37 protein-coding genes (1 of these 37 cut by a window edge) are annotated in these 57,671 nt (G+C 73.6%); 23 read left to right on the top strand and 14 right to left on the bottom strand.

What is annotated here, in order from left to right; all coding sequences use genetic code 11:
• On the top strand, positions 1-4,045 hold the 3' portion of the coding sequence (locus ACLQ22_RS17300; RefSeq protein WP_425693196.1) for a S8 family serine peptidase. The gene continues 296 nt to the left of window position 1, outside the view; the window shows 4,045 of its 4,341 coding nt (coding positions 297-4,341); its start codon lies beyond the left edge, outside the window; the stop codon is at positions 4,043-4,045.
• Between the two features lie 87 nt (positions 4,046-4,132).
• On the opposite strand, the gene ACLQ22_RS17295 is transcribed toward ACLQ22_RS17300, so the two are convergent.
• The 3 genes from ACLQ22_RS17295 to ACLQ22_RS17285 form a co-directional block, all read right to left on the bottom strand.
• Complete coding sequence (locus ACLQ22_RS17295; protein ID WP_425693195.1) at positions 4,133-4,834, bottom strand: winged helix-turn-helix domain-containing protein; 702 nt, start codon at positions 4,832-4,834, stop codon at positions 4,133-4,135.
• Positions 4,835-5,164: 330 nt separating this feature from the next.
• Positions 5,165-6,973 (bottom strand): serine hydrolase, encoded by a 1,809-nt coding sequence (locus tag ACLQ22_RS17290; RefSeq protein WP_425693194.1) that lies wholly within the window; start codon positions 6,971-6,973, stop codon positions 5,165-5,167.
• A gap of 13 nt (positions 6,974-6,986) precedes the next feature.
• The gene (locus tag ACLQ22_RS17285; protein ID WP_425693193.1) at positions 6,987-8,807 is read right to left on the bottom strand and encodes a glycoside hydrolase family 3 protein; all 1,821 of its coding nucleotides are present in this window, start codon (positions 8,805-8,807) and stop codon (positions 6,987-6,989) included.
• Between the two features lie 161 nt (positions 8,808-8,968).
• On the opposite strand from ACLQ22_RS17285, the gene ACLQ22_RS17280 reads away from it, so the two are divergent.
• The 4 genes from ACLQ22_RS17280 (at position 8,969) to ACLQ22_RS17265 (ending at position 12,563) form a co-directional block, all read left to right on the top strand.
• Positions 8,969-9,550, top strand: a complete 582-nt coding sequence (locus tag ACLQ22_RS17280; protein ID WP_425693192.1) for an RNA polymerase sigma factor — start codon at positions 8,969-8,971, stop codon at positions 9,548-9,550.
• On the top strand, positions 9,543-10,262 hold the full coding sequence (locus ACLQ22_RS17275) for a hypothetical protein (protein WP_425693191.1): 720 nt from the start codon (positions 9,543-9,545) through the stop codon (positions 10,260-10,262). Before ACLQ22_RS17280 ends, ACLQ22_RS17275 begins: the two co-directional genes overlap by 8 nt.
• 234 nt (positions 10,263-10,496) lie before the next feature.
• Positions 10,497-10,928, top strand: coding sequence for a hypothetical protein (locus ACLQ22_RS17270; protein WP_425693190.1), 432 nt, complete (start codon positions 10,497-10,499; stop codon positions 10,926-10,928).
• Between the two features lie 129 nt (positions 10,929-11,057).
• Complete coding sequence (locus ACLQ22_RS17265; RefSeq protein WP_425693189.1) at positions 11,058-12,563, top strand: aminopeptidase P family protein; 1,506 nt, start codon at positions 11,058-11,060, stop codon at positions 12,561-12,563.
• Between the two features lie 78 nt (positions 12,564-12,641).
• Here ACLQ22_RS17265 and ACLQ22_RS17260 read toward each other — a convergent pair whose 3' ends face one another.
• Entirely contained in the window at positions 12,642-12,881 is a 240-nt protein-coding gene (locus ACLQ22_RS17260) for a DUF6112 family protein (RefSeq protein ID WP_425693314.1), read from the bottom strand.
• Positions 12,882-12,914: 33 nt separating this feature from the next.
• Between ACLQ22_RS17260 and ACLQ22_RS17255 the strand changes: the two genes are divergently transcribed.
• On the top strand, positions 12,915-13,352 hold the full coding sequence (locus ACLQ22_RS17255) for a hypothetical protein (RefSeq protein ID WP_425693319.1): 438 nt from the start codon (positions 12,915-12,917) through the stop codon (positions 13,350-13,352).
• A 231-nt stretch (positions 13,353-13,583) separates the two neighbouring features.
• Positions 13,584-14,024, top strand: a complete 441-nt coding sequence (locus tag ACLQ22_RS17250) for a hypothetical protein (protein ID WP_425693188.1) — start codon at positions 13,584-13,586, stop codon at positions 14,022-14,024.
• A gap of 10 nt (positions 14,025-14,034) precedes the next feature.
• On the opposite strand, the gene ACLQ22_RS17245 is transcribed toward ACLQ22_RS17250, so the two are convergent.
• Complete coding sequence (locus tag ACLQ22_RS17245; protein ID WP_425693187.1) at positions 14,035-14,169, bottom strand: hypothetical protein; 135 nt, start codon at positions 14,167-14,169, stop codon at positions 14,035-14,037.
• 84 nt (positions 14,170-14,253) lie between these two features.
• Positions 14,254-15,636, bottom strand: a complete 1,383-nt coding sequence (locus ACLQ22_RS17240) for a hypothetical protein (RefSeq protein ID WP_425693186.1) — start codon at positions 15,634-15,636, stop codon at positions 14,254-14,256.
• A gap of 850 nt (positions 15,637-16,486) precedes the next feature.
• Between ACLQ22_RS17240 and ACLQ22_RS17235 the strand changes: the two genes are divergently transcribed.
• The 6 genes from ACLQ22_RS17235 (at position 16,487) to ACLQ22_RS17210 (ending at position 22,406) form a co-directional block, all read left to right on the top strand.
• Positions 16,487-17,416, top strand: a complete 930-nt coding sequence (locus ACLQ22_RS17235; RefSeq protein ID WP_425693185.1) for an acetaldehyde dehydrogenase (acetylating) — start codon at positions 16,487-16,489, stop codon at positions 17,414-17,416.
• Complete coding sequence (gene dmpG / locus ACLQ22_RS17230) at positions 17,413-18,423, top strand: 4-hydroxy-2-oxovalerate aldolase (protein WP_425693184.1); 1,011 nt, start codon at positions 17,413-17,415, stop codon at positions 18,421-18,423. The genes ACLQ22_RS17235 and dmpG overlap by 4 nt, the downstream gene beginning before the upstream one ends.
• A gap of 101 nt (positions 18,424-18,524) precedes the next feature.
• The gene (locus tag ACLQ22_RS17225; protein WP_425693313.1) at positions 18,525-19,331 is read left to right on the top strand and encodes a cupin-like domain-containing protein; all 807 of its coding nucleotides are present in this window, start codon (positions 18,525-18,527) and stop codon (positions 19,329-19,331) included.
• Positions 19,331-20,581 (top strand): aminotransferase class I/II-fold pyridoxal phosphate-dependent enzyme, encoded by a 1,251-nt coding sequence (locus tag ACLQ22_RS17220; protein WP_425693183.1) that lies wholly within the window; start codon positions 19,331-19,333, stop codon positions 20,579-20,581. The genes ACLQ22_RS17225 and ACLQ22_RS17220 overlap by 1 nt, the downstream gene beginning before the upstream one ends.
• Positions 20,578-21,447, top strand: coding sequence for an HpcH/HpaI aldolase/citrate lyase family protein (locus tag ACLQ22_RS17215; RefSeq protein WP_425693182.1), 870 nt, complete (start codon positions 20,578-20,580; stop codon positions 21,445-21,447). Before ACLQ22_RS17220 ends, ACLQ22_RS17215 begins: the two co-directional genes overlap by 4 nt.
• Positions 21,444-22,406, top strand: a complete 963-nt coding sequence (locus ACLQ22_RS17210) for an ornithine cyclodeaminase family protein (protein ID WP_425693181.1) — start codon at positions 21,444-21,446, stop codon at positions 22,404-22,406. Before ACLQ22_RS17215 ends, ACLQ22_RS17210 begins: the two co-directional genes overlap by 4 nt.
• A 1-nt stretch (position 22,407) precedes the next feature.
• On the opposite strand, the gene ACLQ22_RS17205 is transcribed toward ACLQ22_RS17210, so the two are convergent.
• Positions 22,408-22,902 (bottom strand): MaoC family dehydratase, encoded by a 495-nt coding sequence (locus ACLQ22_RS17205; RefSeq protein WP_121398517.1) that lies wholly within the window; start codon positions 22,900-22,902, stop codon positions 22,408-22,410.
• 149 nt (positions 22,903-23,051) lie between these two features.
• Between ACLQ22_RS17205 and ACLQ22_RS17200 the strand changes: the two genes are divergently transcribed.
• Entirely contained in the window at positions 23,052-24,416 is a 1,365-nt protein-coding gene (locus ACLQ22_RS17200) for a hypothetical protein (protein WP_425693180.1), read from the top strand.
• A 179-nt stretch (positions 24,417-24,595) separates the two neighbouring features.
• Positions 24,596-26,179 carry an amino acid adenylation domain-containing protein gene (locus tag ACLQ22_RS17195; RefSeq protein WP_425693179.1) on the top strand — a complete coding sequence of 528 codons (1,584 nt, stop codon included), beginning with the start codon at positions 24,596-24,598 and terminating at the stop codon, positions 26,177-26,179.
• 76 nt (positions 26,180-26,255) lie between these two features.
• On the opposite strand, the gene ACLQ22_RS17190 is transcribed toward ACLQ22_RS17195, so the two are convergent.
• From ACLQ22_RS17190 to ACLQ22_RS17170, 5 genes are all read right to left on the bottom strand, one after another.
• Positions 26,256-27,497, bottom strand: coding sequence for an acyl-CoA dehydrogenase family protein (locus ACLQ22_RS17190; RefSeq protein WP_425693178.1), 1,242 nt, complete (start codon positions 27,495-27,497; stop codon positions 26,256-26,258).
• Entirely contained in the window at positions 27,498-28,400 is a 903-nt protein-coding gene (locus ACLQ22_RS17185) for a phytanoyl-CoA dioxygenase family protein (RefSeq protein ID WP_121398513.1), read from the bottom strand.
• Between the two features lie 14 nt (positions 28,401-28,414).
• Complete coding sequence (locus tag ACLQ22_RS17180; protein WP_425693177.1) at positions 28,415-29,938, bottom strand: aldehyde dehydrogenase family protein; 1,524 nt, start codon at positions 29,936-29,938, stop codon at positions 28,415-28,417.
• Positions 29,925-31,106: an aminotransferase class I/II-fold pyridoxal phosphate-dependent enzyme gene (locus ACLQ22_RS17175; RefSeq protein WP_425693176.1), complete on the bottom strand. Its 1,182-nt coding sequence runs from the start codon at positions 31,104-31,106 to the stop codon at positions 29,925-29,927. The genes ACLQ22_RS17180 and ACLQ22_RS17175 overlap by 14 nt, the downstream gene beginning before the upstream one ends.
• A 71-nt stretch (positions 31,107-31,177) precedes the next feature.
• On the bottom strand, positions 31,178-32,410 hold the full coding sequence (locus ACLQ22_RS17170) for an MFS transporter (RefSeq protein ID WP_366643956.1): 1,233 nt from the start codon (positions 32,408-32,410) through the stop codon (positions 31,178-31,180).
• Positions 32,411-32,694: 284 nt separating this feature from the next.
• Here ACLQ22_RS17170 and ACLQ22_RS17165 point away from each other — a divergent pair, with 284 nt between their 5' ends.
• From ACLQ22_RS17165 to ACLQ22_RS17130, 8 genes are read left to right on the top strand one after another with little or no spacing between them, the layout of a single operon-like run.
• Positions 32,695-35,985 (top strand): non-ribosomal peptide synthetase, encoded by a 3,291-nt coding sequence (locus ACLQ22_RS17165; protein ID WP_425693175.1) that lies wholly within the window; start codon positions 32,695-32,697, stop codon positions 35,983-35,985.
• Between the two features lie 38 nt (positions 35,986-36,023).
• Positions 36,024-42,563 (top strand): amino acid adenylation domain-containing protein, encoded by a 6,540-nt coding sequence (locus tag ACLQ22_RS17160; RefSeq protein WP_425693174.1) that lies wholly within the window; start codon positions 36,024-36,026, stop codon positions 42,561-42,563.
• Entirely contained in the window at positions 42,560-45,007 is a 2,448-nt protein-coding gene (locus ACLQ22_RS17155; protein ID WP_425693173.1) for a beta-ketoacyl synthase N-terminal-like domain-containing protein, read from the top strand. Before ACLQ22_RS17160 ends, ACLQ22_RS17155 begins: the two co-directional genes overlap by 4 nt.
• Before the next feature lie 4 nt (positions 45,008-45,011).
• Positions 45,012-46,031, top strand: a complete 1,020-nt coding sequence (locus ACLQ22_RS17150; RefSeq protein ID WP_425693172.1) for an LLM class flavin-dependent oxidoreductase — start codon at positions 45,012-45,014, stop codon at positions 46,029-46,031.
• A complete protein-coding gene (locus ACLQ22_RS17145) occupies positions 46,028-47,623 on the top strand; it encodes an MBL fold metallo-hydrolase (RefSeq protein WP_425693171.1) in 1,596 nt (531 codons plus the stop codon). Before ACLQ22_RS17150 ends, ACLQ22_RS17145 begins: the two co-directional genes overlap by 4 nt.
• A complete protein-coding gene (locus ACLQ22_RS17140; protein ID WP_425693170.1) occupies positions 47,620-51,204 on the top strand; it encodes a CocE/NonD family hydrolase in 3,585 nt (1,194 codons plus the stop codon). The genes ACLQ22_RS17145 and ACLQ22_RS17140 overlap by 4 nt, the downstream gene beginning before the upstream one ends.
• The gene (locus tag ACLQ22_RS17135; RefSeq protein WP_425693169.1) at positions 51,201-52,502 is read left to right on the top strand and encodes an aspartate aminotransferase family protein; all 1,302 of its coding nucleotides are present in this window, start codon (positions 51,201-51,203) and stop codon (positions 52,500-52,502) included. The genes ACLQ22_RS17140 and ACLQ22_RS17135 overlap by 4 nt, the downstream gene beginning before the upstream one ends.
• A gap of 16 nt (positions 52,503-52,518) precedes the next feature.
• Positions 52,519-52,731, top strand: a complete 213-nt coding sequence (locus ACLQ22_RS17130) for an MbtH family protein (protein ID WP_370040316.1) — start codon at positions 52,519-52,521, stop codon at positions 52,729-52,731.
• Between the two features lie 149 nt (positions 52,732-52,880).
• Here the strand turns inward: ACLQ22_RS17130 and ACLQ22_RS17125 are convergent, their stop codons facing one another.
• Both ACLQ22_RS17125 and ACLQ22_RS17120 read right to left on the bottom strand, forming a co-directional pair.
• Complete coding sequence (locus ACLQ22_RS17125; protein ID WP_425693168.1) at positions 52,881-55,169, bottom strand: condensation domain-containing protein; 2,289 nt, start codon at positions 55,167-55,169, stop codon at positions 52,881-52,883.
• A partial coding sequence (locus ACLQ22_RS17120; RefSeq protein WP_425693167.1) for a non-ribosomal peptide synthetase occupies positions 55,166-57,671 on the bottom strand: 2,506 nt, incomplete at its 5' end. The genes ACLQ22_RS17125 and ACLQ22_RS17120, both read right to left, overlap by 4 nt.

Here is a 57,671-nt window from a genome sequence, read left to right as displayed (position 1 = left end):
CTTCTGGGCGACCAACGCGATCAAGGTCAGCGGCGGCTCCCTGACGATGGCGCAAAGCTTCGCCGCGCACGCCGAGGTCGAGGGCCTGTACGCCCCGGTCGCCTACAAGGTTCCCGAGGTCACCGAGGGCACCGACGAGAAGACGGTCAACGCCCTCGAGTGGGGCATCGCGAACATCAACGCCGACGACGTCTGGTCCCAGTACGGCGCCAAGGGCGCCGGCATCACGGTGGCGAACATCGACACCGGGGTCCAGTTCGACCACCCCGCGCTGGTGAACTCCTACCGGGGCAACAACGGCGACGGCACGTTCGACCACAACTACAACTGGTACCGGGCCACCGGCTCCTGCGCCGCGCCCTGTGACACCAACGGCCACGGCACCCACACGATGGGCACGATGGCCGGCTCCGCCGGTGCGAACCAGATCGGCGTCGCACCCGACGTGAAGTGGATCGCGGCCAACGGCTGCTGCCCGAGCGACGCGGCGCTGGTCACCTCCGGCCAGTGGATGCTCGAGCCGACGGACCTCAACGGCCAGAACCCGGACGCCAGCAAGCGGCCGAACATCATCAACAACTCGTGGGGAACCACGCTGCCCTCCAACGACCCGTTCATGGAGGACGTGACGCTGGCCTGGACCGCGTCGGGCATCTTCGGCGTGTGGTCCAACGGCAACAGCGGATCGGCCTGCCAGACCAGCGGCTCACCGGGCAGCCTGGTCAGCAACTATTCCGCCGGCGCCTACGACGTCAACAACAACATCGCCAGCTTCTCCTCCCGCGGCGCCGGCCAGAACGGCGAGATCAAGCCCAACATCGCGGCACCCGGGGTGAACGTCCGGTCGAGCATTCCGGGCGGCGGCTACGCCAGCTACAACGGCACCTCGATGGCCGCCCCGCACCTCGCGGGCGCGATCGCGCTGCTGTGGTCGGCCGCGCCGGCGCTCGTCGGCGACGTCACCGCCACCCGTGCGCTGCTGGACAACTCGGCGGTCGACAAGGCCGACGCCCAGTGTGGCGGCACCGCCGACGACAACAACGTGTTCGGCGAGGGACGCCTGGACGCGCTCACGCTGCTCAACGCCGCCCCGATCGGCGACACCGGCACCCTGGCCGGCAAGGTCACGGACGCGGCCACCGGCGCCCCGATCGCGGGCGCCACGGTGACCCTGACCGGCGCGGCGGACCGCGAGCTGACCACCGGGTCCGACGGGACGTACTCGTCCCTGCTTCCGGTCGGCGACTACCAGGTCGCCGTGGCGGCGTTCGGCTACCAGGCGAAGACGACGCCGGCAGCGGTCGCCCGCAACGCGACCACGACCGTCGACGTGGCGCTGACTGCCGTGCCGAGCGTCACCGTCAGCGGAACCGTCACCGACGGCTCCGGGCACGGCTGGCCGCTCTACGCGAAGGTGACCGTGGAGGGTCAGTCGGGCGTGTCCGACTACACCACCCCCGTCAACGGCCGCTACAGCCTCAAGCTGCCGGCCGGCACCACCTACAACCTGAAGGTCGAGCCGCAGTACCCGGGCTACCAGACGGTGACCAAGCAGGTCGTGGTCGGCACGGGTAACGCCACGGCCAACGTGGCGGTGCCGGTGCGGACCAACGCCTGCACGACCGCGCCCGGCTACCGGTTCGGCTCCGACGGCGAGTACGAGACCTTCGACGGCAGCACCGTGCCGGCCGGCTGGTCCGTGGTGGACCACGCCGCCAGCGGCCAGGTCTGGAAGTTCACGGACGACGGCGCCCGCGGCAACCTGACCGGCGGCACCGGCAACTTCGCGATCGTGGACAGTGACGAGTACGGCTCCGGCGGCAAGCAGGACACCTCGCTCGTCAGCCCGGTCGTCGACCTGACCGGCGTCACGGCACCGGTGATCCGGTTCAACCAGGACTACAACTGGCTGGGCAGCGACCGCGCCGACGTCGACCTCAGCCTCGACGGCGGGACCACGTGGACCAACGTGCTCCGGCAGGCCGCCGACGTCCGCGGCCCCAAGGTGACCGAGGTCGCCATCCCGCAGGCCGCGGGCCAGGCCCAGGCGCGGGTCCGGTTCCGCTACTACGACGCCTCGTACGAGTGGTGGTGGGGGGTCGACAACGTCCTGATCGGCAGCCAGCTCACCTGCGAGCCGATCGACGGCGGCCTGGTGCTCGGCCACGTCCGCGACAAGAACGACAACGGCTACGTCAACGGCGCCACCGTCACCAGCGACGACCGGCCGACGGAGAAGGCCACCACCGTGGCGACCCCGGACGACCCGGGGCTGGCGGACGGCTTCTACTGGCTGTTCTCCTCGCTGACGGACACCCACCAGTTCACCGCCCGGGCCGGCAGCTACGTCAGCCAGAGCAAGCAGGTCGACGTCCAGGCAGACTGGGCGACCGCCGCGAACTTCCAGCTGGCGGCCGGCCGCCTGTCGGTCAAGCCGGCCCAGGTGGCCGGGACGGTCCGGATGCCCAGCGGCAAGGTCACCAAGGCGTTCACGGTGACCAACACCGGCGGGGCCCCCGTCGCGGTCGAGTTCAGTGAGCGCGACGGCGGGTTCGAGCTGCTCCGGGCCGACGGGTCCCGGATCAGCAAGCAGGAGGTGCTCGGCTCCCAGGGCGCGCCGGTGCAGCGGCTCGAGGTCCCGACCTCGTTCGCGGCGAAGACGTCCGGCAAGTCGACGGCGGCGGCGTCGCCCGAGGCGGGCCCGCAGGCCGCGCCCTGGACCGACATCGCCAACTACCCGGCCGTGGTGATGGACAACCGGGTGGTCAACCTCGGCGGCAAGGTGTACTCCATCGCCGGCGGCACCGGCTCGGCGTCCTCGGCGAAGAACTACGCCTACGACCCGGTCGCGCAGACCTGGACCGCGATCGCCGATCTGCCCGGTGCGCGTACCGCCATGACGGTGGGCGTCCTGGACGGCAAGATCGTCGCGACCGGCGGTTGGGCGGCGGCCGGTCCGGACGGCACCACCTGGTCGTACGACCCGGCGGCCAACACCTGGACGGAGAAGGCCGACAACCCCGCGCCGCGCTCGGCGGCGGGCCAGGCGGTCGCGGGCGGCAAGCTGTACGCCATCGGCGGCTGCACCACGGCGTCCTGCACGCCGATGTCCAACGACGTCGTGCGCTACGACCCGGCCAACGACAGCTGGGAGACCCTGGCCGACTACCCGAAGTCGGTGGCCTTCGTCTCCTGCGGCGGGATCGACGGCATCGTCTACTGCACCGGAGGCAACGACGGCTCCGCCGCGCAGAAGGCGAGCTACGCCTACGACCCGGGCGCCAACACCTGGACGGCCATCGCGGACGCGCCGGCCGACAACTGGGCCAGCTCGTTCGCCGTGGCCAACGGCAAGTTCCTGGTCGTCGGCGGCTCGCAGGGCGGCGCCATCACCAACGTGGGCTTCGCCTACGACCCGGCCACCTCCTCATGGTCGAGCCTGCCGAACGCCAACACGGCGCGGTACCGCGGCGGCGCGGCGTGCGGCTTCTACAAGGTCGGCGGTTCCTCCGGCGGCTTCACCGCGACGCGCGACAGCGAGGCGCTGCCGGGCTTCGAGGAGTGCGCCGCCAGCACCGCCGACGTCAGCTGGATGACGATCGACAAGAAGGCGGTCACCCTGGCGCCGGGTGAGGTCGTCACGGTCAACGTCGGCATGACGGCGAACGTGGACCAGCCCGGCACCTACACCGCCTCGGTCGCCATCAAGGAGAACACCCCGTACGCGGTCGAGCCGGTGGCGGTCACGATGAACGTGCTGCAGCCGACGACCTGGGGCAAGCTGATGGGCACGGTCACCGGGACGAGCTGCCAGGGTGCCGGCTCGCCGCTCTCCGGTGCCACCGTCCAGGTCGACTCGTGGGCGATGTCCTGGACGTTCGCCACGGACGCCGAGGGCAAGTACGCCTACTGGCTGGACCGTCGGAACAACCCGTTGACGATGATCGTCGCCAAGGACAACTGGAAGCCCCAGACCCGGCAGACGAGGATCAACACCGCCGCACCCACGGTGGAGGACTTCGCGTTGTCGCCCGTCCGCTGCTGACACCGACCGTCAGCTGACAGGTCCGGCCCGCCTGGTTTCCGACCAGGCGGGCCGGACCGCGTCGGGGCCCCGAAGAGGCCGGACGGGTCAGATCGACGCGAGGCGGAAGCCGACCCCGCGGACCGCGTGGATCGCCGCCGAGGCGTCCAGCCGGGCGAGCTTGCGCCGCACCCTGCGCACCACCGAGTGCATGTCGGAGCCCCGCCCGAGGTGCACGTTGCCCCAGACCTCGAGGTGCAGCCGCTCGTAGGTCCAGACCTGCCCGGGCGCGCCGACCAGGCATCGGAGGAAGTCGTGCTCCAGGCGGGTCAACTCGACCTCGCGGTCCAGCCAGCGCAGCATCCGTCGGTCGGAGTCGACGCTCAGGTCGGCCGGCGGCGGTGCCACGGCGCCCTGCACGGGCTCGGCCGCCACGAAGCGCTCGGTTGTCACGACGGGCTCGGCCGTCACGACGGGCTCGGCCACCACGAAGCGCTCGGCTGTCACGACGCGCTCGGCTGTCACGACGGGCTCGGCCATCACGACCGGCCTGGCCGTGACGACCGGCTCGGCCGTCACGACGGGCTCGGGCCGAGCCACCGGCGCACCGGGCACGCCGAGGAACGTGCGCGCCTGATCGACGCTCGAGACGATCAGAAACGCCTCGGTCCCGCCGAGCAGACGTGCGAGCTGCCTGCGTTCGGCCGGCGAGGAGGCAATGCCGATGACCAGCGGAGCCACCCTCCTCATTCCCACCCCTTCCGGTGCCCCACCCACTCCGGGGACATTTCTAACCACGACACCGATCAATTGGTTTCCTGACCCTAGTGGTGGCTCGTCTCGCTTCGGTTAAAAACGGTGATGCGTTGGCGTCGATAAATTGACTGCATTCGGCGTGCCGAGTCGGGTCGTGGCCCTTCATGGTGGCTTGACCCTTTTCGGCGTGATGTGTTCTCCGGGCGCGCGGTTTCGGCGGCCGACAATGGCCCGGCAGGTGCGATCGGGCCCGCGTCGGATGCGGCGAATCGTCACACCTCGGCAGCCGCCGGTGGCGGTGTGTAGATTCCTGTCGACGCTGCGCGCCCCTGCCCGACGGTGGCGGCACAGGCGACGCGGGCCGGGGCACGCGCCGTGGTTCGGTCAGGTGCGGGCAGGCGACCAGCCGACGGGGACGAGCCGGGCGGCGTCGCCGCCCTCGCCCTCGAAGAGGAGCCCGTCGCGGTCCGCCGCCACGATCCGGTCGACGTAGACGCCGCGACCCTGGCTGGAGGCGTCGGTGGTGCTGCTGAAGCGCAGGTGGGTCGCCCGGTCGGGCAACTCGACCGAGACCTGCCACCAGACCCGGCCGCCGTAGCCGGTGACCGTGCCGTCGCTGCTCCACCGCCGGTCGGCGTGCCGCAGCAGCAGCCGTCCCGGAGCCCACGTCGACCCGCCGTCGGTGGAGACCTCGAACCGGGCGCTGTCGTAGCGGGGCTCGGTGTCGTACCAGAGCAGGAAGCTCGCCGTGCCGCCGCCCCGCGCCGCCCGGCGCAGCGGGGCGGTGAGGGTGACCGTCGCGAGGTCGCGCGGGTCGGCCCGCCACGCCTCGCGGGACCGGGGTCGCACCGGCGTCGCCTCGGCGAGATCGCGCGCGACGGCGCGCCGGGCGACGTTGTTGCTGCCCCAGCCGCGATCGGGGTGCACCCGGTTGCTGAGCAGGATGACGAATGAATGGGAGAGCGGGTCGACGACGATCGACGTCCCGGTGAAGCCGGTGTGCCCGAACGCCACCGGGGAGGAGAGCCCCATCATGTACCAGTGCTTGTCGAGCTCGAAGCCCAGCCCGCGGTCGCTCTCGGGGTAGGCCTGCTCCAGCGGGGCGTTGTGGTTGACCAGCATCGCGCGCACCGTGTCCGCGCGCAGGATCCGTTGCCCCCGGTACTCGCCGCCGTTGAGCAGGGACTGGCAGAGCACGGCCAGGTCCGCCGCGGTGGAGAACATCCCCGCGTGCCCGGCGACGCCGCCGAGCGACCACGCGTTCTCGTCGTGCACCTCACCGTGGACCATGCCCCGTCCGGCGTACGGCTGGTACTCGGTCGCGGCGATCCGCGACCGCCGCTCCGGCCCCGGGTTGTAGCCGGTGTCGGTCATGCCCAGCGGCGTGGTGACGCCGTCGGCGACGAGCGCGGCCAGCGGCCGGCCGGTCACCCGTTCCACCAGCACGCCCAGCGCGATCAGCCCGAGATCGGAGTACACGTACCGGGTGCCGGGCTGCGCACCGGGCGCGAGCGGCGTGGCGAGCGCGGCGGCGAAGCGCTCCGCCGGCGTCGGGTACCTGCTCCACAGCGGCGCGAAGGCGGGCAGCCCCGAGGTGTGGGTGAGCAGCATCCGTACGGTGACCAACGCCTTGCCGCCGGCCGCGAACTCCGGGACGTACCGGGCGACCGGCGCGTCGAGGTCCACCCGTCCCCGCTCGACCTGCTGCATGGTCACGATGGCGGTGAACAGCTTCGACACCGACGCCAGGTCGAAGATGGTGTCGGGCCGCATCGGGATCTGCTCGTCGGCGGGGAGTTCCACCCCTTCCAGCCCGGGCGGCGGGCCGACGGCGGCGTACCGCACCGCGGAGCCCACCGCGGCGTGCTGCACGACCACGCCGTCCTTGGCCGCCAGGACCACGGCACCCGCGTACGCGGGATGGCCGGGGTGATCCGGCGTCGGCTCGAGGTACGCCGCCAGGTCGGCGGGCAGGCGATCCACGTGCTCGGGGAGCAGGCCGACCTCGCGGGCGTGGCCGGGCCGCAGCGTGTCGTGCCGGAACGTGATGTCGGCGGGCGTGACGACCGGCGGCGCCGATCCGGCCGGCGGCGGCGCGGCACCGGCCGCCGTGGCCGGAAGGGTCGCGCCCAGGACGGCGGCGGTCAGGCCGATCGCGAAGGGGCGGAGCGCGGGCAGGCGGAGCGACGACATGGTGGGTTGCCTCCTACCAGCTCATGCCGTGGCCGTAGGGATAGAGCACGGTGCCCGCACCCTCGGCCGTGGGGATCGTGACGGGAAGCCGTCCACGGGGGGACAACTCGCCGTGCAGCGCACGGACGAGGGCGTCCATCGCCGCCCGGGTGTACGAGTAGGTCGCCAGGTAGGTGGTCACGCCCGGCAGGTACGCGACGTCGTAGGGGTCCCGGACCGCTACCACCACCACGGGCCGGCCCGTGGCGAGCAGCGCGGCGACGAGCCGCCGCTGGGTGCCGCGTGGATCGGTGACGGTCGTGTCCCACGCCTTGTTGGTCAGCACGACGGTGAGGTCGTGCTCGGCGGCCGTCGCGGCCGTCGCGGCGATCGTCTGGTCCGACGGCAGGGTCGCGGGCCGGGCGGTGGCCCGGGCGCCGCGGGCGGTGAACCCGTCGGCGACGGTCTCGACCGGCGCGAAAGCGGCGCTGTTCCAGCCGGTGACCAGCACCGACCGCCGCCCGGGGGACAGCGGCAGCAGCCCCGTGTCGTTGCGGACCGCGGTGAGGGTCGGGTCGGTGACCCGTGCCACGGCGGCGAGGTGCGCGGGCGCCCCGACCGTGTGTACGGCCTGCTCGACGTCGACCAGCGGCGACCGGGCGAGGCCCTGCCGGTACTTCATGGCGAGGATGCGCCGGACGGACTCGTCGACGCGCCGCTCGGTCAGCTCGCCGGTGGCGACGGCCCGCAGCACCGCGTCCCGGGCCAGCCGCAGGTCCGGCGGCATCAGGAGCTGGTCGGCGCCGGCCTTGAGCGCCAGCACGGGCACCCGGTCGTCGCCGTACTTGCGGCGCACGCCGGCCATGTTCAGCGCGTCGGTGACGATGACTCCCCGGAAGCCGAGCTCGCCGCGCAGCACGCCGTTGAGGATCGTCGGCGACAGCGTCGCCGGGTCGCCGGAGGGGTCGAGCGCGGGTACCACGATGTGCGCCGTCATGATCGATTCGACGCCCGCGTCGATCGCCCGCCGGAACGGCGGCGCGTCGATCCGGTCCCACTCCTGTCGAGTGTGGTCGATGACCGGCAGGTCGGTGTGGCTGTCCGTGGCCGTGTCGCCGTGGCCGGGGAAGTGCTTCGCCACCGCCGTCGCGCCGGCTCCGTCCTGGAACCCGGCGACCTGTGCGGCGGTCATCTCGGCCACCAGGGTGGGGTCGGCGCCGAAGGACCGTACGCCGATCACCGGGTTGCCGGGGTCGACGTTGACGTCGGCGATCGGCGCGTACGGCTGGTGGATGCCGACCGCGCGCAGCTCGCGTCCGGTGATCTTCGCGGCCTCGTGGGCGGCCCGGGGCGACCGCCCGGCCCCCAGGGCCATCGACCCGGGGAACTGCGCGGCGGGGGCGGGCATCCGCAGCACCACGCCCTGCTCCTGGTCGGTGGAGACGAGCAGGGGCACCCGCCCCTTCGTGCCGTCGCCGACGGCGGCCCGCTGCAACCCGTTGGAGAGGGTGGCGATCTGGCGCGGGCTGTCCAGGTTGTGGGACCACGAGAAGTAGCAGACGCCGCCGAGGTGGAACTCGTCGACGACCTCGGCCGGCGTCTCGACACCGAACGCCGCGCGGTTGGCGGCGCGGTCGGCGGCCGAGGGCTCGGTCGCGTCAGCGCCGTAGACGTAGGTGGCGAAGAGTTGGCCGACCTTCTGCGTCAGGCTCATGTGCCGCAGTGTCGAGGTGACCCAGCCGTGCTCGCCGCCCGGTGGACGCGCGGGCGCCGTGGAGGCCTGGACGGGCAGCGGGGCGAGGGTGGTCGACAGGGTGGCCACCAGGACGGTCGCGGTAACGAGTCGGGCCTTCATGGACGACGACCTCTCAGTCCGGATGGCTGAAACTTAGCTACGCATCGATGAATCGTCAAGAAGGTTTGCTACAGGCCCGGCCGGACTCGGAGCGGTCGGCGGAGGCCGGCGACCGGACATCTTCCTCGACGCGGCGGAACCCGCGGGGCGCCGGTGGTGTCATGAGTGTGTCCCCACCGGAGGTACCTCTGAACGACGAAGACCTGGTCACCCGTGCCCGGGCGGGCGACCTGGAGGCGTACGAACTCCTGGTCGCCCGGCACACCGCATCCGCGTACCGGACGGCGGTGCTGCTCGGCGCGGGTCCGGACGCGGAGGACGTCATCCAGGAGGCGTTCGTGAAGGGACACCGCAACATCTCCCGCTACCGGGGAGAGTCGTCGTTCCGGTCGTGGCTGATGGCGATCGTGGCCAACGAGACCCGCAACCTGCACCGGTCACGCAGCCGGCGCGACGGGCTCGCCCTGCGCGCCGCCGCGGCGGACCCGCACGCGGAGATCGGCGAGGACGCCGCCGTCGAGGCCGTCCTCGCCGGGGAACGCCGGGCCACCCTGGTGCGGGCCCTGCGCTCGCTGTCGGTGAAGGACCGTGAGGTGATCGTGTGCCGGTTCTTCCTCGACCTCAGCGAGGACGAGACCGTGACCATGCTGGGTTGGCCGCGCGGCACGGTGAAGTCGCGGACCTCCCGGGCACTGGCGAAGCTCCGCGGCCTGCTCGACGTCGCGGAGGTGCGCCGTGGATGACCTCGAACGCGAACTGCGCGATCTCTCCGCCTGGCTGGAGACGCCCGACCCGCCCGACGTGACCGCCCGGGTACGCGCCCGCCTCGCCGCGCCCGCGCCGAGGCGACGCCGGTGGCGCCACCTCGTCGCCGCGGCGCTCACCGCCCTGGTCGTGGCGGCGCTGCCGCCGGGGCGCGCCGCCCTCGCCGACGCCGCCGCCGGGCTGCTGCGCTTCGCCGGGATCACGATCGCCACGACGCCCGATCCGGCGCGTCCCACCGGCGCCGCCTCGCCACTGCCGACGCAGCGGCTCACCACCGTGGCCGAGGCGCAGCGGAAGGTGCGCTTCCCCGTCCGCACCCCGACGAGGCTGGGCCCGCCCGAGCAGGTGCTGGTCGCCGACCCCGACGGCGCGGGCTTCTGCCGGGTGGCGACGCTGCTCTACCGCGGGGGAGCGCTGCGCATCGACGCCTTCGACGGCCGTCTCGACCTGGCCTTCCACAAGGAGAGCAGCGCGGCGGGAACCAGCTGGGTCCAGGTGAACGGCGGCTTCGCCGTCTGGATCGGCGCCCCGCACCCGGTCTCCTACGTGGATCGCGCGGGCGCCGTCCGGGTGGAGACCGCGCGGCTCGCCGCCTCGACCCTGATCTGGGAGCAGGCCGGCGTCAGCTATCGGATCGAGGGCGACCTCACCAGTTTCGAGGCGATCGAGATCGCCCGGTCACTGCGTTAGGGGCGGTCGTGCCGGTGCCGGCCCACCACGTCGTGCCGGTGCCGGCCCACCATCCCGAGGGGCCCGGGCCGGGAACCCGGGGGAGCCGGCCGGTGTCCCGACAGTGGAGAGCACGAGCAGGTCGTCGGGAGGCGTGAGATGGGTGCGACGCGCAGGGTGTTGCTGGGGGCAGTGGTCCTGTTGGCGGGGTGCACGACAGCGGGGCGGCCCGTCCCGCAGGCCGCCTCTCCGGCCGTGACGGCGTCGGCAGGCGCGGCGTCGGGTGGTGCCACCACCGGCTGCGGTTCCCGGGTCGAGACGGGGCCGCTGCCCGACTGGGCGGACGCCGGGTTCAGCGGGAGCACCCGGATGCCGCACGTTCTCGGCGCGAGCGGCGAAATCGTCGCGGTGCTGTTCGGGCACCCGCTGGCCCGGGCCAGGAAGCACGGGACGAACAACAAGATCCTCTGGGTCGCCCGTCCCGCCGCGACGCCCGCCGCCGCGACCACCCCGGACGCCCTGCGGATCACCGCGACCCTGGACGGCACCGGAACCCGGGTGACCCGGGAGGTCGCCGGCGGCCCGGGCCCGTCGATCATCGACATGCCGCGGGCCGGCTGCTGGCACCTCGAACTGCGCTGGGCCGGACGCACCGACGTCATGGACCTCGTCTACGAGGACAGCTAGGCCCCCCCCGCGGCGGACGCCCGGCGGCGACGACCGCGAACCACCCGCGACGCCGTGCCGCCGCGGGAGCCACAGTCGAGGGCCGCGACGGCTTTGCCGAGGCTCCCGAGCGCGTGGCAGGATGCGACCATGACAAGCGACGAGCAGGTGAAAGCCAGCCACCGCAACACCCCGACGAGCGACGCGTTCCGCGCTTTCATCGCCTCCGGTTGGGCCAGTCCGGATGCGGCACCTGTCCCGCGGGCGGAGGTCGCCGACCACGCGGCCCGCCGCCGGGCGGCCTTGTCACGGCGGTTCCCGGGCGAGCGCCTCATCATCCCCGCCGGCGGCCTCAAGGTGCGCAGCAACGACACCGACTACACCTTCCGGCCGCACACGGCCTTCGCCTGGCTGACCGGGCTCGGGTTCGACACCGAGCCCGACAGCGTCCTGGTGCTGGACCCCACGCCCGACGGCCACGAGGCGATCCTGTTCTTCCGGCCGCTCGCGCCGCGCGACAGCGAGGAGTTCTTCGCGGACTCCCGGTTCGGCGAGTTCTGGGTCGGGCCCCGCCCGACGATGCGCGAGATCGAGCAGCGGCTGGGCATCGGCACCCGGCACATCGACTCGCTCCCGGACGTCCTGGCCAAGGACGCCGGCGCGACCGTGGTGCGCGTCGTGCGGGGGGCCGACGGCGAGCTCGCCCGGCTCGTCGACGAGACCCGGGCCCAGGCGGAGACGCCCGCGTCGGTGACGCAGCAGCACGAGGCGGACGAGGAGCTGGCCCGCCACCTCTCGGGGATGCGCCTGCTCAAGGACGAGTGGGAGGTGGGCGAGATGCGCAAGGCGATCGCCGCCACCCACCGGGGCTTCGAGGCCATCATCGCCGGGCTGCCCGAGGCCGTCGGCAAGGAGCGCGGCGAGCGGTGGGTCGAGGGCCTCTTCGGCCTGTACGCCCGCCACGACGGCAACGGCATCGGCTACGAGACCATCTGCGCGTCCGGCGACCACGCCAACACCATCCACTGGACGAAGAACACCGGGCCGGTCCGCGAGGGCGACCTCATCCTGGTGGACGCCGGTGTCGAGGTCGACTCCCTCTACACCGCCGACATCACGCGCACCCTCCCGGTGACCGGTCGCTTCACCGACGTGCAGCGCAAGATCTACGAGGCGGTCCTGGAGGCGCAGGAGGCCGGCCTGGCGGCGGTGAAGCCGGGCAACAAGTTCAGCGACATCCACGCCGCCGCGAACGTGGTCATCGCCCGACGGCTGTACGAGTGGGGACTGCTGCCGGAGGGGGTGACCCTCGAGCAGACCCTGGACCGCGAGAGCGGCGGCTGGCACCGGCGGTGGATGGTCCACGGCACGTCCCACCACCTCGGCATGGACGTGCACGACTGCCAGATGCTGCTGCGGCAGGACTACATGGACGGCGAGCTGAAGCCCGGGATGATCCTCACCGTCGAGCCCGGCCTGTACTTCAAGGCCGACGACCTGTTGGCGCCGGCGGAGTTCCGTGGCATCGGCGTCCGTATCGAGGACAACGTGCTGGTCACCGAGGACGGCCACGAGAACCTGTCGTCGGCCATGCCGCGTACCGCCGACGACGTCGAGGCCTGGATCGACCGGGTGCGCTCCGGCGCGGGTGCCTGAGCGCCCCGCGACGTGTGGGCCGGCACGCGCGGGCGCTGAGCGCCCGGCCGTGCCGGCCCCTCCGGCCGGCGCGCACCGCTAGTTCACGGCCTGGCCGACGGTCCAGAAGAAGTTGATCAGCGTGATCGCCGCTCCGCACAGGATCGCGGCACCGCACGAGACCAGCACCCCGGTCTTGCCACGGGACGCGAGATGAGGGTTGCTGCTGTTGGCTCCGAACCGTCCGCGATCGCAGACGGCGGCCCCATCGGGACGGGGCGATGCGACGGAGTTCGGGAATGGCCGCGCCGTACAATCACAGTGAGGGCGAAGCGCCAGGCCGAGATTCCGGCACCGGTGTGGAGGGTCAGGATGTTCGGTTCGAAGAAGAAGCTTAACGATCTGATGGCGCAGCTCAGGCCCGACCTGAGTCGGGAATCGCTCGGCGTCGGGCCCGACTTCCCGGGCGTCGCCCCGAACCCGCTCCTGAGCAGTGATGCACGGAAGCGCAATGCGGAACTGCGTACGGGGGCGCTTGCGCTCGGTGTTCTCGTCGACTGGCGCGAGGTCAACAGCAATCCACGCGTGGTCCTGATGTTCGACGTGGAGACCGCCGACGGCGTCTCGTTCCGCGGTATCGCAGACGAAGACCTCACGATCACCGAGCTCACCCGACTCGCCCCAGGACAGACGTTGCCCGTGCGCTACCGGCCGGCCGTCATGGACCACTACGTCGCCCTTGCCCGGGACGCGGACCCCGCCCACGTGCAGCAGCTCTCTGACGAGATCGCGAGCCGCAAGCGGACCTGACCCGAAGCCATTGGCCGGATCCCTAGGCGGTGTCTTCAAAGGATCCTGGTGTCGGCTGATGTAGCGCGTGGGTCGTCGTTACGGGTTGTCTGACGTCGAGTGGGAAGCCCTGTCGAGGTACCTACCGTCGGCGGTGACCGGCGGTCGACCACGGGTCGATGATCGGCAGGGTTCAGGGTTCGAGTACCTGGCGGCCCCAAAGGAGCTGATCGAGAACTAGTATCCGATGCCGTGACGGAGATCATCGAGAGGGTTCTCATCGACGGCGACGCCGAACAGGTGGACGGGTACCTCGGCAACTTCAGGAACACCGCTGTGATCGACTGGCGGGCGGACGACACCGAAGTCGTCTGGGACTTCGGCCGATTCCTCGACGAGGGCGACGAACTGGGATCGGAGCACGCCGACGATGGGCTCACCATCACCTACAACGGGATCTCCCACCAAGTGACGCTGCCGGGGACGTTGGCCAACCGGTACGAGACGATCCGTGCCGTCATCCGGATCCTCGCTCCGAAGTACGACGCGCGACTCGTCCGCGACTCGTACTACTCGGACACACACGTGTTCCTCGTACGCCATGCGGCCTGGTGGGCCGAGTTGGACCGCCACCACCCGGAGCGCGCGGCCGAGCTGTTCCAGCCGGTGACGGCGGAACTGGACTTTCCCTAGCTTCAAAGGTTCACAGCCATTGCAGTAGCGCGGCGATGGTGATGGTGGCCTGGTGCGAGGTAGCGGTCTTGTCGTAGCGGGTGGCGACGCTGCGGCACTGCTTGAGCCTGTTGAAGCAGCGCTCTATCCACGCTTTGTCAGACACGCCCTGGCCCGCCGGGCACCGCGATCCGGTGCCCGGCAGGCGGCGGTACGGGCGCGACCGCCCGCACCCGGCCGGTGGCGGCGCTCAGCCGCCGTGGAAGGTGCAGCCGATCCTCGCGCCGCCGGCCATGCTGACCACCCCGACCCCCGGGTCGGTGCTGCCACGGACGAGGCAGCCGGCGTATCCGTCCTCGTCCACGACGTCGCGGTCGGCCAGGTAGACCCCCCAGTTGAGGTAGAGGTCCTGCACGCCGCCCGCGCCGTCGGGAAACGGTTCGGCGGCGGGCCGGACCCGGCGTTGCAGCACGAACGGGCCGTCCAGCGCGGAGTCGAGCCGGGACCGCCACTCGGCGGCGTCCACCGTCCAGCCGGCGAGCACGCCGTTGCCCCCGTGCAGCAGCGTCGGCTTCAGGACCAGCTCGTCGCGCCGGGCGCGGGCGTAGGCGAGCAGGTCGACCTCGGCCCCCTCGGGATCGGTGCCGCGCGGGCGTACGTGCCGGGTCCACGGCAGGATCCGGTCGAGGCAGGCCAGCTCGTCGGCGTCGAACAGGCCCCGGTGCCGGTCGTCGGAGAGCATGGCCAGGGTGCCCTTGTTGCCGTAGAGCTCGGCGTCCAGGCGGCTGAACAGGCCGACCTTCTCCTGCTCCGCGGAGACCAGCAGCGGCTCCACCTGGGCCTCCACCGCCGGGTCCGCCAGGTCCTCGGGCAGGAAGTAGCGCAGGACGACGTCGACGGCGCGGCCCGCCACGGTCGGCCGGCCCTGCGGGTACGTGAACTGGCCGAGGTGGCAGCCGATCCCCTCGATCCCGTACCCGGCGAGCAGCTCGGCGAGCACCTCCAGCCGGCCGCCCACGATCGGGTAGTTCTCCGTCGTGTCCACCACGGCGACGACGGGCGGTCGGTCCGCGGGGATCATCGCGGCGCACTCGGCGTACATCGTCCGCACGATGCAGCCCAGCGTGTCCCGGTACCGGAGCCGGTGCCGGTCCACGAACTCCCGCAGCGGCGGGTACGCCAGCATCGCCCGGTTGATTTCGGCACACTCGAAGCCGCCGAGGGCGCTGGTGAGGTTGAACTCGAGTAGGCGGAAGCCCGAGCCGTCGTGGTAGAGGTCGGCGCGGCCCAGCGGGACGAGCGACCCGGCGCGGGCGCCGCGCGTGATCAGCGCCGTCTGCCGGGGATCCATGCCGACGGCCTCGGCCAGCGCGGTGAGGTCCCCGTCGAACACCCGCTCCGGCAGGGCACGCAGCAGGTCGTAGACCGTGCGGAGGTCCCGGGCGACGGCCCGGCACTCGCTCTCCGCCAGGAAGGCGGGGCCGCTCATGAACCGGTCCCGGTACGGCTCGAGGATGACCGAGTCCAGGGCGGCGGCGGTCGGGTGGTCCGTCGACGCGCTCCGGGCGAGGTGCTCGGCGTACGCGCGGCCCAGTGGCGACCTGCTCACTGCGGGCGGCCGGGTGGTCGTCATGGTGTGTCCTTTCGGGGCGGGTGGCGCGTCCGGTTCGGGGCCGGGCGGGGCCGGCAGGGGGTGCGGCGGTGATGGTCGTCCGTCGCCGGTCGAGCTTCGCCGGCGGGCGGCGGACCACAAATTTCGTCTCCCCTTTCGAGCTGCCGATCCACCGCCGTCGACAATTCGACCGGACCGTCCGAAAATGCCAGCACGGTGGGGCTGACGAAGATAGTCGCAAATGGTCGTGCCGGCGTCGACGGCGCAGTGCCGTCGGTGCCGTCACACCCCAGCGTGGAGTGTCGTGAGAGTGACCCAACAGCCAGGTTCACTCGGCGCGACCATCTGATAGCTTCGATGCCGGCGGAGCGCTGCGGCTGACGTGGAGCGCAACGGCCGCATTGGTTGTCGTGCTTGTAGACGGGGGCTTCTTCGGATATTACGTCGAGACTTCTGAGATCAAGCTATATGTCCGATTGTTGTTCGACGAAGCGGCAATTCCGAGCGAACGGAATCCGCCGGACGACTCCCGGTCACGACGTGTCCCGACATGCGCCCGGCGCACCCGTCTCCCGACGACTCACCGGCCGCGACGCCCGCGAGGGCGGTCGCGCCGCAGTGGGCGTCGCGCGGGTCGTCCGGGCACCCGCAAACACGGGAGACGGCACGGCTGGGCGACGACGCCCGGCACGCCGACCCCGCGCACCCGGCCCCCGTGGTGCCGCACGAGGTTCCGTCCGGGACGCCGTGCACATCGACTGGTGAGGACGACCTACTTGAGAACCTACGACCCGAGCCATCCGATCCGTACCCGCCGATCCCTCGCCCGGTGGTCGCGGACCGGCCGGCTCCGGCGCCCTGGAGGCACGCCTTGAGTCTCACCGCGGACGTGACCGACGCCGAGGTCCGCGTCGTCGAACCCGCCACCGTGGCCGTCATCGGCACCGGGGCGATCGGTCAGGACCTGATCAGCAAGATCCACCGTTCCTCCCTGCTGGACTGCCGGCTGGTGGCCGGGCGCAATCCGGACTCGGCGGGCCTGCGGCACGCCGAGCGGTTCGGCTACCCCGTCAGCGCCGCCGGGATCGACGCCGTGCTGGCGGCGGGGGACGCGTTCGACGTCGTGTTCGACGCCACCAACGCGGCGTCGCACCTGCGCCACTGGTCGCTGCTGGAGCCGCTCGGCACGCTGGTGGTCGACCTGACACCCAGCAGGGCGGGCCGGATGGTGGTGCCGACCGTGACCGGGGTGGAGGCGACGACCGGGCGCAACATCAACCTGATCAGCTGCGGCGGTCAGGCGTCCATCCCGGTCGCGCACGCGCTCGCCGCCCGCTTCCCGGTGAGCTACATCGAGGTCGTCTCGACGGTGGCCAGCGACGTCGCGGGCCGCGGCACGCGGTTGAACCTCGACGAGTACGTGGCGACCACCCGGCACGCCGTCACGACGTTCTCCGGCGTACCCGACGTCAAGGCGATCCTCAACATCAGCCCGGCGGTGCCGCCGGCGACGTTCCGGACGGCCGTGCACGCGCGGATTCCCGGCGCCGACGTCGCCGCGGTGCGTGCGGCGGTGGACCCGGTGGCCGAGCAGGTGCGGTCGTTCGCCCCCGGCTACGCGGTGACCGCCTGCACCGTGGTCGACGACCGGGTGACGGTCGCCCTCCAGGTCACCGCCCACAGCGACGTGCTGCCCCGGTACGCCGGCAACCTCGACATCATCAACTCGGCCGCCATCCTGGTCGCCGAGCAGCACGCGGCCCGGCTGGGCCGGTCCGCCCGGACGGAGGCGGCCCGATGAGGAACGTCGTGATCCACGACCCGACGCTGCGCGACGGCCAGCACGCGGTCCGCCACCAGCTCGGGGCCCTCGCCCTGCGCCGGTACGCGGAGGCGGCGGACGCGGCGCGGATCCCGGTGGTCGAGGTCGGCCACGGCAACGGCCTCGGCGCGTCGTCCCTGCAGGTCGGGCAGGCGGCGGTCAGCGACGACGAGATGCTGTCGACGGTCCGGGAGGCGCTGCGGCACAGCCGGATGGGCGTGTTCATGCTGCCGGGTTGGGGCACCTCCGACGACCTGCGGCGCGCGATCGGCCACGGCGCCGACGTCGTCCGCATCGGTGTGCACGCCACCGAGACGTCGTTGGCCGAGCGCCACCTGGACGTGCTGCGCGAGGCCGGCGCCGAGGCGCACTGCGTGCTGATGATGAGCCACATGGCGTCCCCCGGCGAACTGGCCGAGCACGCCGCGCAGGCCGTCGCGTACGGCGCGCAGGCGGTCGGGATCATGGACTCGGCGGGCCACTTCCTGCCCGCCGACGTCACCGCGCGGATCGGTGCGATCGCCGCGGCGGTCGACACGCCGGTGATCTTCCACGGCCACGACAACCTCGGCATGGCCGTCGCCAACTCGGTGGCCGCGGCGCAGGCCGGCGCCCTGATCATCGACGGTTGCGCGCGCGGCTTCGGCGCCGGGGCGGGCAACACCCAGCTCGAGGTGCTCGTCCCGGTGCTGGAGCGCAGCGGGTTCGCGACCGGCATCGACCTGTACGCGCTCCTCGACGCCGCCGACCTCGCGGAACGCGAACTCATGCCCGCGCCGCCGGTGACCGCCTCGATGTCCATCGTGAGCGGCCTGGCCGGGGTGTTCTCCGGGTTCAAGCACCGGGTGGTCGAGCTGTCCGGCCGCGCCGGCGTCGACGCGCGTGACGTGTTCTTCGAACTCGGCAGGCGGCAGGCCATCGCTGGCCAGGAGGACCTGATCGTGGACGTGGTGGCGGAGCTGAGCGCCCGTAGGGTCACCACGTGACCGGCCGCGCACCGCGGCCCCCAGCAGTGAGGAAAGGCGACATGGGAGTTTCGGACGCAGTGTCCAACGCGAACGGGTCGGCGGGTGTCCCCGTGGCCCGCATGACGTTCGACGAGTTCATGGCCGTCGGTCCCGGCGGCCTGTTCAAGGCCGACGTGCCCGTGGTGATCGCGCTGCCGGGCGACGTGCAGGGGCTCGGCCGCGACGGCGTGGCGAGTCGGCTGGCCGACATGACCGTCACCCTGTTCACCGAGCCGGGCGACAAGAACCACCCGGGGCGCTGGGAGACCCGCGACATCAAGCTGCGCGACTTCTTCGCCGACGAGCGCCACCTGACCACCCCGGGCACGTGGCACCGGGTGGTGTCGAACATCCGCAACAGCCCGGCCGACGTGAACGCCGTCATCGGCTTCGACGCGGACAAGTTCTTCGGCTACGGTGACACGCTGTACGCGGCGAACCTGTGGATCAGCCACCGCGGTGTGTTCACCAAGAACCACTTCGACGAGTTCGAGAACTTCAACATCGCGCTGGAGGGCCGCAAGCGGTTCATCATCGCCCCGCCCGGTTCCCGCGAGTACTACCCGCGCTCGGTGCTGCGCGGGTTCGGGGACAAGTCCCAGGTCTTCGACCTGGACAACGTGGACCTGGCGCGCTACCCGAGGGTGGCGCCCAAGCTCGCCCAGCGCCGTGACTTCGTCCTCGAACCGGGCCACATGCTCTACCTGCCGCTCGGCTGGTGGCACCAGGCCGAGTCGCTGGACGAGATGAATATCAACGTCAATTTCTGGCTGAAGTCGAAGAAGATCCTCCGCAGGCCGCACGCGCTCGGCGTCGCGCTGTACACGTACGCCTACCGGAGGGTCAAGGGTGTCTACAGCTACAAGCCCACCGAGGTGAACTCCTGATGAGCGAGCGCAAGACCATCACCCCCACCCACCGCTACCGCAACAACGACAAGCTCATCGGTGTGGGGAACACCTTCTGGAACCTCTCCGAGGAGCACGGGGTCGCCGGCATCGTCGGCGACCTCTCCGACGGCGTGTTCCGGATGGCCGACGGCCACGAGTTCGTCAACTTCACCGTCTGCTCCTACCTGGACCTGGACACCCACCCCAAGGTGATCGACGGGGCCGTCGACGCGCTGCGTCGATTCGGCGTGCTGGACCACTGCATCCCGCGTACCCGCGTGCAGACGTCGGTGCTGCTGGAGCTGGAGGAGTCGCTGGGCGAGCTGTTCGACGCCATGGTGATCAGCGCGATCTCCACGGCGGCGGCCAGCACCGGCCTGCTGCCGCTGATCGCGTCTGGGCACCTCGGCAACGGCACCCGCCCGCTGATGGTCTTCGACAAGAACGCCCACGTGTCGATGGCCAACGCCAAGCCGAACTGCGCCGACGAGACCGAGGTCGTCACCTGCCGCCACCACGACCTCGACTACCTCGAGGACATGTGCCGCACCTACGAGCGCGTCTGCTACGTCGTGGACGGCTCGGACAGCCTCGGCGGCTACGCGCCTGTCGAGGAACTGGCCGTGTTGCAGGACAAGTACAACATGCTGGTCTTCTACGACGACTCGCACTCGCTGTCGGCGTACGGCGAGCGCGGCATCGGCTACGTCCGCTCGCACTGCCCGGTGCGCGACGACCGGACCATCACCGTCGCGACCCTGAGCAAGGGCTTCGGGGCGGGCGGCACGGCAATCCTGCTGGACGGCTTCCCCAAGGAGACGCGGCGGATCATCGAACGCTTCGCCGGGCCCCTGGGCTACTCGCAGAAGATGAACGCCGCCGCGGTGGGCGCCGCGCTCGCCTCGGCCGAGATCCACCGCACCGAGGAACTCACCCGGTTGCAGGGGCGGCTGCGGTCCAACATCGCGCTGTTCGACTCGCTGCTCGCCACCGAACAGTCCGGCAGCACGTACCCGATCCGGGTGGTGCCGATGAGCGACGAGACCGTCGTCGAGGCGGCCCAGCGGGTCTTCGCGGCCGGGTTCTACACCTCGCCGGTGTTCTTCCCGATCGTCGCGCGCGGCACCGCCGGCCTGCGGGTCATGCTGCGCGCGGGCCAGACCGAGGAACAGATCACCCGGCTGTGCTCCGTGCTCGTCGACGCGGGCGCCCGCCCGGCCGCGCGACCCGAGCCGGTGACCCGGTGACCGGCGCCGCGCGGGCGATCCCGCGCAGCATCCTCTACACCCCGGCGCTGTCGCTGGACCGGGTCGTGAAGGCGTGGTCCTACGACGCGGACGTCCACCTGATCGACCTGGAGGACTCCGTACCGGCGGCCGAGAAGCCGGCCGCGCGCACCGTGTGCCGGGCCGCCCTGGAGAAGGCGCCACGGCCGGAGAACGTCGCGGTACGCATCAACGAGCTGGGCAGCGTCGCGGCGGTGCAGGACCTGGTGGCGCTCACGGAGGGCTCGGTGCGGCCCGGCATCGTCATGATGACGATGGTGACCTCGGCGGCCGAGGTGGCCCTGCTGCGGCGGATCCTGGCCTCCGCCGACGCGCATCCGGAGATCTACGTGACCGTGGAGACCGTGGAGGCGGTCGCGGAGATCGACGCGATCGCCGCGGCCAGTGACGGGCTGGTCCTCGGCTCGGCCGACCTGGCCGCGACGCTCGGGGTCGAGATCACCTGGGAGGCCATGCTCGCCGCCCGGCAGGCGATGGCGCTGGCCTGCGCGCGGCACGGCACCGCCTGCATCGACACCGCCAACTTCCGGCTCGCCGAGCCGGCCGTCCTGGCGCAGGAGACCGCCCGGGTGCGGGCGCTCGGCTTCCACGGCAAGGCGACGGTGCACCCGGGCGAGCTCGACGAGATCAACCGGGTGCTGCGCCCCCAGGCGGACGACCTGCGCCTGGCGCGCCGGGTGGCCGAGGCCGTACGGGCGGCCAACGGCGGGATCGCGGTGCTGGACGGCAACATGGTCGGCCCGCCGTTCGCCCGGATGGCCCGCGCCACGGTGTCCCGCGAGGACGCCTGGGCCGTCCGGTTCGGCACCGAGGGAGCTGCCGGATGACCGGGCCGGTGACGGTCGGCGCCGCGCAGATGGCGGGTACGCCCCAGCTGGTGCGGGTGATCGACGCGCTGGGCGAGATGTTCGCGGACCTGGCCGCCGGCCGGACCGACTCCCCGGCGCGCACCGTCATCGAACACGGCCCCCAGCGGGTCCTGCTGGTCAGCCCCGCGGTCTGGGAGCGGCGCGGGGTGGGCAGTGTCAAGATCACCACGCTCACCCCCGACAACCCGGGGCGCGGGCTGCCGCTGATCCACGGGATCGTCGCGCTGACGGACCTGACCACCGGGCAGATCACGGCCCTGCTCGACGGCGCGGAGCTGACCGCCGTCCGCACCGGTGCGGTCGCCGCCCTGGCGACCCGCTGGTGCGCCCCCGAGGACGCCGAGGACCTCGCGGTCATCGGGGCGGGGGTGCAGGCGCGGTCACTGGTGCGCGCGGTGGCGGCGGTGCGCCGGATCCGTACCGTCCGGGTGTTCTCGCGGACCCGCAACCGGGCGGAGCAGTTCGCCGACTGGGTGGGCGACGTCGTGCCCCACCCGGTGCAGGCGAGCGTCTGCGACAGCGCCAAGGCCGCCGTCGCCGACGCGGCGATCATCTGCACGGCGACCTCCACCAGCGACAACACGCCGCTGGTGGAAGCGGACTGGGTGGCGCCCGGCGCCCACGTCAACGTCATCGGCGGCACCCACCCCGACGCGATCGAACTCGACCCCGCCCTGCTGGCCGACGCCGTGGCGGTCGTCGAGGACCGGACCGCGGCGCTGGAGGGCGCCGGCGAGATGCGCGCCGCCCTGGCCGCCGGCCTGATCGGCGTGGACGACCTGCACGAGCTGGGCGCGCTGGTCACCGGCGCTGTGCGCGTCGGCGCGCGGACGTCGGTCCTGCGTACGGTCGGGATGGCCATCGAGGACACCGCCGCCGCGGTGGCGCTGCACGAGGGGGCGGCGCCCGGGGGGTAGGTCAGGAGGAGCTCTCCCGGCAGCGGACCATGAAGGAACGCTCGAAGACGATGACCGTCTCGCCGGTGGACTTCGTGCCCGTCGTCTCCACCGTGACGATGCCCTGGCCGGGCCGGGACCGGCTCAGGCGCTTGTCGAGGATGCGGCTGGTGGCGTACAGCGTGTCCCCGACGAAGACCGGCTCCCGCAGGCGGACCTTGTCCCAGCCGAGGTTCGCCACGGCCCGCGCCGACAGGGCCTGCACGGTCATGCCGCCGATCAGGCACAGGGTGATCCCGCTGTTGACGAGCACCCGCCCGTACTCGCTGCCCGCGCCGTAGTGCTCGTCGAAGTGCAGCGGGTGCTGGTTCATGGTGAGCAGGGTCAGCCAGGTGTTGTCCGTCTCGGAGATGGTGCGGCCCGGCCAGTGCCGGATCACCATGCCGGGCTCGAAGTCCTCGTAGTCCCCGCCGTGCTCTTCGCGGTACTCGTTGCCCTGGACGTGACGCAAGGTCATCGGCAGTTCTCCCGTTTCGCGTGTGGACGAGCCGGCGCGGTCCCCGTCGAACGTGAATGTTAGTCTATGTCGATCATCGTTTCGGAGACACCGGCCCGCGCGAGCACGCTCCGGCGGCCGGCCCGACGTGCAACTCCGGGGAGCGTCAGATGACCGTGCGCGAGCATGTCGGCACTGCGGGACCGGCCGGGCACCCGTGGTTCGGCACGCACCGTCTGGCGCCGGCCGCGCCTGCCGAGACGATCCGCGGGATGCTCCGCCACGAGCTGCGGGACACGGGCTGGCCCTACCAGCGGCTACTGCCCGCGGCGCCGATCGCCATCCCGCGCGCGTCCTACGCCGAGATCTTCCGGGCGGCCGCCGCGCTGGTCGACCTGCTCCGCCGCACCGCCCTCGAAACGGCCCCCACCACGCAGGGCCGGCTGGCGGCCTACCGCATGCCGCAGAGCGAGGACCAGCTCTGGGTGCGAGACCCGTTCGTCGAGGAACGCTACCCGGACTGCGTCGTGCGACCCGACGTCGTCATCGGGCCGGACGGGCCGCAGTTCCTGGAGTTCAACGTCAGCGGCGCGCTCGGCGGCGTGGTGGAGACGCACTCCCGCCTCGAGGTGTGGCGCAAGCTCCACGCCGACGCCGAGGGCAGGACCCCGTTCAGCTCCCCGGACCCGTTCGCCGTGCGCGCCGAGATGTACCGGTCGCTCTGCGCCGAGCTGGGCCTGGCGCCCAGGGTGGCCATCGTCGGCAGCGCCCGGGTCTACGGCGTGCAGAGCCGCTACTTCCAGCTGGAGGCCGACTACCTCAACAACCACGGCCTCACCGCCCGCTTCTTCGAGCCCGAGGAGCTGCCGGAGGCGTGGGACTGCCCGCCCCACCTGCGCTACCCGATCGGGCTGCGCAACTTCACCATCCCGGACTGGCTCGACGCCGGTCTCGACACCAGCTACGTGCAGGACGCGCTGGACAACGGCTGCCTGCTCGTGGGCACCCAGACGTCGACCTTCATGCACAGCAAGCTGACCATGGGCCTGCTGTCGGAGGGCCGGCCGTGGATGAGCGCGGCCGAGCGCAGCCTCGTCGACCGGTACGTGCCGTGGACGCGGATCGTCTCGGACCGCAGGACGGGGCGCGAGGGCCGCGAGGTCGAGCTGCTCCCGTTCGTCCTGGCGAACCGGGACCTGCTGGTGCTCAAGGCGGGCCTGGGCGAGAGCGGCAAGCAGGTGGTCATCGGCGGCGAGGTCGACCAGGCGACGTGGGAGTCCGCGGTCGCCGAGGCCGCCGCCGACGGCACCAGCGTGGTGCAGGACTTCGTGGCGCCACGCACGTGCCGGGTCGCGCTCGTCGCCGACGGCGCCGACGAACCCCACGACGCCGAGGTCGCCCCGGTGATCGGGCCGCTGCTGTTCGGCGGGCGGGCGGCGGGCCTGTTCTGCCGCTACTACGGCGACGGCTCCGCCGGGATCGTCAGCGCCCGGGGGCGCGACAGCGGCTCGGACAACTGCATGGTGGCGGTCTGACCACAGGGGAGTGCCGTCGTCCGCGAGCGGTCGCGACGATAGGGGTTCGCGGCACGAATGAGGTGTTGTCGCGGTGCGACCCCCGTGTCACGATCGCTGCCACCGAAAGCCCGTGCCGCGCGACCCCACGGTCGACGGCCGCCTGTCGGCCCGCCGCCGTCGAACCGAAGGGACCTGCCATGCCTGCCGATCCCGAGGTGTCCGGGCCGTCGGCCGGATGGGACCCCGACCGGGCGGTGCCCGCGCTGATCTGGGTGGCCGCGGGACGGCACGGTCACCGTACGGCCGTCGTCGGCGCGGACGCGACGCTGAGCTACACCGAGCTTCGCCACGCCGTCGCGGGTCTCGCCGACGTGCTGCGGCGCCACGGTGCGGCAGGCGCCCCGGTGGCCGTCCTGGCCCACCGCGGCGCCGCCCAGCTGGTGGCGTGCCTGGCCGCGCTGCACGCCGGGGCCGGCTACGCCTGCGTGGACGCCAACCAGCCCCGGGCCCGCGTCGAGAGCCAGTTGCGCGGCTGCGGGGCCGCCGTCGTGGTGACGGATCGCGACGACCCGCCGGTGTCCGGGCAGGTGGTGGTGCTCGCCGTCGACCTGGCCGGCTGGATCGACGCGGGGGCGGCGGCGGAGAGCGCCGGGGCGCCGTGCGGGCCGTCGCCGGTGGCGGGGGACCAGCTCGCCTACACCGTGTTCACGTCCGGCTCCACCGGCGTACCCAAGGTCGTCGAGATCCCCCACGCGGCCCTGGCCAACTACGCGGCCTTCGTCGCCCGGCTGGTCGAACCGGAACGGGCCGACGGCGGACAGCTTCGCTTCGCGTCAGTGACCAGCCTCGCGACGGACCTCGGGCACACCGCGGTCTACCCGGCGCTCACCGTTGGAGACGCGGTCCACCTGGTGCCCACCGGGACCGCGACGGATCCCGACGACTTCGCCGACTACCAGGACGAGCACCGCGTCGACGTCCTGAAGATCACCCCGTCGCACCTGGCGGCGCTGCTCGACGAGGCGGCGGAGCGGGTGCTGCCCCGCCGCCTGCTGATCGTCGGCGGCGAGGCGTGCCGCTGGGAGCTGGTGGACCAGGTCCGCGAGCTGTCGGACGTGCGGATGGTCAACCACTACGGCCCGACCGAGACCACCGTCGGCGCGCTCACCTTCGAGGTGCCGACCGACCCGGCGGCGCGCCCGGGCACCGCCACCGTGCCGATCGGCCGTCCGATCGACAACGCGCGGGTCGCCGTCGTCGACGCCGACCTCCGCCCGGTCGCGGCGGGCGTCGAGGGGGAGCTGCTGATCTTCGGCGCGGGGCTCGCCCTCGGCTACCGCGACGACGCCGGACTGACCGGCGAGCTGTTCCCCACCGGCCATCCCGACGGCCGGTGCTACCGCACCGGTGACCTGGTGACCCGCCACCCCGACGGACTGGTGGAGTTCCACGGCCGCCGGGACGGCCAGGTCAAGATCCGAGGCCACCGCGTCGAGCTGGGCGAGGTGGAACAGGCGGTACGCCGGTGCGCCGGGGTGCGCCGGGCGGCGGTGGTGCCGGTCGGCGGGACCGGCTCCGTCCCGCGCCTGGTCGCGTACGTCGTGCCGAGCGAGCCGCCCGGGCCGACGGCCCGCGAGCTGCGCGACCAGCTCCGCGAGACGCTGCCCGACTACCTGCTGCCCGGCGCCGTGGTGTGCCTCGACGAGCTGCCCCGGACGCCGAGCGGGAAGCTGGACGTGCGCGCGTTGCCGGCACCCGGCCGGCCCGGCGCGCGACGGTAGCTGCCGACCCGGCCGCCCCGGGTCGGCAGGACGGGTCGGCCGGAGGGCGCAGGCCCACGCGCGGCAGCCGCCGGCTTCAGTCGGCGTGCGGGTCGAGTCCGAGCGCGACCCGCCCGATGAACGGGTAGCCGTCCAGCGAGCCGAAGGGCTGCATGAAGCCGCCCGCGCGGGCGTCGCGGTAGAGCCGGGACAGGGGGTGCCGGCTGCTGAAGGACGCCCCGCCGCAGATCGTCATGGCCCGGTCGACCGTGCTCACCGCCGTGCGATTCGCCAGCAGCTTCGCGGTCTGCCAACCCCGTACGACGTCGCGGACGGCGGCCTCGGACTGCTCCGCCGGGTCGGCGGCGAACAGGGCGTCCACCAGGCGTCCGGAGCGCTCCAGCACCCCCCGGGTGGCCGCGAGGTCGAGCTCCATGGTGGCGATCTCCCGCTGCACGGACGGGTGGTGTGCCGGCGCCGCCCGCCCGGGCTGCCGGGGAACCCTGGTGGCGTGTTCCACCGCGATCTGGAAGGCCGCCTCGGCGATCCCCAGTGAGGCGCCCAGCAGGGGGAAGTTGATCGCGCAGGAGCGCGCCAGGTCCTCCGCCGTCGGCGGGCCGAACGGCTCGCCGACCGTGACCCGGTCGGCGGGGACGACACAGTCCTCCAGCAGGAGCCCGTGGCTGCCGGAGCCCCGCATGCCCAACGCGTCCCAGTCGCCCAGCACGGTCAGCCCGGGGGTGCCGGCCAGGACGACGGCCTCGGCGTGCCGCCACCCGCCGTCGGGATCGGCGACCCGGACCGCGACGTTGAACGAGTCCGCGACGGCCGAGTTGGTGACGAACGTCTTGCGTCCGGTGATGACGTACTCGTCGCCCTTGCGGACGGCCTCGGTGAGCGCGCCGTTCCACGTCGCGCCCGGTTCGGTGGACGCCCCGGCCATGATCAGGTCGGAGCCGCCCAACGCCTCCAGGATCGCGTCGAGCTGCGTCGCCCTGACCCGGTCGCCGTCCGCCTCGGCCCGCTCCCACCGGCGGACCTGCCCCCACACCGAGGCCATGTGCATGTTCGCGCAGATGGCCGTCGACCCGCAGCCCCGGGCCAGCCGGGAGACGGCGACCAACACGTCGTGCAGGGAGCGGACCCCCAGCCCGCCGTGCCGGGTCGGGGCGCACGCGGAGAGCACCCCGCTGTCGCGCAGGTCGGCGAAGTTGTCGGCGACGAACGTGTTGTCCCGGTCGTGCCGGCCGGCCCGTTCGGTGAGGGTGCCGACGTGGCCCTCGGCGAGGGAGACCAGCTCCCGGCCGGCGGCGGTCGTGGCGGTGAGTTCTCCGAACACCTACAGCATCCTCAGGATGGAGAGAAACTCCTCGGCCCGCTCGGCGTGGGGCTGCTGCGGGCCGTCGAAGCGGGCGCCGGTCTCCGTCGGCACCGGCGTCGGCAGCACCCTCGGGAACAGCGGACCCCCGATGGGATCACCGGGCCGCAGGCCGTGTTCCCACAGCAGCGGCAGGACCGCGTGCTGCGGCTGGAAGGTGACGCCGTCGCCCACCCACCGGGAGACGAACGCCCGACGCTGCCGCTCGGGGCCGGTGCCGGTGGCGCCGTGCAACGCGGCCGGGTGGAACAGCACGATGTCGCCGGGCGTGAGGTCCCAACTGAGGATTTCCTGGTCGGACACGTCCGGCACCGCCTCGAGTTCCTCGCGCCGGCCCAGGTGGGTGGCTCCCGGGGTGATCGGCACGTAGCGCCGGCCCCAGCGGTGCGAACCGCGCACCACCTGGAGCGCGGCGGTGTCGGGAGTGCACGGGTCGAGGGGAATCCACATCGCGCACACCTGGTCGCCCGCGATCGGCCAGGAGCTGACGTCCTCGTGGAACGGCGTCGGGGCACCCGATCCGGCCGGCTTGGCGAAGATCTGGTCGTAGAAGGCCGTGATCGCGGTGGAGCCGAACAGCTGCTGGGCGATGCGCGCGGCGGGGGAGAAGAACATGAAGTCGCGGAAGCCGTCGTGGGTCTTCCACATGAAGGCGTCCCCGGCGAAGCCGCCGCCGCCCAGCAACGCGGTCGCCTGCGCCAGCACGGTCGGGTTGGCGAGCAGGTACTCCACGCCTTCGGCGATCCGGCCGAGCCACTTGTCGTCGATCATGCCGGAGAGCCGGACCACGCCGTCGGTGTGGAAGGCGTCGATCTCGGCCTGGGTGAGGTCGCGCGGTGGCGCCTCGGGAGGGCTGATGTCCATGTGAGTGGTCTCCGTCAGGGAAGACGCCGCCAGTGGGCGCCGAAGAGGGTCTCCTCGTCCGGCAGGCTGGGCGGCAGGGGATGTGAGACGTAGGTGTAGTTGAGGAAGTCGCGCCAGGTCACGTTCTCCGACCGGGAGCAACCGCCCCAGCTGCCACTGGCGATGACCTGGGTGAACGGCATCCCGTTGTCGAAGCTGCCGCTGTTGCCCACGGCGGTCGACTGGTTGACCATGACCCGTCCGGCGCGGGCCCGCTCGGCCAGCCTGACCACCCGGTCGGGCCGCTCGGTGTGGATGCCGCAGCTGTGGCCCTGCCCGATCCGGCCCAGCAGCGCCTCCACCGCGACGAGCGCGTCGTCGAAGGCGTTGAACGTCGACACGGTGAAGACCGGCGCCAGCTTCTCGCCGAGCATCGGGTCGTCGAGCGCCGGGACACCGCCGGGCGCCAGGGGCGGCAGCTGGGCCACCAGGGCGGTGGTCTTGGTCGGCTCGGCCAGGTCGATCCCGGCGGCGGCGGCGAGCGCCGCGGCGGGTCGACCGACCGCGTCGCGGTTGAGTAGCCGCCCGTCCGGCCAGAGCAGCGTACGCAGCCGCGCCGTCTCGGCCGGGTCGCACAGGTGGGCGCCCTGCCGGGCCAGCTGGTCGCGGAAGGCGGCGGCGATCCCGGCGTCCACCAGCACGTTGCTCTCCGACGAGCAGGAGGTGCCGTTGTTGAAGCTGCCGCCGAGCACGATCAGCTCCGCCGCGGCGGCCACGTCCGCCGAGGCGTCCACGATCACCGCGGGGTTGCCGACGCCCGCGCTGATCGCCGGCGTGCCGCTGCGGTACGCCCGGCGCACCGTGCCGGGCCCGCCGGCGGCGATGACCAGGTCGGCGGCGGCCATCAGGGCCTCGGTGGTCTGCCGGTCGGTGACCGGCAGGCACTGGACGAGGTCCGCCGGGGCGCCGACCGTCTCCAGGGCCCCACGCAGCAGCTCGACGGTGCGGGCCGCGGAGTGCCGGGCCCGGGGGTTGGGGGTGATGACCACCGCGTTGCGGGTCTTGAGCATCGGCAGGGCGTTGCCGACCACCCCGGAGCAGGGTGCGGTGGCGGGGCTGGCCACGGCGATCACCCCGATCGGCTTGGCCAGCTTGCGCAGGCCCCGCTCCGGCAGCTCCTCGATGATCCCGCTGGTGACGACCCCGTGCAGGTCGCGCAGCGTGCCGAGGACCCGGCGCCGGTAGAGCGTGAACAGGTGCTCCGGGTCACCGAGGCTGGTCTCCCGGTACGCGAGGTCGGCCAGTGACCGGGCGATGTCCTCCTGGTAGGCCGCCCAGCCGAGGGCCGCGACCAGGTCGTCGACGCGGTCCTGCGGCCAGAACTCGACCTCCGCCTGGGCCCGACGGGCGCGGGCCATGGTGGTCTCGACGTCGGGCCGTTCCTCCCCGGTGGAGACGGCGGCGGCCGGCATCCCGTCCCGGCGGCTCGGGGCCGGTGCGTCCGGCGCCCCGGTGTGCGTCACGGCCGCGTCGGCCTCGCGGAGGTCACCGCTGGACACTGGCGTGCTCCCGGTCCGAGAGGTGCGCCGACCGCAGCCGGCCGATGGTCTCCTCCAGCATGTCGTCGGTGACGGTGAGGGAGAGCCGCAGGTAGCCCGGGGCGCCCATCACCGAGGCCGGCAGCACCAGGAGCCCGCGCTCCTCGAGTAGGGCCGCGTGTGCCCAGTCGTCCGCGTCCGGCACCCGGGCCAGCAGGTAGAACGTTCCCTCGCTCGGCTGGACCTCGTACCCGGTCTCGCGCAGGGCGTCGACCAGCAGGTCGCGGCGCTGCTCGATCGGCTTGACCTGCAGCGCGTGCTGTTCCAGCTCGGGCAGGGCGAACAGCAGCGAGTTGTTGGGGAACGCCCAGCCGGTGGTCAGGCGGGCCACGGTCAGGGCCCGGCGGAGCACCGCCGGGTCGGGCACGGTCGGCGGGATCGCCACGTAGCCGACGCGCTCCCCGGGCAGCAGCAGCGTCTTGGTGTAGGTGTGCACCAGGAACGTGAACGGGTAGTGCGTCGCCGGGCTGGGGCACGTCCGGCCGTCGAACACGATGCGCCGGTACGCCTCGTCGGAGAGCAGGTAGATCGGCCGGCCGTTGCGGACGGAGGCTTCCCGCAGCACCTCGGCGAGGGCGGCGAATTCCTCGTCGGTGTAGACGGCGCCGGTCGGGTTGTTGGGGCTGTTGACGATGACGGCACTGGTCCGGGGCGTGATCGCCGCCGCGATGAGTTCCGCGTCGAGTCGCCAGGAGCCGGGGGTCAGCGCCACCGGCCGGGGGAGCGCACCGACCGAGGCGATGATCGGCTCGTAGTAGAACCAGGCGGGGTCGAGGTAGATCACCTCGTCGCCCGGGTCGCAGACGCTGCGCAGGCAGATGGTCAGCCCCGCGAACGCCCCGTTGGTCAGGGCGACGTCGTCGGCGGTGAACGGCAGCGCGAGTTCCCGGCTCAGGGCGGCCGCCACCGACTCCTGGGCCGGCGGGTGGTCGCGGGTGTAGGCGAACCAGTCGGTGTGCTGCGGGCTCAGGTGCCGCTGCAGGACCTCGACCAGGGCCGGGGCGGGAAACTCGTGCGGATCGCCGAAGGCGAGGTCGATCACGCCCGGGCCGCCGCGCAGCCGCGAGTAGGAGGACTGCTCGAGGTAGGCCCCCAAGCGCCGTCCGTACGCGTCGGTCGCGTCGGTCATCTGCCGACTTATCCGGTGCTCCATCCTGCTCCGATCTCCACCCAGATCCGTGGCCGGCGGGGTCGCCGGGTTCACACCGTGGCGGGTTGTGCGGCGGGGACTCTTGCGGGCAGCTGACGCACGGACCGCGCGGAGAAGGTCGCGACGGTCACCAGACCGAGCACCCCGCCCGCGATGACCAGCGTCTGGGCGACGCCGATCCGGTCCGCGACCGGGCCGACGACGGCCAGGCAGAGCGGGCCGAGCACGAACGAGCCCATGGCGTCGTACGAGCTGATCCGCGACAGCGCCTCGTTGGGCACGTGGTTCTGCAGGGCGGTGTCCCACAGCACCTCGAAGATGTCGACGCAGACGCCGTTGACGAGCATCGAGGCCGCGATCAGCCAGACCGGCGCGCCGGCCGCGATCAGCGCGAACGGCGGGAGGAAACCGAAGGTCGCCAGCACGGCCACCCGCATCGGCCGGCGGGGGCGGATCCGCATCGCCACGAGGCTGCCGCCGACCAGCCCCACGGCCTGCGCGGTGACGATCACCGACCAGGCGGTGGCGCCGCCCAGCTGCTCCTTGGCGGTCAGCGGGCCGAGCACGTAGATCGCCGAGAAGCACCCGTTGACGAACGCGAACTGCACGACCACCAGCCAGACCCAGGACCGGGAGCTGAACTCCCGCCAGCCCTCCCGCAGGTCGGCGAGCATGGTGCCGGTGACGGCCCGGCCGGGGTGGGACACCCGGACGCCGGCCAGCAGCAGCGCCGAGCCGAGGAAGGTGGCCGCGGGTACCGCCAGCGCCCAGCCGGCGCCGAGGGCGGCCACGAGCACGCCGGCCAGGGCCGCGCCGCCGATGGTGGTGCTGTTGCGGGACAGCCGCAGCAGCGCGTTGGCCGACTGGAGCTGCTCCCGGGCCACCACCTGCGGCACCACGCCGCGGGAGGCCGGCAGGAAGAGCGCGGCGGCGGCGCCGTTGACGGCGGACAACGCGATCACGACCGGCAGCGAGGGCCGGCCGCTGACGAACACCACGGTCAGGACCGCCTGCGCGGCGAAGGCCAGCAGGTCGGAGCCCACCATCAGGCGGAAGCGGTTCATCCGGTCGGCGAGGACACCGCCGAACAGCAGCAGCGCGACCTGCGCCAGCGACCGGGCGGCGAGCACCAGACCGAGGTCGGTGGCGGAGCCGCCCGGCGCGTCGAGGACGGCGAAGGCCAGCGCCACCGGGATCACGGCGCTGCCCAGCAGCGACAGCGTGCGGGCCAGGAACAGCATCCGGTACGACCGGTCGGCCAGGATCCGGAGGTCGTCGCGCACCTGGCATCACCTCCGGTCGGCCGGTCGAACGGGTCGCGTGCCGGCGCACCGGCGGTGTCACGAGCGTGCCCATCATGTGGCAGGGAAACGGGTTGCCCAACCCCTAGGACTCTGAACAGATGTCGTGAATTGTGAGGTCAAACCCCTATAACGGTCCTGACGGCTGACTAAGTGCTCAGTCCGCCTGGTACAGATCGACGATCGGCACCCGCATCGGTGCGGCGCGCGCGCACGGCGGAGGCCCCGGAACGCGGACCGGATCACCGACGGACAACGGAGGACCAGTGGGACGGCAGGAGCATCCGGTCGCGAATGACGTCACGCAACGCGTGGCGCGGCTGTCCAGTTCGGCGCGGGCGCTGCTCGACGAACGGCTGCGCGCCAGCCGCTCCGATCCGGCACCCGGCAGCGCCACCATCCCCCGCCTGGCCGCCGCCGAGGCACCCCTGTCGTTCGCTCAGGAGCGGCTCTGGTTCATCGAGCGCCTGGAGGACGACGCCGTCCACCACAACGACGCCACGTTGCTGATCCTGACCGGCGAGCTGGACCAGGTCGCGCTGCGCCGCGGCATCGAGGAGGTCGTCCGCCGGCACGAGATCCTGCGTACCGCCTTCCGTCAGCTCGGCGAGCGGGTCGTGCAGGCCGTCACGCCGCCCGCCCCGCTGAGCATCGACGTGGTCGACCTGCCCGGCGCCACCGCGCGCCCCGACGACCCGGTCCTGCGGGCCGCCGTCGAGCGGGAGATGCGGGTTCCGCTCGACCTGGCCGCGGGCCAGAGCATGCGGGCGGTGCTCTACCGGATCGCCCCGGACGTGCACGTGCTCGGGGTCACCGTGCACCACCTCGTCTGCGACCTGTGGTCGTTCACCATCTTCTGCCGCGAGCTGGCCGCCACGTACGCCGCCTTCGCCTCCGGCGCCGCGACGGCGGACCTGCCCGAGCTGCCGATCCAGTACGCCGACTACGCCGCCTGGCAGCGCACCGCGGTCGGCGAGGAGCGGATGGCGGCGCACCTGCGCGAGCGGGTCGACGAACTCGCCGGCGTGCCACCCCTGCTCACCCTGCCCACCAAGGGCCCCCGGCCGGCCGTGCAGCAGTTCGTCGGCGCGTCCGAGTGGTTCCGCGTCGGCGCCGCCGACGCCGAGCGGATCCGCGCGCTCGGGCAGGGCCAGGGCGCCACCATGTTCATGACCCTGCTCGCCGCCTTCAGCGTGCTGCTCGCCCGGCACAGCGGCCAGCGGGACATGGTCGTCGCCAGCCCCATCGCCACCCGCGAGCAGGACGAGCTGGAGCACCTGATCGGCTGCTTCCTGAACATGATCGTGGTGCGGGCCGACCTGTCCGGCGAACCGACCTTCGCCGAGCTGGTGGCCCGGGTGAAGGCGGCCTCCCTCGACGCGTTCCGGCACCGCGACGTGCCGTTCGAACGCCTCGTCGCCGCGTTGCAGCCGGAACGCAGCCGCAGCCACCAGCCGCTCGCGCAGGTCGCCTTCGTGCTCCAGAACGTGCCCACCAGCCGGCTGGACCTGCCGCGGCTGCGGGTCGACGTCCACCAGATGGAGACCGGCCGGTCCCGGATGGACCTGTCGATGAGGATCACCGAGACGGCCGACGGGCTGGTCGGTGAGATCGAGTACGACACCGGCCTCTTCACCGCCGACGCGGTGCGCGACATGGCCCGGCAGTTCGAGCTGCTGCTCGTAGAGGCGGCGCGGGAGCCCGACACGAGCGTGTGGCGGCTGCCGCTGCTCGACGACGCGCAGCGCCGCCGGATCCTGCACGAGTGGAACGACACCGCCGCCGACCTCGGCCCCGAGGCGCTCGTCCACCGCCTCGTCGAGGCGCAGGCGCGGCGTACCCCGGACGCGGTCGCGGTCGTCGAAGGCAACGTCCGCACGACGTACCGCGAACTCGACGAACGGGCCAACCGCCTGGCGCACCACCTGCGCGACCTCGGTGTCGGCGTGGAGGATCCGGTGGCGGTGTGCCTGCCGCGCTGCACCGCCGAGGTGGTGGCGATCCTGGCGGTGCTCAAGGCCGGCGGCTACCACCTGCCGGTCAACCCGCGCGATCCGCAGGCCCGCCGGGACGCGCTGCTCGGACAGGTCCGCCCGGCGGTCGCGATCTCCGCCGGGGACCTGTGCGACGAGGTGTGGAGCCCCGGCCGGCGGATCATCGACCTGGACGGGGAGTCGTCGCTGACCGGCACGTGTCCCGCCACCGACCCCGCCGTGCCGCTGCACCCGGACAACCTCGCTTACACGCTGTTCACCTCCGGCTCCACGGGGCAGCCCAAGGGCGTGCAGGTCACCCACCGCGGGTTCACCAACCGGATGCTGTGGGCCCAGCGCAACTTCCCGCTCGGCCCGGACGACCGGGTGCTACGCAAGGCGGCCTGCACCTTCGACGTCTCGCTGGACGAGCTGTTCCGGGCCCTGTTCAACGGCGCGGCCAGCGTGCTGATGCCCGAGACGGCGACCTTCGACCCGCGCCGGCTGGCGGGGATCATCGCCCAGCACGGCGTGACCGACGCCGACTTCGCGCCGACCGCCCTGCGCGAGGTGCTGCTCAGCGCCGACGCCGCGGACCTGAAGTCGCTGCGGCGGATCGTCTCGGGCGTGGAGGAACTCACCCCCGAGACGCAACGGCTGGTCTTCGACCGACTCGACGTCACCATGTTCAACCTGTACGGCCCGACCGAGGTCTCGGTCTCCTGCACCGCCTGGCCGTGCGACCCCGCCGACGAGCGGCCGTTCGTCCCGATCGGCCGTCCGATGGCCAACGTCCGGGTGTACGTGCTGGACGAGGCGATGCAGCCCGTACCGCCGGGCGTGGCGGGGGAGGTGTACGTCGGCGGCGCCGGGCTGGCCCGGGGCTACCTCGACAACTCCGCCCTGACCGCGGAGCGGTTCCTGCCCGACCCGTTCGCCGGTACGCCCGGCGCCCGCGTCTACCGCACCGGCGACCTGGCCCGGTTCGGGCCGGACGGCGTCCTGGAGTTCCTCGGCCGGGGCGACGGGCAGCTGAACCTGCGCGGCTACCGCATCGAGCCGGGCGAGGTGGAGTCCGCGTTGCGCCGCCACCCGGCGGTCCGCGAGGCCGCCGTCGTCGTACGCCGGGACCCGCCCGGCAGGGACGCCCGGCTGGTCGGCTACGTCGTCGGCGACGACCTGCCGGGCACCGCGGACCTGCGCGCCCACCTGCGCCGGCGGCTGCCGGACTACCTGGTGCCGGCCGCCTTCGTCAGCCTGCCCCGGCTGCCGTTGACCAACCACGGCAAGCTCGACGTCGCGGCGCTGCCACCACCGGGCCAGGACGAGCCCGCCGCCCCGGGGGCCGACGGGCCGCGCGACGAGCGCGAGCGGGTGCTCCTGGACATCTGGTGCGACGTGCTCGGACGCGAGGGCATCGGCATCCACGACGACTTCTTCGACCTCGGTGGCGACTCCCTCACGGCCACCCGGATCGTGGCCCTGGCCGGCGCGAAGCTGGGGGCGGACGTCGAGGTGGCGGTGATCTTCGACGCGCCGACGGTCGCGGAGCTGGCCGCCCGGCTCGCGCCCGGCCAGCCGTGACCCCCGGTCGGACCCCTGTGCAGCGAGTGGAGAGCCTGATGACCGAGCACACCGGCGCGTTGACCCACGAGGCGACCGACGTCGTCAACCTGGGCGCCGCCCTGTCCCACCAGGCGCGGGTCCAGCCCGGCAGTCCCGCCCTGCACCTGGTGGCCGAGGACGGTTCGGCCGACACGGTGGACTACGCCACGCTCGACGCCCGGGCCCGCCGGGTCGGCGCGGCCCTGGCCGGGCACTGCCGCCCCGGTGACCGGGTGCTGATGCTCGTCGGGGCGGGCGTCGACTTCCTCGCCGGCTTCTTCGGTTGCCTCTACGCCGGCACCGTGCCGGTCCCGCTGGCCGCCCGGCTCAACCGGGCCAGCGCCCCGGTCGTCGCGCGGATCCTCGACGACGCGCAGGCCACCGCGGTGCTGGCCGCCCGCGCGGTCACGAGCGCGGTGGACCTGACCACGCTGATGCCCGGTCGCCGGCTGCCGGTCCTGGAGCTCGAGTCCCTCGACGCCGCGCCCGCCGGCTGGCAGCCGGCGGTGGCCGAGGGCGGACTGGCGTTCCTCCAGTACACCTCGGGCACCACCAGCACCCCCAAGGGCGTGATGGTCAGCCACGCGAACCTGCTGGAGAACCTGCGGGCCATCCGCCGCTCCTTCGGCTTCGACGACGCGACGGTGATGGCCTCCTGGCTGCCCCCGCACCACGACATGGGCCTGATCGGCACCCTGCTCACCCCCGTCTACCTCGGGGTGCCGACGGTGCTGATGGACCCGGCGACGTTCATCCGCACCCCGGTGCGGTGGCTCCAGGCGATCAGCCGGTACCGGGCCACCATCAGCGGCGGGCCCAACTTCGCCTACGACCTGTGCGTACGCAAGGTCGCCGAGGCCGACCGGGCAGCCCTGGACCTCAGCTCCTGGCGGGTGGCCTTCAACGGCGCCGAGCCCGTACGCGCGGCGACCCTGCGCGCCTTCGCCGAGGCGTTCGCCCCGCACGGTTTCGACGAGCGGGCCTTCCTGCCCTGCTACGGGCTGGCCGAGGCGACGCTGCTGGTCGCCGGGCGGGCCCGGCCGCAGCGGCCCGTCGTGACCACGGTGGCCGACCCGGAACCCCACCGTCCCGGCACGGAGGTGGTCGGCTGCGAGATCCTGCCCGAGGCGGAGGTCCGCATCGTCGACCCGACCGGCCACCCCGTCCCCGACGGCACCGCCGGCGAGATCTGGGTCCGCGGCGGCAGCGTCGTCGACGGGTACTGGAACCGGCCCGAGGAGTCCGCGCGGACCCTGCACGCCACCCTCGGCGGCGACCCCGATGACGGCCCCTACCTGCGCACCGGCGACCTCGGCTTCCGCCAGGACGGTCACCTGTACGTCCGCGGCCGGATCAAGGAGACGGTGGTCGTCCGCGGCCAGAACCACTACCCGGACGACATCGAGCAGACCGTCCGCGCGGCCTGTCCCCGCCTCGGCGGGCGGATCGCGGCGTTCGGCGTGGAGGTCGCCGACGACGGCCACGGCGTCGGCGAGGCCGTGGTCCTGTGGTACGAGACCCGCTCCGACAGGGCGTCGGACGAGGCGCCGGCCATCGCCGAGGCGGCCCGCCGGGCCGTGGTGACGGTCCACGGCCTGGACCTGCACCGGGTGCTGGCCGTACCGCCCGGCACCATTCCCGTCACCACCAGCGGCAAGACCCGGCGCGGCGACTGCGCGCGGGCGTACGCCGCGGACAGCGCCACGATCGTCGCGGACGACCCCCTGCGGCCGGCGGCGCGCCCCGCCCCGGCCGCCGCGCCGGCGCAGGCGCAGCGGCTGCGCGTCCTGGCCGGCGGGCTGCTCGACGTCGACCCGGAGCGGATCGACCCGGAGCGCTCCCTGCCGGAACTCGGGTTCGACTCGCTGCGGGCCGTGGAGCTGCAACACCTGATCGAGGGGGAGTGGGGCGTCCGCCCGGCCCTGACCGACCTGCTGGGCGACAGCACGGTGGCCGAACTGGCCGCCGCGCTGCCGTCCGCGCCCGCGCCGGCCGACCCGCCGGCCGCCCCGGCCGCCGCCGACCGGCCCTACCCGCTGTCGTACGGCCAGCGCGCGATCTGGTTCCAGGGCGCCCTCGCCGAGGACCCGGCCAACCTCAACCTGTGCCGCGCGGTGACCGTCGACGGCGAGCTGGACGCCGCGGCGCTGGCCCGCGCCGTCCGCGACCTCGGCGCCCGGCACCCGGCCCTGCTCACCCGCTACGACGACTCCGGCGCCGAGGTCACCCAGCGGGTGGCCGACGACGCCGAGGTGACGCTGGAGGTGCGCGACGCGGCGGGCTGGCCGGCGGGCCGGCTCGACGAGGAGATCGAGGCGGAACTCGGGGTCGGCTTCGACGGCCCGCCCCTGCTGCGCGCCGTGCTGTTCCGGCACGCGGCCGACCACCACACGCTGCTGCTGTGCACCCACCACAGCGTGATGGACGTGTGGTCGCTGGCGGTGCTGGTCGAGGACCTGGCGAACGGCTACGGCCGGCACGCCGCCGGGGACGACGCGGCACCGCCCGCACCCACCGCCCACCCGGCCGAGTTCGTCGCCTGGCAGCGCTCCTTCCTGGACACTCCGGCCGGCCGGGAGCTGACCGCGACGTGCCAGGCGCAGGTCGCCGACCTCGTGCCGCTGGACCTGCCGACCGACCGGCCCCGCCCGTCGGTGCGTACCTTCCGGGGCGCCGCCCACGCCTTCCGGCTCGACGCCGACCTGTGCGCCGGGATCGACGCGCTCGCCGCCTCGCACGGGGTCAGCCGCACCGCCGTGCTGTTCGCCGGCTACGCCGCGGTGCTGTCGCGCTACGCCGGCCAGGCGGCGTTCCCGCTGGGCTTCGTGCACGCCGGCCGGGTCCGCGGCCGCTTCGCCGACCTGGTCAGCTACCTGGTCAACCCGCTGCCGCTGCCGGTGGACCTGTCCGCCGACCCGGAGTTCGGCGCCCTCGCGCGGGCGGCCCACGACGCGGTGCTGGCCGCCTCCGACCGCGCCGAGGTGCCGTTCGGGCGGATCGTCGAAGGGCTCGGGCAGGCCGCCGACGCCAGCCGCGGCGCGCTGCTCAGCGCGGCCTTCGCCTACCAGCACGGGCGCGGCACCGACCGGCTCGGGCTCACGCCGATGGTGCTCAACCACGAGGGGGCACTGGGGGACTGGGCCGGGCTGCGGGTGCGCAGCCGGCCGGTGCGGCAACGGGCCACCTACTACGACCTCTCGCTTTACCTGGGCGAGCACGGCGGCGAACTGCTGGGCACCTTCGACTACAGCACCGACCTGTTCGACGCCGACACCATGGGCGTGCTGGCCGAGGCGCTGACCGCGCTGCTGGCCGCGGCCGTCGCGGCGCCGGCCACCCCGGTCGGCGCCCTGCCGCTGCTCGGCGCCGAGCGGCACCGGCAGGTGCTGGTGGAGTGGAACGACACGACGGCCGACTACGACACCGACCGGTGCGCGCCCGAGATCGTGGCCGAGCAGGCCCGGCGGACCCCGGCCGCGCCGGCCGCGATCGACGACACCACCCGGCTCACCTACGCCGAGCTCAACGCGGCGGCGAACCGGCTGGCCCACCGGCTGATCCGGCTGGGCGTCGGCCGGGGCACCCGGGTCGGCCTGCTGGTGCCCCGCTCCACGGTCAGCCTCACCGCCGTGCTGGCGATCCTCAAGACCGGCGCCGCCTATGTGCCGCTCGACCCGTCGTACCCGGTGGACCGGCTGCGGTTCATGCTCGCCGACTCCGGGGCCCGGCTGCTCGTCGCCGCCCCCGGAGCGGCCGGCGACCTCCCGGACGTCGAGGTGGTCGACCCGGCCGACGCGACGCTCGCGGCCGAGGACGACCGCGACCCGCGGCCGACGGCCCACCCCGACGACGTGGCCTACGTCGTCTACACCTCCGGATCCACCGGCACCCCGCAGGGCGTACTCGGCCTGCACCGGGGCATCGTCAACCGGCAACGGTGGATCATGGACCGATTCCCGATGGGGCCGGACGAGGTGGGCAGCCACAAGACCTCGCTGAGCTTCTTCGACTCCGGCGGCGAGATGTTCCTCCCGCTCTTCGCCGGCGCCCCGGTCGTCGTGGTGCCCGAGGACGTCGGACGCGACCCGGTCCGCCTGGTCGACCTGCTCGCCCGGCACCGGGTCACCCGCCTGGTGGCCGTACCGTCGTTGCTGCGGGCCATCCTGGACGGCGTCGCCGACGCCGGCGAGCGCCTGTCGGCGCTGCGCTACTGCCACTCCAGCGGGGAGGCGCTCACCCCGGACCTGGCCGCGCGGTGGCTGGCGGCCCTGCCCGGCTGCGTCCTGGTCGACCTCTACGGCTCGTCGGAGATCTCCGCCGACGTGACCCTGGACGTGGTCACCGGCCCGGAACGGGTCGGCAGCGTCGGGCGGCCCATCGGCAACACCCGGATCTACGTCCTGGACGAGGCCATGCGGCCGGTGCCGCCCCGCTTCGCCGGCGAGGTGTACGTCGGCGGGGCCGGCCTGGCCCGTGGCTACCTCGACCAGCCGGCGTTGACGGCGGCGCGGTTCCTCCCCGACCCGTACGGGGCCGGTGGGCGGCTGTTCCGCACCGGCGACCGCGGCCGGTGGAGCCACGACGGGCGGCTGGAGTTCCTGGGCCGGGCCGACCACCAGGTGAAGGTCCGCGGCTTCCGGATCGAGCTGGGCGAGATCGAGGCGACGCTGCGGGCCCACCCCGGGGTCGCCGCCGCCGTGGCCGCGCTCGCCCAGGCGCCGGGCGGCGGCGAACAGCGGATCGTCGCGGCCGTCGTGCCCCGTGGCCGGGGCGACTCGTCCCGGCCGGCGCCGGCCGGGTCGGACCCGGGCGGGGCGCCGGCCACCACCCGGGTGTCGGACTGGCGGCTGCTCTACGACCGGATGTACACCGAGGCCGGTCCCGCCGAGGAGGCCCAGCAGGCGATCTGGACCAGCAGCTACACGGGCGCGCCGTTCACCGACGTCGAGATGGGCGAGTGGATCGACCAGGCGGTCCGGCGGATCCGGGAGCTGCGTCCCCGCCGGCTGCTGGAGCTGGGCTGCGGCACGGGCAACCTGACCCTGGCGCTGGCGCCGGACTGCGAGGCGTACGTCGGCACGGACTTCTCCGCCGCCGGCCTCAAGGTGCTCGAACAGCGGCTCGACGCCGAGGGGGTGGACCGGGACTCGGTCACGCTGCTGCTGCGCGAGGCCGACGACCTTACCGGCATCGAGGCCGGCAGCTTCGACACCGTGGTGCTGCACTCGGTGACCCAGTACTTCCCGAACCACGACTACCTGCGCGGGGTGCTGCGCGCGGCGGTCACCGCGGCCGCGCCGGGCGGGCGGATCTACCTCGGCGACGTACGCGACCTGGACCTGCTGGAGGTGTTCCACGCCTCGGTGGAGCTGGGCGCCGACCCGGAACCCGGGCTGACCGTCGCCGAGCTGCGCCGCCGCGTCGCCGCCCGGGTGCTCGCCGACGACGAGCTGGTGCTGGCCCCGGACCTGTTCCTCACCGCGCCGGACTGGCTGCCCGGGGTGACCGGGGCGGAACTGCACCTCAAGCGCGGCCGGCAGGCCAACGAGCTGAGCGCGTTCCGCTACGACGTCGTCCTGCACGTGGGCACCGCCCCCGACGGCGACGCCGCGGAGCCGGTCGAGCCGGTGCGGCTGGACTGGACGGGCGACGGGCTGGACGTCGCCCGGCTGCGGAGCCTGCTGCGCGGCAACCGCAACCGGCCGGTGGAGGTGCGCGACGTGCCGAACGCGCGGCTGGTCACGGTCGCCGGCCCCGTACGCCGGCTGGCCGGTCTCGCCGATTCGGACCCGGTGACCCGCCCCGTCGGCGAGCTGCCGCCCGGGGTCGACCCGGAGGACTGCTGGAGCATCGGCGAGGCGCTGGGCCGACGGACCGCCGTGGTGCCGTCGACCGCCCGCGACCCGTACACGATGGACCTGCGGTTCTGGCCCGCCGCCCGACCGGACGACGCGGTCGGCTGGACCCCGACCGGGACCCGGCGCGCCGACTGGCCGGAGCTGGCCAACGACCCGCTGGGCGCCACCGCGCGGCGGGACCTGCTGCACGACCTGCGCACCCACCTGCGGCAGCGGCTGCCGGAGTTCATGGTGCCGCTGCTGCACCTGGTCGACGAGCTGCCCACCACGGCGACCGGCAAGGTGAGCCGGCGCGCCGTCGCGGCCGAGGCCACCGAGGCGCTGGCCCGGCTGGGCGCGGGCGCCACGGCGCGGCCGCTCGCCCCGGCGGCCGGTGGGCTCCAGGCCCAGGTCACCGAGATCTGGCTGGACGTCCTCGGCGTCGGCGCCGTCGGGCTCGACGACAACTTCTTCGACGTCGGCGGCAACTCGCTGAGCCTGGTCCAGGTGCACATCCGCCTCCAGGAACTCCTCGGCCGGCAGTTCCCGCTGGTCGACCTGTACGAGCACACCACCGTGCGCAAGCTCGCCGAGCACCTCGGCGGGCCCGCGCGCCCGGCGACGGACCCGCCCGTCGACCCGGGGCCCGACCGCAACGAGCAGGTGGCCAACCGCCGCCGGCTGATGCGCCAGCGTATTCAGGAAGTGGGAAGTCGATGAGCAGCGAGATGGACATCGCCGTCGTGGGGATGAGCGGACGGTTTCCGGGCGCGGCGAACGTCGCCGAGTTCTGGGAGCTGCTCCGCGGCGGCGTCGACGCCGGCCGCGAGCTGACCGCCGCCGAGCTGGACGCTGTCCCGGCCGAGGAACGCAGCGACCCGGCGTACGTGCCGGTGTGGTCCGGCATCGAGGGCGCCGACCGGTTCGACGCGCAGTTCTTCGGCTACTCGCCGACGGACGCGACGCTGATCGACCCGCAGCACCGGATCCTGCTGGAGTGCGCCTGGGAGGCGTTGGAGGACGCCGGCTACGACAGCCGCCGCTTCCCCGGCGACATCGCCGTGTACGCCGGGTGCGGCCTGAACCAGTACCTGCTCTACCACCTGCTGCCCCAGCAGGAGCTGGTCGACTCCGCCGGCCGCCTCGGCATGGCCGTCGCCAGCGACAAGGACAACCTGGCCACCCGCATCTCGTACAAGCTCGACCTGACCGGGCCCAGCATGACGGTGCAGACCAACTGCTCCTCGGCCCTGGTCGGGCTGCACCACGCGATCAGCAGCCTGCTCGACTACCAGTGCGACATGGCGATCGTGGGCGCGGTCAGCGTCAAGAACCCGGTGCCCCGCGGCTACCGGCACGAGGCCGACGGCATCAACTCGCCCGACGGCCGCTGTCGGGCCTTCGACGCCGAGGCCGCCGGCTACCACCTGGGCGACGGCGCCGGCGTGGTGGTGCTGCGCCGCCGCGAGGACGCCGAGGACGCCGGCGACCGGATCTACGCCCTGGTCAAGGGCTCGGCGGTGAACAACGACGGCGCCGGCAAGGTCAGCTTCGTGGCGCCCGGACGGTCGGGCCAGGTGCGGGTGATCCGCCGGGCGCTGCGGGTCGCCGACGTCGAGCCGAGCTCCATCCAGTACGTCGAGGCCAACGGCAGCGGCACCCTGATGGGTGACTCGATCGAGGTGTCCGCCTTGGAGGAGGCGTACGGCGCCGCCGGCGGCCCGGGCGCCGGGTGGGCGATCGGCTCGGTCAAGCCCAACGTCGGCAACCTCGACACCGCCTCCGGCGTGACCTCGCTGATCAAGGCGGTCCTCGCCATCCACCACGGCGAGCTGCCGCCGTCGATCCACTACCGCAAGCCCAACCCGCAGACCTCGCTCGACCGGGGGCCGTTCCGCGTCAACGACATGCTGCGGGACTGGCCCGAGGTCACCGGGCCGCGCCGGGCGGCGGTCAGCTCGTTCGGCGTCGGCGGCACCAACGCGCACGTCATCCTCGAACAGGCGCCGCCGCCCGCTCCGTCGGGGCCGAACCCGCCGGCCGTGCTGCTCGCCGTCTCCGCGGCCGGCGGCGAGGCGCTGGCCGCCGCCGCCGGCCGGCTCGCCGAGCACCTCGGCAGCCACCCCGAGCAGGCTTTCGCCGACATCGCCTACACCAGCCAGGTCGGCCGGCGCGCGTTCCGGCACCGGGCCTTCGTGGTGGCCGCCGACGCCGATGAGGCGGCCCGCGCGCTGTCCGCCGTCGGCGCGGGCGAGGCGTCGCCGGAGGCCGCCACCGTGGCGTACGCGTTCGGCGCCACCTGCCCCGACCTGGCCGCGCTGTGCGGCGCCCTGCCCCGGCTGCGGGCGGAGGTCGACCGGGTGGCCGGTGAGCTGGGCGTCGACCCGGGTGCCGGCGCGGCGGGGCCCGACGCGGCCACCGTCACCGGGCAGCTCGCGCTCGCCCGGCTGCTGGGCGCCTGCGGCGTGACCCCGGTCGCCGCCCACGGCGAGGGCCCGGGCGCCGTGACAGCCGCCGTCGTCGACGGCCGCTGGACGGTGGCGGAGGCCGGGCGCGCGCTGCGCGCCGGCACCCACCCGCCGGCGCCGGCCGGGGCACCGGCCCCGGCCGACCTGGCGCTGGCCGTCGGCCCGGCCGAGCCGTCGACGCTGGCCCTGACCGACGACGCCGGCAGCCTCCGTGGGCTGCTCGGCACTCTTGGCGAGCTGTGGCGCCGGGGCGTCGAGGTGGACTGGGCCGCCCTGCACGAGGGCGCGTCGCGGCGTCGCGTCGGCCTGCCGACGTACCCGTTCCAGCGCTCGCGGCACTGGGTCGACCCGGTGGCCGTGGCGCCCGTGACCGGCCCGACGCCGGCGGCCCCGGCCGCCGAGGCCCAGCCGGCCGCCGGCTCCGTCCTGGAGGAGGCGGTGGCCGCCGTGTGGCGCCGCCGGCTCGGGGTGGACCGGATCGGGCCGCAGGACTCGTTGCTGATGCTCGGCGCGGACTCGCTCAGCGCCGCCCGCACGCTGCGGGACCTCGCCCAGGCCTTCCACGTCGAGCTGCAACTCGGCGTGTTCCTGCAGAACCCCACCGTCGCCGCGCTCGCCGAGGTGATCGACGGCAAGCTGCGCGAGGCGCAGGAGATCCGGGCCGCGCTCGCCGCGGTCACCGAAGAGGGAGCGTGAGGCCGTGCCCGACGTCAGCTTCATCACCGTGGTGCCCCGGGTCCGGGACCTGTCCGCGTACGCGGACACGGCGATGTCCGTCATCCGCCGCACCGACGCGGCCGACCTCGACGGGGTGCTCATCTTCACCGGCAGCGGCGCGGTGCTGGACCCCTGGATCCTGGCGACCGCCGCGGCGGCCGGCACCACCCGGCTCAGCCCGCTGGTCGCGGTGAACCCCGTCTACCAGCACCCGTTCACCGCGGCCCGGATGGTCGCCTCGCTCGGCCTGCTCTACCAGCGGCGGATCGACCTCAACCTGATCACCGGCACCGCCGTGAGCGACCTGGACGCGCTCGGCGACCGGCTGGACCACGACGACCGGTACGCGCGCCTCGCCGAGTACGTCGAGATCATGATGGGGGTGCTGGGCAGCCGCCGCCCGTTCAGCTTCGACGGGCGGTTCTACCAGGTGTCCCGGTTGCAGCTCACGCCCGGCCTGCCCGCGCACCTGCTGCCCAGGCTGTTCGTCGCGGGACAGTCCCCGGCCGCCCGGGCGGTGGCCGAGCGGGTGGGCGCCACCAGCATCCAGATGCTGACGGCGGCCCGGCCCGACGCCGACGGCGCGCCGGGCGCGCTGAACTTCGGGCTGCTGACCCGGGCGACGGCGGAGGAGACCGAGCGGGCCGCCGAGGCCCGTTTCCCGGAGGACCCGGACGGCGCGAAGATCACCGCGGTCACCATGGCCAACACCGACTCCGTCTGGAAGCAGCGGCTCTTCGCCGAGGCGGAGGCTGGCCACGGCGCCGTCACCGTCGACCCGGCGTACCGGCTCGCGCCGTTCCGCTCCGGCCAGGCGGACGGGCCGTATCTGGTGGCCGACCACGCCGGCGCCGTCGACCGGCTGCTGGGCATGATCCGGGCCGGGGTACGCACCTTCGTGCTGGACACCCCCACCGACGACGAAGACTTCCACAACCTCGCACAGGTCGTCCGGACCGTCCGTGACCGACTGCGGGTGGACCCGACCGAGGGAGAGCGATGAACCTGCCTTTCGCCAGCCACGACCTCGTCCACGCCCGGCCCAACCTGGCGCTGGAACCGCTGATCCACCGGTACTACGCCTGGCTGAACCTGGTGTCGCCGGTGCCGGCGGCGATGAACTTCGCCAAGCTGCACGTGCCGCTGCTGCGCTCGTTCCTCGACGCGCCGGCGCTGCACCGCCGCTCGGCCCGCGACCCGAAGCTGCGCGGCGGCATGTTCGTCGACCTCGAGGACGACCAGCTCGACGGGGTGTCCGACCTCGTGGGCCGGCTTGCCGACGGGCCGATGCCGGACCTGTCGGCGGCCATGGACGAGCTGACGATCAACCTGGAGAAGCTCGCCGACGGGTTCGACCTGACGCCCCGCTACGGCGAGATCCCGCCGGCCCTGCGCGGCTACGTCGAGCTGGTCTACGACCTCAACGACCACGCCCGGATCCGGCTCGCGGAGCGGATGCTCTACCGGTCGCGGCACTTCGACGAGACCGCCCACTCGGTGGACCTGTCGCTGGCCACCGGCGACGAGCGGCCCTTCGCGATGACCACCCCGCGGTTCCCCGGCAACGGGCACGTGCAGGCCACCATGCCGCTGCGCGATCCCCGCATCGACCTGCTCTTCTCCACCATGACCACGGCCCGGCCCTTCGGCGAGCTGCGGGAGGCGTTCGACGTCTCCGACGCCGACCTGGCCACCTTCAGCGGGCTGTTCTCCGCCGAACCGGGCGGGAGCCCGGACCGCAACCTGGACGGCCCGGGGCTGCGGGTGCGCTACTTCGGGCACGCCTGCGTGGTGGTGCAGTCCGGCCCGGTCACCGTGATGACCGACCCGTTCCTGTCCGACGCCCTGGGCGACGGTGACCGGTACGCCTACGCCGATCTGCCCGACGTCATCGACTACGTGCTGATCACGCACGGGCACCAGGACCACCTCGAACTGGCCACCCTGCTGAAGCTGCGGCACCGCATCGGCACGGTCGTCGTGCCGAAGACCGCCGCCGGGGCGTTGCAGGACCCGTCGTTGCGGCTGTGCCTGGAGGCGCTCGGCTTCCCCAACGTGGTCGACGTGGAGCCGGGCGAGACCATCGAGCTGCCCGACGGCCAGATCGTGGTCTGCCCCTTCGTCGGCGAGCACTGCGACCTCGACATCGCCGCGAAGGTGACCTACTCGGTGCGCACCGGCGGGAAGAACCTCTACTTCGGCGCGGACAACCGCTGCGTGGACCCGGCGCTGTTCGGCCACATCCACGACATGATCGGCGACGTGGACATGGCCTTCCTCGGCATGGAGTGCGACGGCGCCCCGCTGTCCTGGATGTACGGTCCGCTCTTCTCCCGCCGCATCGACCAGAAGATGAGCCGCAGCCGCAAGCTCAACGGCTCCGACGCCGTCGAGGCGATGGGCATCGTGCGGCGGCTGCGGGCCCGGCAGGCGTACGTGTACGCGATGGGCCGCGAGCCCTGGCTGGTGTTCGTGATGGCGACGAACTACACCGACGAGTCGTACCAGCTCAAGCAGATGGCGGAGTTCTTCCAGCGCTGCGCCGACGTCGGGGTGCCGGCGCGGGAGCTCTACGGACGGGCCGATCTGGCATGAGCCGCAGCTGGACGTGTCAGTCCCGGTACGTGGCCACGCGCGACGGGACCCGGCTGGCCGCGTACGTCTTCCGGCCGGTCGGCCAGCGTGACCCCGCGCCCGTCGTCTGGGCCCACGACCGCTACCACCAGGTGTCGCCGCGCCCCGGGCGGGACGACTTCCTGGCCGTGGTGCGCGCCGAACTGGCGGACGTCGACCTCACCGACATCGAGGACCTCGGCGTGGCCGAGGTGGCCCCCGGGGAGGTGACGCTGCGGGCCTTCCCGGTCGCGCAGCGCCTGCTGGCCCGGGGCTACGTCGTGGTGGTGGTGGACAGCCGGGGCAGCGGCGCGTCGTTCGGCACCAGCGACGGCCCGTTCGGCACGGCCGAGGCGACCGACACGTACGACGTCACCGAGTGGATCGCCGCCCAGCCCTGGTGCGACGGCCGGGTGGGCATGTTCGGCCGCTCCTACCTCGGGGTGTCGCAGTACCTCGCGGCGAGCACCGCCCCGCCGCACCTGGTGGCGATCTTCCCGCAGATGGCGCTGTTCGACCTGTACCGCTTCGCCTGGGACGGCGGGGTGTTCCGGGACGACTTCGCCCGCGCCTGGGGCGAGGACGTGCGCGAACTCGACCTGCGCGGTCCGGTCGCGCCGCTCGACGACGACCCGGACGGTCTCCTGCTGGCCGCCGCCCGCGAGCAGCACGTGGCGAACCGGGACGTCCGGACGATGTTCGCCGGCCTGCCCGGACGCGAGTCGCGGCTGGCCGACACCGGCGAGGCCGCGTACCTGACCCGCAGCCCGTCGGCGCTGCTGGAGGCGATCAACGCCTCCGGGGTCGCCGTCTACCACCTGGGCGGCTGGCACGACGTCTGGGCGCGCGACGCGACCGAGTGGGCCCGCCGGCTGACCGTGCCGCACCGGGTGGTCATCGGCCCCTGGGCGCACACCGGCGGGGTGCTGGGCGGCGCCGGCTACAACCTGGCCGACGAGCACCTGCGCTGGTTCGACCACTGGCTGCGGGGCCGGGACACCGGGATCATGGACGGCCCGGCCGTCCGGTACCACGTGCTGGGCGCCGACGCGTGGCGTACCGCCCGGTCCTGGCCGCCGGAGCCGGCGACGACCGGCACGTGGCACCTCGGTCCGGCCGGCGAGCTGGGACCGGAACCCCGGGCCGGCGAGGCCCGGCGGTACGAGGTGGACTACGCCACCACGTCCGGCAAGACCAGCCGGTGGGCCAGCGGCTACGGCTCGCCCTTCCAGCGGCCGGACCTGACCGACAACGACACCCGGGCGTTGTGCTGGACCTCCGACCCGCTGACCGAGGCGGTCGAGCTGGTCGGCGCCCCGGTGCTGCGCCTGGCGGCCCGGGTCACCGACGGCCCGGCGGACGTCTTCGCCTACCTGGAGTCGGTCGCCCCCGACGGCACCTCGCTGTACGTCACCGAGGGCTGCGGCCAGGTCGACGGCGCTCCCGGCGACTCCCGCCTGGAGATCGAGCTGCACCCGATCGCGTACCGGTTCGCGGCGGGCGAGCGGATCCGGCTGGCGATCACCGGGGCGGACGCCGACAACGCGCTGACCGTGCCCCGGGACGTCGCGCCGGTGCTGACGGTGCGCCACGACGCCGACGCCGCCCCGACGCTGGAGCTGCCCCGCGCGGTGGCCCCCGAACGGCGGGACGCCGACGCCGGGGTGGACGACGTCACGGCGCCGCTGTCGGTGGCGCAGCGGGCGATCTGGCTGGCCGAGCAGGCCGGCACGAGCGGGGCGGCGTACCACCTCGACGCGGCGGTCGAGCTGACCGGACCGGTGGACGCCGGCGCGCTGCACGCGGCGGTCGACGAGATCGTCCGCCGGCACGAGGCGTTGCGGACCACCATCGTCGAGGTCGACGAGGAGCCGGTCCAGCGGATCCATCCGGCGGCGCCGCTGACCATCGCGCGTCTGGACCTCACCGACGCGCCCGCGGACGGCTGGGCCGGCGACGTACGGGTGACGGAGTTCCGGGACCGCCGGTGGGACCTCGGCCGGGAGTGGCCGATCCGGGTCGCGACCGTGCTGCTGCCCGCCGGCCGGACGGCGCTGCTGCTGGTGGTCCACCACGTCGCCGCCGACCCGACCGCGGCGGAGATCTTCTTCGCCGAACTGGCCCGGCTCTACCCCTCTTATGCGCAGGGGGAGCCGGTCCGGCTGCCGGACGTGCCGTGCCGGTACGCCGACGTGGCCCGCCGCCAGCAGGCCGAACTCGCCGGGCCCGGCATGGCCGAGCAGCTCGCCCGGTGGCGGCGCTACCTGGACGGGGCCCCGCAGGTGATCGCCCTGCCGACGGACCGGCCCCGGCCGCCGGTGCTGGACCACCGGGGCGGGTCGGTGCGCTTCACCGTCGACGACGCCCTCGCCGCCCGGCTCGTGGCGGCCGCCGCCGCGGCGCGGACCAGCCCGTTCACGCTGCTGACCGCCGCGTTCGCCCGCACCCTGAGCGCGTACGGCGCGGGCGACGACCTGCTGATCGGCACGCCGAGCCTGCAACGCGACGACGAGTCGACCCGCGACCTGATCGGCTGCCTGGTCAACCTGCTGCCGTTGCGGGTCCGGGTCGACCGGGACGCCACCGTGGCCCAGTTCCTGCACGACGTGCGGGGCAGCGTGCTGACCGCGCTGGAGCTGCGTCGGGTGCCCTTCGACACGCTGGTGGGCGAGCTCCGGCCGCGCCGCGACCCGGCGGTCTCCGCGCTGGTGCAGGTCTGCGTCCGGTACGGCCGGGCGGTGCCGGACCGGTTCCGGCTCGGCGAGGTCGAGGCGGTCCGGCTGGAACCGCCGGAGTGGACGTCGGCGAAGTACGACCTGGCGCTGGCCGTGAACCAGGTCGGCGAGGACCGGATGGTGGGCAGCCTGGACTTCCGGCTCGCCCTGTTCGACCGGGCCACCGTCCAGCGGATCCTCGACTCGATGCTGACCGTGCTCGACCAGCTCGTCGCCGACCAGGACCGGCGGGTGGGCGAGCTGTCCGCGATGCCCCGCCGGGAGCTGCGCGCCGTGCTCGACGGCTGGAACCCGGCGCGGCTGCCGGACGCCCTGGCCGGCCAGGACGACCTGCCGGCCGTGGCCCGCTGCTACGTCCTCGACGACCGCGCGCAACCCGTGCCGGTGAACACCCCGGGACGGCTGTGGGTCAGCGGCCCCGGCGACGTCGACGACCCGTACGCCGGGACGCCGGGCGCACGGATGCGGGACACCGGGGCCACCGTGAGGTGGACCACGGCGGGACGGCTGGACCTGGTGCCACCCGCGACGCCCCCCGGTGAGCCGGCAGCCCCGCCGGACCCGGCGACGACGGCGGACCCGGCGACCGACGACGGCCGGTCCGAGGTGCTCGACCAGCTCGGGCAGATCTGGGCCGCCCTGCTCCAGGTCGACGGCGTCGATCCCGGGGACGACTTCTTCGACCTGGGCGGCGACTCGCTCTTCGCGATCCGCCTGATCGGTCGGATCCGCAAGGCGTACCAGGTCCGGCTCTCCCTGCAGGACGTCTTCGCGGCGCCGACGCTGGGCGAGCAGGTCGACCTGGTCCGTGAACGGCGCGCGTCGTGACCGGGCCCGTCTTCTACCCCTGGTCCGCCCAGGAGGAGATCGACCCGGTCCGCGTCGCCGGCGGCGCGGGCAGCTGGTTCTGGGACGACCGGGGCAACCGGTGGCTCGACCTGCACGCCCAGATGGGCAACCTGCACCTGGGCCACCAGCACCCGGCCCTGGTCGCGGCGCTGCGTGAGCAGGCCGGGCAGATGTGCACCATCGCGCCGTCGTTCGCGGTCGACATCCGCGACGAGGCGGCCCGGGCGATCGTCGAGGTCGCCCCGGGCGACCTGGAGACGGTCCTGTTCACCACCGGCGGCGCGGAGGCCGTGGAGCACGCGGTGCGGATGGCGCGGGTGGTCACGGGGCGGCCGAAGGTGCTCGCCGCCTACCGGTCCTACCACGGTGCCACGGCGGGGGCGCTGGCGTTGACCGGTGACCCCCGCCGCTGGCCGGTGGACACGGCCAGCGGCGGCGCCGTGCACTTCATGGGCCCGTACCCGTACCGCAGCGACTTCCACGCCGAGGACGCCGCGCAGGAGTGCGACCGGGCGCTGGAGCACCTGCGCCGGCTCGTCGGCTACGAGGGCCCGGACACGATCGCCGCGATCCTCCTCGAGCCGGTGGTGGGCAGCAACGGCGTGCTGGTCCCGCCGGACGGATACCTGGCCGGCGTCCGTCGGCTCTGCGACGAGCACGGGATCCTGCTGATCGCCGACGAGGTGATGACCGGCTTCGGCCGGTGCGGCCGGTGGTTCGCCGGCGACCTCTGGGACGTGGTGCCCGACCTGATGACCTTCGCCAAGGGGGTCAACTCCGGCTACGTGCCGGTGGGCGGGGTGCTGCTGTCCCGCACGGTGGCCGCCCACTTCGCGCACCGCCGCTACCCCGGCGGGCTCACCTACTCCGGGCACCCGCTGGCCTGCGCCTCCATCGTGGCGGCGCTGCGGGTGCTGCGGGAGGAGAGCCTGGTCGACCGGGCGGCCGTACTCGGCCGGGACGTGGTGGGCCCGGCGCTGGCCGAGCTGGCCGAGCGCCACCCGATCGTCGGCGACGTCCGCGGCGTCGGCCTGGCCTGGGCCGTCGAACTGGTCCGGGACCGCGCGACCCGCGAACCCCTGGCGCCGTACGCGGCCCCGGGGACGCTGGCGCCCGAGATGGCCGCGGTCCTGGCGGCGTGCAAGCGGCAGGGTGTCTGGCCGCTGGCGGCGGGCAATCGGCTGCACCTGTTCCCCCCGCTTACCATCACGGAGGCGGAGCTGACCGACGGGATCGCCGGGATCGACCGGGCCCTGGCCATGGTGTCCGAGGTGTGAGGAGAAGAGGATGACGGTGGAGCAGCCGGAGACGGCCGAGATCTGTCGGGTCGTGGTGAACGACGAGGAGCAGTACTCGATCTGGCCGGACGGGCGGGAGATCCCGGCGGGCTGGCGTGCCGAGGGCTTCGTCGGACCGCGGGCCCGGTGCCTGGAGCACATCGACTCGGTGTGGACGGACATGCGCCCGCTGAGCCTGCGCCGGGCGATGGCGGCCGAGGCGCGGTAACGCGGACGGGAGGGCCGGCCGCCGGGCGTGACCGTTCCGTCAGCGCCCGCCGGCCGTCCCGCCCAGCGCCCAGACGCACGCGCCCTCGTGGGGCCGCCGGCCACCGCCGGGCGGCCCCACGCGCGCATCACCCGCCGGAGCGCCTGCGCTCAGAGACCGTCCAGCGCGCGGGCCAGCCATCCGGCGATCCGCTCCACGGTGGGCCGGCGCAGCAGCGAGTAGTGGTCGCCCTCGTACTCGTGCACGGTGGTCCGGGCACCCACGTAGCGCTCCCAGCGCGGCTGCCAGCGCGGCGACGCGGAGGCCTGGACGACGGTCACCGGCAGCTCCACGCCCTCCGGCCGGTACCCGGCCACGGCGGTGACGTGCCGGGCGAAGGTCTCCACCCGGCGGCGCACCTCGCGCACCGGCAGCGCCACCGGGGTCACCCCGGCGTCCACCAGCCACCGGCGCAGCAGCATCGTCTGCTCCTCGACCGGCAGCGCGGCGAGCGTCGCGGCCGTCGGCGCCGGGTGGTCCCGACCGAGGGACGCGGCGAGGTCCGCGGCGAACCGGGCCGCCACCGCGGCGTCATCGCTCCCCTCGCCGGCCGGGCGCGCCTGCCCGGGCGCGGTGTCCACGACCACCAGCAGGTCGACGTCGCGCCCGGCCCGCACCAGCCGGCGGGACATCTCGTACGCCAGCAGGCCGCCCATCGACCAGCCGCACAGCCGGTACGGGCCGGCCGGCCAGCGGGCGAGAAGTTCGGCCAGGTACGCCTCGGCGAGCGCGTCGATGGAGTCGCCGGTGGCGTCGGCGGCCGACTCGATGCCGACCAGGTGGTACGCGGGCAGCAGCCGGGCGAGTTCGGCGTACGCGCCGACCGTGCCGCTGACCGGGTGCGGCAGGACCAGCGGCGGACGGTCCGTCGGCCCGCCGAGGTGCACCAGCGTGCCGGACGCCGTTGCGCCCGGCCGGGTACGCGCCGCGGGCGGCGGGGTCACCGCCGGGACGCCCGGGGCCGGCACCGGCCGACGCACCGGCAGCGCGTCGACGGTGGCCTGCGGGTCGGCGACGACCGCGCCCAGCAGCGCGACGAAATCGTCGGCGACGGCGGCCAGGTCGGCCGGGTCGAACAGCTCGTCGCGCCAGGTCCAGGCCGCCACGAGCCCGCCTGAGTCGTCCCTGAGGACGTCCAACTGCACGTCGAACTTCGCGGTGCCGGTGTCGACGTCGATCCAGGCGGTGCTCAGGCCGGCGAGCCGGGGCGGGGGCGCGGGGCGGCCCTCCACGCTGAACGCGAACTGCGAGAACGGCATCCGGCCCGGCACCCGCGCCGGACGCACCTCGTCCACGATCCGTTCGAAGGGCACCGCCATGTGGGCGTACGCCCCGAGGGTCAGCTCCCGGACCCGGTCGACCACCTCGGCGAACGTCGGGTTCCCCGCCAGGTCGCCGCGCAGCACCACGGTGTTGACGAAGTACCCGATCCGGTTCTCGTCGGCCTCGCTCGTCCTGCCCGTCGTCGGCGACAGCACGGCGACGTCGCTGCTGCCGGTGCGCACGGACAGCAGCACCAGGTACGCGGCCAGCAGCGTCATGAACGGGGTGGCCCGCCGGGACCGGCCCAGCCGGGCCAGGGCCGTCGTCACGTCCCGGTCGAGCGGGACGTCCAGCCGCCGCCCGGCGGTCAACGCCCCGGACGCCCGGTCGCGGACGCCGGGCAGGTCCAGGTCGGGCAGGCCGGCCAGCCGCTCGCGCCAGTAGGCCAGTGCCGCGTCCGGGTCCTCCGGGTCGGCGAGGTCGTCCTCGTCGTCGTCCTCGTCGTCGGGCACCGGCGGATCGAGGTCCGGCACCTTCCCCGCCCGCAGCGCGTCGTACGCCGTGGCGAGGTGTTCCCAGAAGACCGGGCGGGACCCGCCGTCGAAGACGATGTGGTGCACGGTGACCGCGAGCAGGTGCTCGGAGACCCCGCAGCGGATCAGCACCGCCCGCAGCAGCGGGCCGTCGGCGAGGTCGAACAGCTCGTCGTGGGCCTTCTCCAGCTCCTGCCGGACCCGCTGCTCGCGGGTCGCGGCGTCCGTGGTGCTCAGGTCGACGACCGGTAGCGGCACCGGCGCGCGGGGACCGATCCGCACGACCACCTCGTCGTCGATCATCGCGAAGGTGGCCCGGAGCAGCTCGTGCCGGTCCGTGACGGCGGCGAGCGCGCCGCGCAGGGCCGGCAGGTCCAGCTCGCCGGTCATCCGCACCACCGTCAGGATGTGGTACGCGGTGCTGGTCGGCTCCAGCTGTTGCAGGAACCAGAGCTGACGCTGGGCCACGGTGGCGGGACCGGTCGGCGCGGCGGGCAGCCGCTCGCGCAGCAGCCGTACCAGCAGCTGCCGGTGCTCCTCCGCCGGCCAGCCGGGCGGCGGTCGCAGCAGCGCGGCGACCGGGTCGGGCGACGGGCCGCTCATCGCGGTGCTCCTGTCTCGTCGTACGGCTGGCCGGGCCGGGTGGCGGCGGCCAGCGCTCGTCGGGCCTGGTCCTCGGTGAGCGCGGCGACGGCCTCGCGCATGCCGGCCACGGTGTCCACCCAGCCGGGCCGGCGCTCGAGGCGGCGCAGCTCGCCGGCCAGGCCGACGATCGTCGGGTCCCGGAACAGGGCCGCGACCGGCAGCTCGACCTCGAACGCGGCGGCGGCCTGCGCGGTGACCTGGGTGGCGAGCAGGGAGTGCCCGCCGAGGGCGAAGAAGTCGTCGCGGACGCCGATGCCCGCGGCGGAGGTGCCCAGCACCGTCGCCCAGATCCCCGCGAGCTGCCGCTGCACGGCGTCGCCGGGCGGCTCGGAACGGACGGTCGCGGGATCCGGTGCGGGGAGTGCGTTGCGGTCGATCTTGCCGTTGCGGGTGAGGGGGAAGTGGGGCAGGGCGATGATGCTGTGGGGTACGAGGTGTCGGGGGAGTGTGTGGTGGAGGTTGTGGCGGAGTTGGTGGGTGTCGGGGTTGGTGCCGGTGACGTAGGCGATGAGGTGGCGGCCGGTGGGGAGTGTTCGGGTGGTGACGAAGGCGGCTTCGACGTGGGGTTGTGCGCGTAGGGCGGTTTCGATTTCGCCGGGTTCGATGCGGTAGCCGTTGATGGCGATTTGTTCGTCGGTGCGGCCGAGGAATTCGAGGGTGCCGTCGGTGCGGAGGCGGCAGAGGTCGCCGGTGCGGTAGAGGCGGCTGCCGGGGGTGGTGGCGTACGGGTCGGGCAGGAACCGCTCCGCCGTCTGCCCCGGACGGCCGAGGTATCCCCGGGCCAGTCCGTCGCCGGCGATGCAGAGTTCGCCGGGTGCGCCGGGGGGCACCAGTCGCAGCTCGGCGTCGAGGAGGTGGACGCGGGCACCGTCGATCGGGGTGCCGAGGTCCGGCCGGTGGGTCCCGTCGGGGTGCACCGGCCCGGCGGTGGCGACGACCGCGGCCTCGGTGGGCCCGTAGTGGTTGACCAGCGCGTAGGGGGTGCGCGCGGAGGGCCGGGTGGTGAGGGCGTCCCCACCCGTGAGCAGCGTGCGCAGGGTACTGGTGGACGGCGTGGGCAGTCGCAGGATGGCCTCGGCGATCGGCGTGGGGACGAAGGCCACGGTGAGGCCCTGCCGGTGCATCCAGTCGTGCAGCGCCGTGGGGTCGAGGCGGTGCGCGGGGTCGGCGACGTGCAGGGTGGCGCCGCTGACCAGCGCGGGCCAGATCTCCCAGACGGCGGCGTCGAAGCCGAGGCTGGCGATCTGGCCGTGGTGCTCGCCGGGGCCGCTCGGATAGTTGTCGAGGTGCCACCGGACGAGGTTGGCCAGCGCGTGGTGGGCGACCATGACGCCCTTGGGGACACCCGTCGACCCGGAGGTGTGGATGACGTACGCCAGCTGCTCGGGGTGGATGTCGACCCGGGGTGCCGCCGGGGAGGCGGAGCGGTGCGGGGTGAGGGTGACGACGCCGGGGGGTGTGTCGGTGTCGTGGGGGTGTGCGGTGATGAGGATGGTGACGCCGGAGTCGGTGATGAGGTGGTGTCGCCGTGCCGCGGGTGCGGTGGGGTCGATGGGGAGGTAGGCGGCGCCGGCTTTGAGGACGGCGAGCATGGCGGTGATGGCGGGTGCGCCGGGTGGGAGGCTGACCGCGACGGGGTGGTCGGGTCGGGCGCCGTGTCGTAGGAGTTGGTGGGCGAGGTGGTTGGACCACTCGTCGAGTTCGCGGTAGGTGATCGCGCCGTTCCCGTCGACGATCGCCACGGCGTCGGGTTGGCGTCGGGCCGTCTCCGTCACCAGCCGCGGCACACACCCGAGTTCCCCGTCCGACCATCCGGCGACCGCGGCCGTCGGCGCGCCCACCACGGTCGCCCGGGCGCCCGCCCGGTCAGGACCGGCCTCGGGCCGCCGGGCCGCACGACCGGTCGTCGGCCGTCGCCGCCCCGTGGACACCGTCGCCAACCGCCGGCGCTGCTCGTCGGTGACGGCCTCCACCGTGGACAGGAGCCGGTCGGGCTCGGCCAGCACGGCGGCCACCAGGGCCCGGTAGCTGTCGGCCAGGTCGGCCATCGTCGCGGCGTCGTACAGGTCGCAGGCGTAGCTGAAGTACACGCCGACGGTGTCGGTCCCCACCTCCGCGTGGACCGTGAGGTCGAACTTCGCGGTTCCCGGCTCGATCGCCATCGGACGCATCGTGGCGGTGTGCAGCGGCACGGGGCCGTCGGCGATGCCCGTGACGTTTCCGCCGGTGAAGACGGTTTGGATGAGGGGTGGGGTGTGGCGGTCGCGGGTGGGTTGGGTGTGTTCGACGAGTTTGTCGAAGGGGATGTCCTGGTGGGTGACGGCGTGCATGAGGACGGTGCGGGAGTGGTGCAGGAATTGGCGGAAGGTGTGGTGGGGGTGGATGTCGACGGCGAGGGGGAGGGTGTTGACGAAGAAGCCGATGAGTTTTTCGGCGTCGGGGTCGGTGCGGCCGGTGAGG

It is taken from the genome of Micromonospora sp. DT178 (assembly GCF_049841695.1).
GTDB lineage: Bacteria > Actinomycetota > Actinomycetes > Mycobacteriales > Micromonosporaceae > Micromonospora.
The sequence above is the reverse complement of the archived record's forward strand: the minus strand, read 5'-3'. Positions and strand labels throughout refer to the sequence as shown.

Coding starts and splice junctions, on each gene's coding strand:
- ACLQ22_RS17290 (WP_425693194.1), bottom strand. CDS start 6,973: ATGTCGTCGCTCCGCCTGCCCGCGCTCCGCCCCTTCGCGATCGGCCTG.
- ACLQ22_RS17285 (WP_425693193.1), bottom strand. CDS start 8,807: ATGAAGGCCCGACTCGTTACCGCGACCGTCCTGGTGGCCACCCTGTCG.
- ACLQ22_RS17280 (WP_425693192.1), top strand. CDS start 8,969: ATGAGTGTGTCCCCACCGGAGGTACCTCTGAACGACGAAGACCTGGTC.
- ACLQ22_RS17265 (WP_425693189.1), top strand. CDS start 11,058: ATGACAAGCGACGAGCAGGTGAAAGCCAGCCACCGCAACACCCCGACG.
- ACLQ22_RS17255 (WP_425693319.1), top strand. CDS start 12,915: ATGTTCGGTTCGAAGAAGAAGCTTAACGATCTGATGGCGCAGCTCAGG.
- ACLQ22_RS17240 (WP_425693186.1), bottom strand. CDS start 15,636: ATGACGACCACCCGGCCGCCCGCAGTGAGCAGGTCGCCACTGGGCCGC.
- dmpG (WP_425693184.1), top strand. CDS start 17,413: ATGAGGAACGTCGTGATCCACGACCCGACGCTGCGCGACGGCCAGCAC.
- ACLQ22_RS17225 (WP_425693313.1), top strand. CDS start 18,525: ATGACGTTCGACGAGTTCATGGCCGTCGGTCCCGGCGGCCTGTTCAAG.
- ACLQ22_RS17220 (WP_425693183.1), top strand. CDS start 19,331: ATGAGCGAGCGCAAGACCATCACCCCCACCCACCGCTACCGCAACAAC.
- ACLQ22_RS17210 (WP_425693181.1), top strand. CDS start 21,444: ATGACCGGGCCGGTGACGGTCGGCGCCGCGCAGATGGCGGGTACGCCC.
- ACLQ22_RS17205 (WP_121398517.1), bottom strand. CDS start 22,902: ATGACCTTGCGTCACGTCCAGGGCAACGAGTACCGCGAAGAGCACGGC.
- ACLQ22_RS17200 (WP_425693180.1), top strand. CDS start 23,052: ATGACCGTGCGCGAGCATGTCGGCACTGCGGGACCGGCCGGGCACCCG.
- ACLQ22_RS17195 (WP_425693179.1), top strand. CDS start 24,596: ATGCCTGCCGATCCCGAGGTGTCCGGGCCGTCGGCCGGATGGGACCCC.
- ACLQ22_RS17185 (WP_121398513.1), bottom strand. CDS start 28,400: ATGGACATCAGCCCTCCCGAGGCGCCACCGCGCGACCTCACCCAGGCC.
- ACLQ22_RS17175 (WP_425693176.1), bottom strand. CDS start 31,106: ATGACCGACGCGACCGACGCGTACGGACGGCGCTTGGGGGCCTACCTC.
- ACLQ22_RS17160 (WP_425693174.1), top strand. CDS start 36,024: ATGACCGAGCACACCGGCGCGTTGACCCACGAGGCGACCGACGTCGTC.
- ACLQ22_RS17155 (WP_425693173.1), top strand. CDS start 42,560: ATGAGCAGCGAGATGGACATCGCCGTCGTGGGGATGAGCGGACGGTTT.
- ACLQ22_RS17145 (WP_425693171.1), top strand. CDS start 46,028: ATGAACCTGCCTTTCGCCAGCCACGACCTCGTCCACGCCCGGCCCAAC.
- ACLQ22_RS17140 (WP_425693170.1), top strand. CDS start 47,620: ATGAGCCGCAGCTGGACGTGTCAGTCCCGGTACGTGGCCACGCGCGAC.
- ACLQ22_RS17125 (WP_425693168.1), bottom strand. CDS start 55,169: ATGAGCGGCCCGTCGCCCGACCCGGTCGCCGCGCTGCTGCGACCGCCG.